Consider the following 57,671-nt stretch of genomic DNA (forward strand, 5'->3'; position numbering starts at 1 on the left):
GCGCCAGCTGGTCCGCGGGATGATCGGCCATCGCCGCCAGCGCGAGAACCAGATCCTGCGCCATCTGCGGGAGGAGCCTCTCGAAGCGGCCGATTTCGTCCCCAAGATGTACAAGGGCCTCGACGAACGCCTGCACGGCGCGGCGAAGATGTCGGTCACGGCGCACCTGATCGATCTGGAAAGGCGCGGGCTGGCTATGCGCGAAGGCGATGTGTGGAGTGCGGCCTGACCCTTTCCACACGGGAATTTGACTATCCGCCGCGCCGCAAATAGCTAGCATTCCAAAGAAAAATCCGGTCGCGAGATTTCCAGAGGGGGAGGGATACCGATCATGGCAACAGCCGCAGCCACGCCGCAGGATCAGGCGATCCGGGGAAATACGCGCTTTTTCACGATCATGGCTTTCGTCATGTCGTTCATCATCGTGGCGGGTTTTTCGATCCACCTCGCCTTTGGACGATCCACTTTCGACGTGCCCTGGCCCTATCACGTGCATGGCGTGATCTTCATGTCGTGGCTCGGCATTTACTGCGGCCAGCATTTGACCGCGTCGAGCGGCAACTGGGCGCTTCACGCCAAATTCGGCAAGCTCGCCTATCTCTGGGTTCCGCTGATGGTGATCTTCGGCACGGTGATCATGTTCACTGTCGCGCGGCGCACGGGCGGGCCGTTCTTTTTCCATGTCAGCGAGTTCCTGTGGAGCAACACCATGCTGCTGTGGCTGTTCGGCGGCCTCACCTTCTGGGCGCTGCGACGCCGTCGCTACACCGGATGGCACCGCCGGCTCATGCTGTGTGGCATGGCGATCCTGACCGGCCCGGGGCTCGGGCGGTTGCTGCCGCTTCCGCTGATGATCCCCAACTCGTGGCTCATCACCACCATCGTCACGATGATCTTCCCGGTCATCGGCATGATCGCCGACAAGCGCAGCCAGGGCCGCGTGCATCCCGCATATTGGTGGGGCCTCGGGCTCTATGTCGGCGTCTTCGCCGTTTCGATGCTGATTGCCTTCTCGCCCTTCGGGATCGCCGTGACCGAGCAGGTCATCGCCGGAACCCCGGGTGCGGAGCGTCCGATGGAAGCGTTCCTGCCTCCCGGTTTCAGCATGTAAGGCGCGGAACCCCCTCGCCACGCGGCTCGTTCCGTCTATAAGCGCCGCAAAGCCATTCAGACGGGACACGAACATGACCGCCGAAACCAGCCTGCCGACGGGCGAGGACCTGCTCTCCGAAATCGATCGCCTCCGCAAGGAGAAGAACGCGATCATCCTCGCGCACTATTACCAGAGCGCGCAGATCCAGGATCTCGCCGATTTCGTGGGCGACAGCCTCGAGCTTTCGCGCAAGGCCGCCGAGACCGATGCCGATGTCATCGCGTTCTGCGGCGTGAAGTTTATGGCCGACACGGCCAAGATCCTGAGCCCCGAAAAGATCGTCGTCCTGCCCGACATGGACGCCGGCTGCAGCCTCGAAGACAGCTGCCCGCCCGAAAAGTTCAAGGCTTTCCGCGAAGCGCATCCCGATCACATCGCGCTGACCTACATCAATTGCTCGACCGAGGTGAAAGCGCTCAGCGACATCATCGTCACCTCGTCCAGCGCAGAGACGATCATCAGCCAGATTCCCGAAGACCAGAAGATCATCTTCGGCCCCGACCGGCACCTCGGCAGCTACATGAGCCGCAAGTTCAATCGCGACATGCTGCTCTGGCCGGGCGTGTGCATCGTGCACGAAGCCTTCAGCGAGACCGAATTGCTCAAGCTGAAGCAGCAGCATCCCGATGCGCCGATCGCTGCCCACCCCGAATGCCCGCCGACCATCGTCGAGCATGCCGATTATGTCGGTTCGACCAGCGGAATCCTACAGTTCGCCCAGACCTTCGAGGGCGACACGCTGATCGTCGCGACCGAGCCGCACATCATCCACCAGATGGAAAAGGCGCTGCCCGAAAAGACCTTCATCGGTGCGCCCGGCGCGGACGGCAACTGCAGCTGCAACATCTGCCCCTACATGGCGCTCAATACGCTGGAGAAGCTCTACACCTGCCTGCGCGACCTCGAACCGCGTATCGAGATCGAGGAGGGCCTGCGCCTTAAGGCCAAGCAGAGCCTCGACCGGATGCTCGAGATGGCCAGCGGCACGATCGGCAAGGGCGACCTCGGCAGGGTCTAGGCAACTCTTTCCAGTCCTGCGCGTTTAGGCGGGCATGACAGCGGAATTGCGCTTTTTCTGGGCCCGGCTCAACGCCAACTACTGGTTCTATCCCGCCCTGTTTTCGCTGCTTGCGGCGGTTCTGGCTACCATCATGGTGTATCTGGACCGCTCGGGCTTCGCCGAGTTCCTGAACGACGTCGAATGGATCGTCCCCGCCCGGCCCAAGGGTGCGGCGGACATGCTGACCGTGATGGCGGGAAGCATGATCGGGGTCGCCTCGACCGTCTTCTCGATCACCATCGCCGCGGTCGCCTATGCCAGCGGCAATTACGGCCCGCGCCTGCTCACCAACTTCATGGAGGATCGCGGCAACCAGATCAGCCTTGCGACATTTATCGGCAGTTTCGTCTACGCGCTGATCGTCCTGCGTGCAGTGCGGGCAGAAGACGAGACACCCGCCTCGACCGGCGATGCGGCGGCGACCGCCCTTCCCGGCTTCACACCGCAGCTTTCGCTGCTGGTCGCCTATCTGTTGATGGCCGTGTGCGTCGCGGTTCTGGTCTTCTTCCTCAATCACATCCCTTCCTCGATCCGCATCAACAAGGTGCTCGAGGGGATTGGCCGCCGCCTGCTCGACGCGATCCGCGAGACCTATCCGGTAGAGGACGAATTCTCGGACGCCATCGAATCGAAGGGGGGCGAGCCGCTGACCGCGTGGGATACGGGCTACGTCCAGCTGATCGACTTCGAGGATCTGGAGAAGATCGCGCGTGATTGCGGCTGCACCTTCTCGCTGATGGTCCGCACCGGCGACTTCGTCCACCGTGACATGCCATTCATGCGCATCGAAGGCTGCAAGCCCGACAGTATCGAGGACAAGGTGCGCGACTGTTTCACGCTCGGCGCCACGCGAACGCCCGAGCAGGATCCGCAATTCCTGATCGACGAGCTCGTCGAGATCGGTCTGCGGGCATTGTCGCCCGGGATCAACGATCCCTTCACTGCGATCACCGCGCTCCACTGGCTGGGGGCGGCGACTGCCGAGATCGGCCGACGCGACCTGCGCAAGGATATCTGCGGCGAGGATGCGGAGGACTGTCCGGTGATCCCCTGCCCCGATGATTTCGAGCACTATGTGAAGCGCGGGTTCGGTTCGATCCGTAGCGCAGTCGCCACTTCGCCGATTGCCGCGGAGGTCATGCTGGATACGCTTGCCAAGGCCTCCGGTCCGATCAAGGACGAGCGACGCCAGAAAATCCTCAAGGCCGAAGCCGACAACCTCGCAGCGCAGGCGCGCACGGTCCTCGTGGGTCCGGACCTCGAACGCTTCGAAGCCCACCACGCGGAATTCAATCGCGAATTCTGGTGATCAGCCCTCGCCGGGCGCCCGCACACGCGGCGGGCTGCTGCGGGCAAGGATCAGGGCCGCACCGACGAGCACCATGCCTAGGATGTCGAGCGGCACCAGCAGTTCGCCGAACACGAACCAGCCGACAGTTGCCGCAACGGCAGGCTGGGTCAGCAGGGCCATACCGATGATGAGCGGGGAAAAGTGGCGCAGCGAATAGACGAGCAGGCCCTGCCCGACGATCTGGCTCGTGAGCGCGAGAAGTAGCACCGGGGTCCAGCCCGCTTCGCCCGGCCAGACGGGCTCCCCTGCAAGGACGGCCATGCCAAGCAGCAGCGGCGACGCGGCAAGGCTCACCAGCAGGAGCACGCTCCACTGGCCGAGTGCCGCGCGTGCCCTCTGGGCGGGCAGGAGGTAGAAAGCGTAACAGATGCCGGCGAACAGGCAGAACAGGTCGCCGATGAAAGTGGTGGTCGAAATCTCCAGGCTGCGGCCGAGCAGGATGGCGGCACCGACAAGCGCCGCGATCACGCCCCCGCCTTCCCGCCACGAGGGAGCACGGCGCAGCGCAACGAGGCCCCACAGCATCAGGATCACACTCCCCGAGTTGCCGAAGAGGACCGCATTCCCGAGCCGCGTACGCTCGATCCCGATGTGCCAGCTGGCAAGGTCGAGCGAGAAGAACACACCCGCCGCCATGACCAGCATGGCCAGCTTCCAGTCGAGCTTGCCCGGTCTGCGCGCCCGCCAGGCAAGGAACGCGATCAGCGGTATCGGGAGGAACAAACGCCAGAAAGCCGCGGACACCGGACCGGTGTCGGCCAGCCTCACCAGCCAGGGTCCGAGCGCCAGTGCAACGTTGCCCGCAATCAGCGCGGCAAAGTGCCACGCGCCGGCCTGAAAGCCATTGTTGTCGGCACTGGCGGTTGTCTGGCTCATATTCGCCCCCTAGCTCTCTTGTCACACAAGGCCAGCCAAAAAGGATCTCGCCTCCATGCACGACACATTGTTCGAACCGCTCAGCCTCGGCGCCATCGAGGCGAAGAACCGGATCATCATGGCCCCGCTCACGCGCGGCCGCTCGACCCAGCCGGGTTCGATTCCGAACGAAATGATGGCGACCTACTACCGCCAGCGTGCGGGCGCAGGCCTGATCATTTCCGAGGCAACCGGGATCAGCGTCGAGGGTCTGGGATGGCCTGCCGCCCCCGGCATCTGGAGCGACGAGCAGGTCGAGGGCTGGAAGCTCGTGACCGACGCGGTCCACGAGGAAGGCGGCAAGATCGTGCTGCAGATGTGGCACATGGGCCGCCTCGTCCATCCCGATTTCCTCGGCGGAAACCCGCCGGTCTCCGCCAGCGCCACCAAGGCGCCGGGCCATGCGCATACCTTCGAAGGCCGCAAGGACTACGAGCAGTCGCGCGAGCTTTCGGTCGAAGAGATCGCGCGCGTGGTCGGTGACTATCGTCTCGCCGCCGAGAACGCGAAGAAGGCAGGTTTCGATGGCGTGCAGCTGCACGGCGCAAATGGCTATCTCGTCGACCAGTTCCTGCGCGACAGCACCAACCTTCGCGAAGACGAATACGGCGGCTCGCCGGAAAACCGCACCCGCTTCCTGCGTGAAGTGCTCAGCGCGCTGATCGATGTCTGGGGCGCCGACCGGGTCTCGGTGCGCCTTTCGCCCAATGGCGAGACGCAAGGCTGCGACGACAGCGATCCGGCGGCAACCTTCGGCGCTGCCGCCAAGGTGGTCCAGGACCTCGGCCTCGGCTTCCTCGAACTGCGCGAGCCGGGACCGGAGGGCACCTTCGGCGCGACCGACGTACCCAAGCAGAGCCCGCTCATCCGCACGATCTACAAAGGCCCACTCGTCCTCAATAGCGACTACACGCCCGAGGAAGCCGTCGCGGACATCGAAGCGGATCGCTGTGATGCGGTAAGCTGGGGCCGGGATTTCATCTCCAATCCCGATTTGCCCGAGCGATTCCGCCTCGGCGCAGAGCTCCAGCCCAATGTAAACGTGCCGCAGAGCTGGTACCTGCCGGGGCCCGAGGGATACATCGATTACCCGATGCTAACCAAAACAGACGAAACTGCCTCCGCCTGATTCGCGCCACGGGGGCGCGCAATCACGGGCAAGGAGGTCTTTGGGCTATGGGTTCGTGGTTGCTCGTCCCTGCGGACAAGGAAAAGGCGTTGGCACAGGCCGCGTCGGCAGGTGCCGACGTGGTCGTCCTCGACCTTGCGCGTGCCTCGTCCGAGGACCGCAAGCAGCACACGCGCCTTGCCGCACGCGATTTCCTCATGTCGCACCGCGAACAGGTGGTCGCCGCGCGAAAGTTCTCCCGCTGGGTGCGGATCGGACCAATTGTCGGCATGGAATGGCGGCAGGACCTCGACGCGGCGATCGAAGGCGGTCCCGAAGGCTTCGTCCTTGCGGAATGCGTCGGCCCCGAACAGGTCAAGGAACTGGCGGCCGCTCTCTACGAACTTGAGGGCCGGCTCGGCATTCCCAACGGTTCCACCAAGATCATTCCCGAAGTGGGCGGCTCGCCGACCTCGGCATTGCAATTGCGCAGCTTCGCCGAAGAGCTGCACCCACGCGTTTCAGGGCTGGCCTGGGATCCGGCACTGCTTGCCCGCTCGATGGGGGCACGGCGCATGCGCGGCCCCGGCGGATTGTGGACCGATGCGCTGGCCCATGTCCGGGCGCTGGTCCTGCTGACTGCGCACGCACGCAACCTCGAGGTCATCGAGGCACCGTTCCGCAACCTGCGCGAACCCGAGGGCATGACCCGTGCAGCGGCAGCAGCGGCTGCAGACGGTTTCACCGGAATGCTCGCCATCGACCCGAGCCAGGTGGAAGACATCAACAAGGCTTTCGAACCGAGCCAGGAACAGATTGCCGAGGCGCGCGAACTGGTTGGCGTATTCGCGCTCAATCCGAACGCGCACAGCATCGCATTTCGTGGGCGCTACGTCGGGCAGGCCGAGCTCTCGAAGGCGCGGGCCTTGCTCGGAGAGGGCTGAGACTTACTCCGGAGGCTCATCGTCGACCGCGGGAGCCGGCGGCTCCGGCGGAGTTTCCTGTGCCGGCACAGCAGCAGGTGCTGGCGCCTGCTCACCCCCGTCACCTCCCGCTTCAGGCTCGGATGAGGCCGTTTCTCCATCCGCAGTGTCAGGCGTTGCCCGCGAGGGCGCCTGCGAAGTCAGGGTGTCGAGCGGGAGCATGTCATCGCTGATCGTGCCGCCGAGCACTTCGCCGCGGGCTGTCGCGTCTTCGTTTTGCTCTTCGACCACTTCCGCGCTCTCGCCGCAGGAGGCGAGCGCCAATCCGGCGAGCAGACCCAATCCGAAACGCTTCATGGCAGCGCACAACCCTTCTTTTCGAGCGCGTCGAGGAAATCGCCCGCGCGGCGCTTCAATGCCTCATCGAACTCCTCCGGCGCAAGCGCTATCCCGAGACGTTCGAGGCTTGTGACGCCGAATTCGTCGATGCCGCAGGGGACGATCCCGGTGAAATGCGACAGGTCGGGCGACAGGTTGACCGAGAAGCCGTGCATGGTGACCCAGCGGCGCACGCGCACGCCGATCGCGCCGATCTTCGCCTCGCGCCCGTCGATATCGCGCGTCCAGATGCCGATACGCCCCTCGCTGCGCCAGCATTCGACCCCGAGATCGCCGAGCGTGGCGATTACCCAGCCCTCCAGCGAATGCACGAAGCAGCGCACGTCGCGGCCGCGCTCTTTGAGGTCGAGCATGAGATAGCCGATCCGCTGGCCCGGCCCGTGATAAGTGTAGCGCCCGCCACGTCCGGCTTCGACCACTTCGAAACGCGGATCGAGCAGTTCGGCGCCATCGGCGCTGGTCCCGGCCGTGTATACCGGCGGATGCTCGAGCAGCCAGATAAGCTCGCGCGCGCCGTCCTCGGAAATCGCCCGGTTGCGCTCCTCCATCATGGCGAGCGCATCACGATAGGCGACCTGCGCGCTCTCGGCGCGCCATTCGATCTTTTCGGTGAGTTCGGCGGACATCGGAGATTGCGTGGCGACTGAAGCTGCGCTTATCAAGAGGCAGAAAAGGGAGGCAGCATGAAATTCGTGATGGAAAAGGCGTGGGACGAGACCGTCTCGCTGTTGAAGGGCAACATGGGGCTGCTGGCGACAGTCGCAGGATTGCTGGTCTTCCTGCCTGCCGTGGCCATCGGCCTGCTGTTTCCCATCGAGGTCGCAGCGCAACAACCGGCTGACGATGCTAGCATCGAGCAGATCCTCGAGATGATGGCGGCACAATTCAGCGATATGGGCTGGATCATCCTGGTCACTAGCCTGCTGAGCGGATTTGCGAGCCTCGCCATGATGGCGCTCCTTCGCCGCAGAGCCGCGCCGACCGTCGCTCAGGCTATCTCCGAAGCTGCCGGCATGCTGCCGACCTATCTCGCCACGATCATCCTGCAGATGTTCATCATCTTCGGCATCGGATACCTGCTGGTCGGCGTGCCCTACCAGATGGGTGCGCCGGGCTGGATGGTGCTCGGCATCCTGATCCTTCTCCCGGTGTGGATGTACCTGTTCGTGAAATTCTCGGTCAGCGTGGCAGCCATCGTGATCGACGGGGTACGCAATCCGGTAGAAGCTCTGCGCCGGTCGTGGTCGCTTACGAAGGGAAATTCTTTCCGGATCTTCTTCTTCTTCCTGCTGATCGGCCTCGCGGCGGCCATTGTCCTCGCGATCCTGTCCTTCGCCGTTGGGGCCGTGCTCTCGCTGCTGCCTGCAACGATCGAAACTATCGGGACGGTGCTCTACGACGGAGCGATCAACCTTGTGGCGGCGGTATTCGGCGCAGCACTGACGGTTGCGATCCATGCCCAGCTGCGCAGGCTGCGCGAGCCGCCGGAGGCGGCAGCCTCGGCGGACACAACCCCTATCGAATAAGGTCTAGTCGCGCGGTTCCTTCCAGCCCCAGAAGAGCTGGCACGGAAGGATGTTGAGCGCTTCGAACCCGCTTTCGATCCGTTCGAAGTGGCGGGCCATGTAGTCGCGCGCCTTGGCCGAGAACTGGTAGACGAGAAACGCCCCGCCAGGGCGGATCACGCGATATGTCGCCGCCGCGATTTCTGGCCCGACACCGTCCGGCAAGGTCGAGAACGGCAGGCCCGACAGGACGTAATCGGCATGCTCGTGGCCGTGCGCCTCGACGATCGCCTCGACATCTGCGGCAGAGCCGTGGACCGCGGAGAAGCGGCTGTCGCGGAAATGCTTCTTGAGATAGTCGATGTAGAGCGGGTTGGTGTCGATGACGATGAGCTTGCCGTCACGCGGCAGGCGATCGAGCACCGGCTGGCAGAACGTGCCGACGCCCGGTCCATATTCCACGAAGAGCTTGCACTCGTCCCACTTCACCGGGCCGAGCATCTTCTCGATCGTGAAGCGCGATGAGGGAATGATCGAGCCGACCATCCGGGGTTCATCGAGGAAGCCCTTGAAGAACACGCCCCACTGGCCGAACAATCGAGCGGCACGCTGTTTGAGGCTGCGTCGCTCGATCGCCCCGATACCTTGCTGACCTGACACGCTTTTTCTCTCCTAGACCCGTGGCTCGCACGGGGTGTGACAGGCGCATCAGGGCATTGCAAGCTGCAGCGTGCAGGCCTAGCTCAATGCGCGATGTCCGAACGCGATCCATCTACCCAACTCGCCGCAACGCCCGTGCCCAGGCAGAGGAGCATCTCCCGCGAGCGCATGGCGCTGCTTTTCACGGTCATGCTGGTCACGGCAGCCGGTAACACCGCGATGCAATCGGTCATGCCGTCGATCGGGACTGCGCTGGACATCGACGACGTCTGGATCAGCCTCGCCTACAGCTGGTCGGCCCTGCTGTGGGTGATCTGCGCGCCGCTCTGGGCTGAACGCTCCGACAGGCGCGGCCGCAAGGCGATGATGGCTGTAGGCCTGATCGGCTTCATCACATCGATGGCGCTGTGCGGACTGGCTCTCTGGCTGGGACTGGCAGGCCTCCTTACCGGAACCGCTGCGCTGATCGCATTCGCCATCGCGAGGAGCCTCTACGGCGGGTTCGGAAGTGCAGCACCTCCCGCCGTGCAGGCCTATGTCGCCAGCCGCACCCCGCGCGCCGAGCGCACGCAAGCCCTGTCGCTCATCGCGTCGAGCTTCGGGCTCGGCACGGTGATCGGCCCCGCGCTGGCGCCGCTGATGGTACTGCCTTTCGTGGGGCTGACCGGCCCCTTCATTATCTTCGCTCTCATCGGCCTCCTGGCTCTCACTGCCCTGCGCCTGCGCCTTCCCAATGACGAGCCGCAATTCCCTGCCCGCGGCCAGACCTATGATGCGCCCTATGCCGGTGGTTCGACTTCCTCGCACACAGATGAGGACGACGAGGACGAGGAAGAGGTCGAGCCGCACAAGCTGCGCTGGTTCGAACCGCGGTTGAGGCCGTGGGTGACGGTGGGCCTGATCGGCGGACACGCGCAGGCCATGGTCCTCGGCATCACCGGCTTCCTTGTGCTCGACCGGCTTGGATTGCGCGCCACGCCTGCTGACGGGACCGGACCGGTCGGACTGGTCCTCATGTGCGGCGCCATCGCGACGCTGCTAGCGCAATGGGGTATCATCCCGCGCTTCGACCTCGGACCGCGTGCTGCAACCCTTTCGGGCATCGCAATCGCCGGGGCCGGCGTGGCCTACCTCGGTGTGGCGGAGAATCTGCACGCGATCGCCCTCGCCTATGCGATTGCTTCGCTCGGCTTCGGCCTGTTCAGGCCTGGCACCACGGCGGGGACGTCACTTGCGGTGACTCGGGCAGAGCAAGGGCAGGCCTCGGGCATCGTCGCATCGGTTGCCGGTGCGAGCTTCATCTACGCACCGGCTCTCGGGGTCTGGCTTTACGGCCATTCCGACTGGCTCGGCTTCGGGCTCATCGTCGCCCTGTGCCTTGCTGTGTTCGCCTATGGCTGGTTCGCGCTCCAGGCTGACAGCACGCTGACGCGCGACCGCCGCTAGAGAATTTCCAAAACCGTGTCCTGCGGACGGCAGAGACGCACGCCCCTCTCGGTCTCGACCAGCGGACGGTTGATCAGGATCGGGTCGGCAGCCATCGCATCGAGCACTTCGTCGGCATCGGCATCGGGCAGCCCGCGTTCCTCTGCATCGGTCCCGCGCAGGCGAAGACCCTCGTTCGGCGTCATGCCCGCATCCTTGAAGAGCTGGGCCAGCTTTTCACGGCTCGGCGGATCTTTGAGGTACTCGACCACCTCGACATCAACCTTCGACAGGTTCTCGAGGATGGCGAGCGTCTTGCGCGAGGTGCCGCATTTCGGGTTGTGGAAGATCGTGGCCTTCATGTCGGGTCTCCTTTTGAGGCGCGCCTAATCGACCCTTGCGATCTGTAAAAGTGATTATTGCGATTTTTTCACCAGTGGATGGCAGATTTGGGGTTGCTAATGCGAATGTCTCGCAATAGCAGGGCGACAGCAATTGATAATCATTCTCAAAAAAGAAAGACTCGCATGAGGCACCTCACCAAGATCGCACTCCTCCTTTCGGGAACGGCCATGGCAGCCCCTGCAGCGGCATCGACCGTCGCCGCGGATGGCCAGCCGGAGCGCGACTATCTGCCGACCGATATCGTCGTGACCGGCGAGCGCGCCGAAGGCTATAACAGTGGCGACGGCTCGACCGGCACCAAGACGCCGACCCCGCTGATCGACGTACCGCAGGCGGTGAGCTTCATCACCGAGGACCAGCTCGAAGACCAGGCCATCCACCAGCTCAACGATGCGCTGCGCTATGTGCCGGGCATCAGCATGGAAAGCGGCGAAGGCCATCGCGATGAAGTCTTCATCCGCGGCCAGGAATCGACTGCCGACTTCTACATCGACGGCCTGCGTGACGATGCGCAGTATTACCGTTCGCTCTACAACATCGAGCGCGTCGAAGTGCTCAAGGGCGCGAATGCCCTGATCTTCGGTCGCGGCGCCGGCGGCGGTGCCATCAACCGAGTGGCCAAGCGCGCCGATCTCACCAAGGACTTCGTCGCCGGCGAGGCATCGGTGGACAGCTTCGGCGCCTTTGCCTTGCTCGCCGACCTGAACCAGCCGGTGTCCGACAGCCTCGCGCTGCGCCTCAACGCGACCTACGAGGAATTCGACAACGACCGCGATTTCTACGAGGGACGCTTCATCGGCATCTCGCCGACCCTCACCGCGGCCCTCGGCCCCGACACCACGCTGATCGCCAGCTACACCTACGACAATGACGAGCGCGTGACCGATCGCGGCGTACCCTCGCTCAACGGCGCCCCGCTGACCGGCTACGACAGCACCTTCTTCGGCGACCGCGATTTCAACTTCGCCGAAGCCGAAGTGCACATCGGCCGCGTTCGCCTCGAGCATGACTTCAACGGCGGGCTTTCGGCCAATGCCAGCCTCCAGTTCGCCGACTACGACAAGGCGTACCAGAACATCGTTCCGGGCGGCACCGACGGCACGACCGTTTCGCTGGGCGGCTATCGTGATACGACCGATCGTACCAACTGGATCGGCCAGGCGAATGCCATCTGGCAGGCTGAAAGCGGCGATCTGGAGTCGACCTTGCTCTTCGGTGTCGAAGTCAGCAGCCAGGACACGCAGAACGCGCGCCAGACGGTCAGCTTCGACACGACCAACGAAACCGCCCTCGATGACGTTATCTTCGTTCCCGCGTATACGCTCAATCCGACGTCGCGTTCGCGTGACAGCCAGCTCAAGACCCTGTCCTTCTACGCCCAGGAACAGCTCCAGCTCGGTGAATTCATCGAGATCGTCGGCGGCCTGCGCTGGGACCGTTTCGACCTCGAGACGCTGGACCTGATCGGCGGCGTCGAGGGCGACCGTGTGGACGAAGAGTTCAGCCCGCGCCTCGGCCTGATCGTGAAGCCGACCCCCGATCTTTCGATCTATGCGAGCTTCAGCGAGAGCTTCCTCCCGCAGGCGGGCGACCAGTTCCTCGTCCTCTCGCCGACGCGCACGCAGTTCGAGCCCGAAAAGTTCACCAATTACGAGATCGGCGCCAAGTGGGCACCGATGGACAATGTCCTCGTGAATGCCGCGATCTTCCGCCTCGAGCGCACCAACATCCGTGCGGTCGATCCCACCGACCCGACGCTGACCGTCCTCGCCGGTGAAAGCCGCGCGGAAGGCTTCGAGATCGGCGCGGTGGGCGAAGTGACCGACTTCTGGAAGGCCAACCTCGGCTACACCTATCTCGATGGCGAACTGCTCAACGACAACGCCTTCGGCGATGCCGGCCAGCGCCTGCAGCAGCTTCCCGAGCACTCGATCAGTGCCTGGAACCGTTTCGACTTCAACGACAAGCTGGGCCTCGGCCTCGGCGTGATCCACCAGTCGGAACAGTTCGCGAGCTTCTCGAACGATGTCGTCCTGCCGAGCTACTGGCGCGTCGATGCCGCGGCCTACTACACGGTCAGCGATCGCCTGAGCTTCCAGCTCAACATCGAGAACCTCTTCGACGAGGACTACTACCCGAGCGCCCACGGCGACAACAACATCCAGCCGGGCGAGCCGTTCAGCGCCCGCATCGGTGTGCGTTTCGAAATCTAGTCGGTCTGCTCGCGCTGGGCGTTGCCTTCGGGCGCGCTCAGCGCGGGCACTTCGGCAGCGGCATCCTCGGCGCTGATACCCGGCGCGGGAGCGGCGCTGATACGTTCCTGCCTGCGGGCGACGCGCCCGGCGCGCTGGATGGCCCGCACCAGCCGCGGATAGACGCCGCAGCGGCAGATATTGGGGATGGCCGCCCGGATGTCGGCCTCGCTGGCGCCCGGATTACGGTCGATCAGGGCAGCCGCAGCCATCGCGATGCCCGGGGTGCAGAAACCGCACTGGATCGCCTGCTCCGCCACGAGCGCCTGCTGCACAGGGTGCGAGCGGTCACCCGACAGCCCTTCGATCGTGGTGATGAAGCGCCCCTCCGCCTCGCCGATGGTGACGAGGCAACTGCGCAACGGTTCGCCATCGATATGCACGATGCAGGCACCGCAATCGCCCTCGCCGCAACCGAACTTGGTACCGGTGAGATTGGCAGCATCGCGCAGCGCCCACAGCAGGGGCGTGTCGTCATCCATCAGGAATTCGATGGGCCTGTCGTTGACCGTCATGCGGGACATGGCGGTGCCTTCGCTTCAAATGTCCTGAATGTCGAGAGCGCTTAGGATTGCCAGCTGTCGTCGATCTTCGACACGCGGCGTTTCCAAGCCTCGAAATCGAAGACCCCGGCTCCGCCCTGCGACGCCATGACCGACAGGTCGCGCTGGTGCACATCGACGACTTCCTGCTGGACGATGTTCGGTTCGCCCTGGCTGAGCGTTGCGACCTGGATTTCGCACGCGCGCTGGAGGGCCCACATCTTCACGAACATGCCGGGGATGGTCTTGTCCATCACGACAGGGCCGTGATTGCGCAGCATGAGGATCGAGTGGTTGCCGAGGTTCTCGACCAGACGGTCGCCCTCTTCGGCGCGGACAGTCACGCCCTCGAAATCGTGATAGCCGATCTGGCCCTGGAAATTGCAGGCGTAGAAATTGGTCGGCAGCAGCCCGTCTTTGTGGCTGCACACTGCCATCGTCGCCGTGGTGTGGACATGGCAGATCGCGGTCGCGCGTTCGCCAAGATGCTTGTGGAAGTGCGCATGCTGGGTGAAGCCGGCCTTGTTCACCATGTACTGCGACTGGCCGACATTGTTGCCCTCCACATCGATCTTCACGAGGTTCGATGCGGTCACCTCGTCATAGAGGAGACCGAAGGGATTGATCAGGAAAGTGTCCTTCTCGCCCGGGACGGCAACAGAGATGTGGTTGTAGATGCTCTCGCCCCATCCGAGGTGATCGAAAATGCGGTAGCAGGCGGCAAGGTCCTGGCGGACCTTCCATTCCTCTTCGCTGCATTCGAACTTCGGCTTCATCTGGGTGGCCATCGTGCACTCTCCTTAGGTCTCTCTTTGAAACCTCTATCGCACGTGACGGGGGCGCTCGGCAAGCGAAGACAGGGCAAATCGGCGCTTCCCAACCGCGTTCCGCCCCGCTAGCCCCTCTCCCGCATGAGCGAGACGGCCAAACTGACGCGGGGCAGCATACGCGGCCATCTCATCACCCAGACATTGCCGATGATCGTGGGCGTTGCGGCGATCATGTCGGTCGGGCTGATCGATGCCTATTTCATCGGCCAGCTGGGTTCTGCCGAACTGGCGGCCGTCAGTTTCATCTTCCCGATCACCATTGCCCTCTCCAGCCTCGGCGTAGGCGTGATGGTCGGCATCAATTCGGTCATCTCCCGCGCTTTGGGTGAAGGCGACGAGGCACGCGCCGAGCGGCGCGCCAACTTCGGAGTCGTGTTCGCGCTGGTCGCCGGAAGCGTCCTTGGTCTCGCGCTATTCCTCCTGCTCGATCCACTCTTCCGGCTGATGCAGGCAAGCGACGAGCTCCTGCCGCTGATCCGCGAATACATGCGCCCCTATGCGTTGGGCATGCCGGTCCTGCTGACGCAGATGGGTCTGCAGGGCGTGCTGCGTGGCCAGGGCGAGGCGCGCTATGTCTCGATGATCTCGATCACCTATTCGGTCGTGAACTGGATCCTCGACCCCATACTCATCACGGGCGCTTTCGGCTTTGCGGGATTCGGGGTTGCGGGCGCCGCCTATGCGACGATCGCGGGTTTCCTCGTCGCCATCCTCGCCGCGCTGTTCTTCATCCGGAAGACCAGCATCGCCATCCACCCGACCCTCGTGCGCGAATGCGACATGGCAGGATCGAGCAAGGCGATCATCAGCGTCGCGGGTCCGGCAGCCTTTTCGAACGCGATCAATCCTATTGGCCTGTCGGTCCTCACCGCCCTCCTCGCCAGCCAGGGTGATGCGGCAGTGGCCGGTTTCGGCGCCGCGGGCCGCCTGCAGAGTTTCGCGGTAGTCCCGCTACTGGCGCTCTCCGGATCGATCGGCGCGATCGTCGGGCAGAACTGGGGCGCGCGGCGGGCCGATCGTGCGCGGCGAGCGATGTACTGGGCGGGCGTCTTCTGCCTCGGCTACGGCCTCGCGACAGCGCTGATCCTTTACCTCACCGGAAGCTGGTTCGCGGACTTCTTCACCGACGAGCCCGACGTGATCGAACAGTTCTCGCGCTACCTCGAGATCTCGGTCTGGGGCTATGCCGGCTTCGGCCTGCTGATCGTGGCCAATGGTGCCTTGAACGGCGTGGGCCGCGCCTCGCTCGCGCTGGCACAAAGCGCAGCCCGGGTATTCCTCATCATGCTGCCCTTCGGCTGGGTCCTGCGTGCGAGCTGGGGAGCCGAAGCGATCTACGGCGCCGAACTCGTCGCAAATCTTGCTGGCGGTACACTAGCAGCGCTGATCGTGTGGCGCGTGCTGCGCAGCGGACCTGACGACGGCGGGACAGACCCAACGAATCGTTAACCATCTTGCGGCATAGAACTCCCATAAGGAACTGGGGGTCGAAGACCGATGGAAGAACTGCTGGCGGACTTTATCGCCGAAACACGCGAGATGCTGGAGGCTAGCGGCAGCGAACTCGTCGCCTGGGAAGCCGATCCTTCCGATACCGCGCGCATCGATACTATCTTCCGCTTCGTCCATACGGTGAAGGGCAATTGCGGCTTTTTCGACTTCCCCCGTCTCGAAAAGCTGAGCCACGCCGCCGAAGACGCGCTTGCGGAATGCCGTGCCGGACGCCGCGAACCCGATAGCGAGCTCGTCACCGCGGTTCTCGCCATTATCGACCGCATCTCGGACATGACCGACGCCATCGAGGCGGGAGAGGACTTCCCCGAGGGCGGCGACGACGAGCTTATCGCCGCACTCACCGCCGATACCGAGGTCGAAGTCCAGAGCGACATCGAAACGAAGGACCTCGAACGCAAGAGCAGCGCTTCGAACAACAATGAAGCCCGCAACGGCGGCCAGAAGAGCGCGCCGCGCCAGGGTGTGCAGCGCTCGATCCGCCTGCCCGTCGACCTGCTCGACGAAGTCATGAAGGGCGTCTCCGACATGGTGCTGGCACGCAACGACCTTGCGCGCCGCCTGCGCGAAGCCGGCGAACAGCCGACGATCGACGGCCCCTTCGAGCGCCTGTCGGCAATCCTTGCCGATGTGCGCGATTCGATCACCCGCATGCGCATGCAGCGGCTCGAACACCTCTTCTCCTCGCTGCCGCGCCTCGTGCGCGACCTGTCAACCGAACTCGGCAAGCAGGTCATGGTCGATTTCGAAGGCGGTGAAGTGGAGCTCGATCGCGAGATGATCGAAATGGTCCGCGATCCGCTGACCCACATCATCCGCAATGCCATCGACCACGGCGTCGAGGCGCCCGCGGAACGCCTCAAGCAGGGTAAGCACGAGATCGGCACGCTCAAGTTCGCCGCGCGCCAGTCGGGCAACCAGATCAGCCTCGTCATCACTGATGACGGCGGCGGCATCAATGTCGACAAGGTGACTGCCAAGGCGATCGCCAACGGTCTCTATTCGCGCTCCGAGATCGACGCCATGTCGGACAAGGAAAAGCAGAACCTCATCTTCGAACCCGGCCTGTCCACCGCCGAAGCGGTCAGCTCGGTTTCGGGTCGCGGCGTCGGAATGGACGTTGTGCGCTCGAACATCGAACGCGTCGGTGGTTCGATCGAGGTGACTTCCAAGCAGGGCGAAGGCACGAGCTTCTATCTCAAGCTGCCCCTCACCCTCTCGATCATCGCCGCGCTCACTGTGGGTTCGGGCGGCCAGCGCTACGCAATCCCGCGCAGCTATGTCGAAGAGATCGTCTTCGGCAATTCGGGTCATGTCGAGTTTGCGCAGGCCGGCGATCGCCGCCTCGTGACCTTCCGCGGCAAGCGCGTGCCCTGCCTCTCGCTCGGCGAAGTGCTCGGCGCAGAGAAGAACGAAAACTGCGAGTGGGAGAGCAAGACGCTGGTCCTCGTTCGCCTCGCGAGCGACGATGTCTTCGCGCTCGCGGTTGACCGGGTCTTCGATCACGAGGACGTGGTCGTGAAGCCGATCGCTCCCGCAATCATGGAAACGCGCCTCTACGCCGGCACCACCCTGCTCGACGACGGCCGTCCGATGATGCTGCTCGACCTGCCCAGCATTGCGCAGATGCGCGGCATGGTCGGCAATGTGCGCACCAAGACCGCTCCGGTCGAGCGCGAGAAGGAAGTGGTCGCGACCAAGGCTGTGCCGGTCATGCTCTTCGCGGGCCTCGATGGACGCCACCGCGCGGTCCGCCTCGAGCTCGTCCGCCGCATCGACACGATTTCCAGCGAAGCCATCGATATCGAGGGCGAGCGCGCACAGGCCGTCATCGACGGAGAAATCTTCACGCTTGCAGGCCACGATGTTGGCCCGCTGCCCGAAGGCCGCTGCCGTCTCCTTCGCCTGTCCGATGGTGAGAACGAGCTGGTCTACGCCGTGCGCGAAGTCCTCGATGCCGCCGATGTCACCGAAGATGTCGTGCCGAGCGAGGTCGACAAGAACATCGAGGGCGTCACGCTCATCGGTGGCAAGCCGATCCCGCTGCTCGACGGCCACGCGGTGTTCTCACGCTACAAGGCCTCGAGAAAGGTCCAGCAGACGCTCACCTGCCGCATTCCGGCCGGCAGCGAATGGGCGAAGACCATCCTCGAGCCGCTCGTGGAGGCGGCAGGCTACCGCATCGCTGGCGATGACGACGAGGGTGAAGCGGATCTCGCCATCGCTCTTGCCGAGGAAGTCGCCGCACCGGTCTCCGGCGCGCGCGAAACCATCCGCCTTCGCCCCGATCCGGAAGATGCCGGGGACGACACTATCTATCGCTATGACCGTGACGGCCTGCTCGCAGCGCTGAAGCGCTTCCGCACCGGGAGGGCGGCATGAACGAACTTCTCTTGATGTGCACCATCGCCGGACGCCGTGCGGCAATCCCTGCGGTCGAGGTGCAGTCGGTGATCGAGATCGAGAACATCACTCCCATCCCGGGCACGCATGATTTCATCTGCGGCCTGACCGCGCTGCGGAGCCAGGCGCTGACCGTGATCGACAGCTCGCTCGCGCTCGGCATCGGACATCCTTGCGATTCGAAGGACCAGCGCGCCGCCGTGGTCGATATCGACGGGCATCTCTACGCGATCCTCGTCGACGAAGCGCATGACGTGGGAGAGGCCCGCAGCGAGCCCGTCGCCGTTCCTGGGGGATTTGGCGAAGGTTGGCAGCGCGCCGCCAAGGGAATGGTCGAAACCGACGGAGGCCCTGCCCTCCTCGTCGACATACCGCAGCTCGTCTCGGGGCCGATACAGGCCGCAGCTTAAGCGAAAAGTTACCGCCTGCCTGTAGAGCAGGGTCGAACATCAGAGGGATCGTTAGAATGAAAACCTGTCTAATCGTCGATGATTCGCGCGTTATCCGTAAGGTTTCGCGTCATATTCTCGAAACGCTCGGCTTCTCGGTCGACGAAGCGGAAAACGGCCAGGAAGGCCTCAATAAGTGCATGGAAAGCATGCCCGACGTTGTCCTGCTTGACTGGAACATGCCCGTCATGACCGGCATCGAGTTCATCACCCAGCTGCGCCAGCGTGACGGTGGCGACAAGCCCAAGGTCGTGTTCTGCACCACCGAGAACGACGTCGCCCACATCCGCGAGGCAATCAGCGCGGGCGCGGACGAATACGTCATGAAGCCGTTCGATCACGAAACGCTGCAGATCAAGCTCCAGCTCGTCGGCATGGCCTGAACCGGGGGGCACGAGCCGTGGTGACCGCCCTCCGCTCAGACAGGATAGTGAATTCGGTCAGCAAGCCCGCGGCAAGGCCCGTGCGCATCATGCTGGTCGACGATTCGCTCACCGTGCGCACGGTTTTCTCGCGCATGCTGCAGCGCGAGGGCAACATGCAGATCGTGGCCAGCGCGGGCACGGCCGAGGTCGGACTGCGCGAGCTGCGCAAGCACCCTGCTGACGTTATCCTGCTCGACCTGGAGATGCCCGGCATGGGCGGTCTCGAGGCGCTTCCGAAGATCCTTGCCGCCTCCCCTTCGACCAAGGTCCTGGTGATCTCGTCGCTGACGGCGGAAGGCGCGGAACACACGGTCGAAGCCCTGCGCATGGGCGCTGCCGATACCATGCTGAAGCCGCAGCCGGGCGGTTTCAACGACGAGTATCGCGAGCAGCTGATCGGCAAGATCCGCGCGCTTGCCGGCCTTGCCCCGCACGAATTGCCGAAGGGCTCGGCTCCGCACCCCACGAAACGTACTGCAGGCAAGCGCCCGCAGGTTCTCGCGATCGGAGCCTCGACCGGAGGCATCCACGCCCTGAACCTTTTCCTGCGCCAGGTGCCGAAGAACTTCGATCTACCGATCCTGATCACCCAGCACCTTCCCGCCAGCTTCATCCCCGTGTTCGCACAGCAGATGACGCTCGCCTCGGGCCGCCAGGCAGTCCTCGCCGACGAGGACGTGGAAATCAAACGCGGCCAGATCGTGATCGCGCCGGGTCATGGCCACATGGTCGTTCGCAAGCGCGCCGGTCGTTTCCTGACCGGCCTTGCCTACCATCCGGTCAAGAGCGGCTGCATGCCCTCGGTCGACCCGATGTTCGATACGGTGGCCGAAGCCTTCGACGGGCAGGTGGCAGGCATCCTGCTGTCGGGCATGGGCCGCGACGGCACCGAGGGGGCGGATTCGATCATCGGGGCAGGCGGATCGATCTACGCACAGAACGCAGACAGCTGCGCCGTATGGGGCATGCCGCGCGACGTTACCGAGCGAGGTCTGGCAACGGCGGTTCTGCCGCCAGCCGAACTCGCAGACAAAGTATTGGCCAGCGCGGGAGCAGACGCATGGCACTAGAAGACGCATCACACCAGATTATTGCCGACTTGCTGGAATCGCGCACCGGCCAGTCGCTCGGCGAAAGCCGCCGCTGGCGCATTTCGAGCGCACTTTCGGGTCTCTTCCGTGAATTCGGTATCGACAATGTCGACCAGCTTGCCTGCCTGCTCGAGCGTCCGGGCGAACACCGCCTTGCCACCCGCGTGGTCGAGGCTCTGCTCAACAACGAGACCTATTTCTTCCGCGATCACGCCTATTTCGCGACGCTCGCGAACACCGTGCTGCCGGAATTGCAACGCAAGCGTGCGGACAAGAAGAAGATCACCATCTGGTCTGCGGGCTGTTCGACCGGGCAGGAGGTCCTGAGCCTCGCGATGACCTTCGCCGAGCAGCCGGGTCGCTGGCAGGACTGGACGATCGAAATCCTCGGCACCGACGTGTCGGGCAAGGCCGTCGAACAGGCGCGCAGCGGAGTCTACTCTCAGTTCGAGATCCAGCGCGGCATCTCGGTCGCGCAGATGCTGAACTTCTTCACCGAGACACCCAAGGGCTGGAAGGTGGTCGAGCGCGTTCAGGAGATGACGCGTTTCGAGCAGCAGAACATTCTCGACTTCCCGCCAACGCCGGGGAAGTTCGATCTCGTGCTCTGCCGCAATGTGCTTCTCTATTTCGATCCGGACACGCGCCGCCAGGCGTTCGAGCGTCTTGCCAGCGCCACCGCGAGTGACGGCATGCTGATGCTTGGCGCAGGCGAGACCGTGGTCGGACAGACCGATCGCTTCGAGCCTGCGTCCTGCGGATCGGCGATGTATGTGCACAAGGCCGCAAACAGCGTCGCATCGGCCTTGGGTGGAGCAGTTTCCAAAGTGGCGTAGGAATTTGACTCCACGGGTATCGTAACAAGGTCGCAAACCCGCAGAAAGCTTTGCCCTCGATGGTAAAATTTCGGTTTACCGTTCCTTAGCGAATGCCCGTTAGCGAGTAGTTTGTCGGCCAGTGCCGGCCAGCGGGGGGTGTTCGTGCGAATTGAGAATGAACTGACACACAAGGGAACGCGTTTGGTGATTTTCGCGCCACTCGCAGCCCTTGCCGGCATCGTTCTCGCCACGGCCGTCCTTGGCCTGATCGGGCCGTCCAGCGGCCTTGTCACGCTCGAGGCCGTGCTTGCCGGCGGACTGGTCGCATTCGGCGCAAGCATTGCCGGGTTCGCGATCATCGGCCTGCGCCACCTGCGCAAGCTCGAGAGCCTTTCCAATAGCGATGCGCTGACCGGCCTGCCCAACCGCAAGGCACTGCACCGCGATATCCAGCAGGCGATCGCAAGCGAACTCGAAGTCGCCATCGCGCTCGTCGATCTCGACGGCTTCAAGGCGGTCAACGATCACTACGGGCACATGGTTGGCGACAAGGCCATCAAGATGGTCGCGAAGATCGTCCCCGACGTCTGCGGCGACGAGGCGAGCATCTATCGGCTCAATGGCGACGAATTCGCCATCGTGATGACCGGCCAGCTGGCTGGCACGCTGCTCGAAGGGCAGTGCCGCCGCCTGATCGACCGGATGGGCAAGACCATCAAGGTCGAGGAACGCCGCCTGACGCTCGGTGCAAGCGCAGGCCTGTCGCGCTGCAACCCGGGTGACGGTATCGATTCGGCCGAGATGCTGCGCCGCGCTGACGTGGCCATGAATGCCTCGAAAAGAGGCGGGAAGATGCGCTGCACCTGGTTCAACGAGGCTTTCGACCGCAGCCGCGAGCAGTTGAAGGATCTCGAAGACGAACTGCGCACAGCGCTCTCGCGCGACGAATTTCGGGTCCACTACCAACCGCTGGTCGACGCCGAGACCCGCCAGATCACGACTGTCGAATGCCTCCTGCGCTGGGAGCGGCCGGACGGCAAGGAAGTCGGCCCCGCCGTCTTCATCCCCGTCGCCGAGGAATCGGGCCTTATCAATCCGATCGGCCTTTGGGTCCTGCGCCAGGCCTGCTGCGATGCGCTCGAATGGGAAGGCATCACGCTGTCGGTCAACATTTCGGCCGCACAGCTGCGCAATCCCGAATTTCCCATCCAGCTGGGACATATCCTCGAAGAAACCGGCTTCGCACCGGAACGCCTCGAACTCGAGATCACCGAGACCTGCCTCGTGCTCGACCCCGTGGTCGCCGAGCGCAGCCTCGACCTCATCCGCGGCTTCGGCGTGCGTGTCGCGCTCGACGATTTCGGAACCGGCTACGCCTCGATCGGCTTCCTGCGCCAGTTCCGTTTCGAGAAGCTCAAGATCGATCGCAGCCTCGTCGCCCAGGCGCACGAGGACGACGGCAGCCGCGCCATAATGGTGTCCAGCATCACGCTGGCGCGCGCCATGAACATGGACGTCACCGCAGAGGGCGTCGAAACCGAGGAACAGGCGGCAATGGTCCGCGCAGCTGGCTGCGACCAGGTCCAGGGATGGCTCTATTTCAAGGCCATGCCGGCGGACGAACTCGTCCAGCACCTCAACAAACCAGTAGACCGGAGCGATAGCGCCATCCGGCCAGACAAGGGATCGAAAGTAGCATGAACGCGCTGTCCGGAGCACTAGGCGGATCGCAGGCCGGCACCTTCCAGGAAGACTTCGACCCGACAGAGGTCAGCTGGTCGGAAACGGAAGAGAGCAACGTCGATCATCGACGCGGCGTGCTCGGCATTTTCGCCGACCTGCCGATCGCGAAGAAGCTGAACGCCCTCTCGCTGGCCAATGTCGCTGCGGTCCTCTTCATCCTCAGCTCGGTCCTTATCGGCGGATGGCTTGCGCTGGACCTGCGTTCGGAACGCATGGCCATCTCGCAGGCGATTGCGGTCGCATCGGAGCTCAAGGTGAATGCGGCCGACGGCGTCGTCGAGACCCAGTTCTATGCCCTGAGTGGAGAACGGGAGGCTCTCGAGGCGGGTAGCGAAGCGAACAAGCGTGCACGCCGCAATCTCAACGAGCTCGAGACCACGGTGAGCGAGCTGCTTCCGAGCGAACTGGACACGATCCGCGAACTGCGCGTCCAGCTCAACATCTTCGAGGAAGACATCCAGAAGTCGGCGCGTGCGACCGATGGCGAGCAACTGCGCGATATCGCGATGCAGGCGGTCGTCGACGGCCAGGCCTTCGATACTATCGCGACCGAACTGCGCGATGCGCTCATCGCTCACGGCGCAGCCAGCGATGCAGCCTCCGAAACGGTCATCACCTGGCTGTTCGTGGCATTCTTCTCGGTCGCCGGCCTCGGCATTGCGCTGATCCTTGCGACCACCAAGGTCATCTCACGCGATGTCACCCGCACGGTCGGGCGCCTGACAGAAGTCTCGACGCAGCTCGCCGAAGGCGACAAGCACGTCCACATTCCTGCGCTGACGAGGCGTGACGAACTGGGCGACCTTGCCCGTTCGCTCGACATCTTCCGCGAATCCGCGTTCCGCATCGAGGAATTTGCCAACGAGCGCGAAGCCATGCGCAGCGAACGCCGGGCCGAGCTCGAAAAGCTCGCGACCACCTTCGAAGCAACGGTCGGCGAAGTCGTAAACGGCGTTGCCGCGGCCTCGACCCAGCTCAACACCACCGCTTCGAGCATGGCCAGCAGCGCCGAGCAGGCGACGCAGCAGACCGGCGCGGTCAGCCAGTCGATGGAAGCCGCCTCGGGCGGCGTCACCGCGGCAGCGGCGGCCTCGGACGAGTTCGCGATGTCGATCGGCGAAATCAGCCGCCAGGCCTCGCATTCGGCCGAGCTGGCGCGCAAGGCAGCAGACGATGCGGAAGGCGCCGACGAGACCATTTCCACCCTCGCCGCTTCGGCGGACCAGGTCGGCCAGATCGTCGAACTGATCCAGTCGATCGCACAGCGCACCAACCTCCTCGCGCTCAACGCCTCGATCGAGGCCGCGCGTGGCGGTGAAGCGGGCCGCGGCTTTGCCGTGGTCGCCAGCGAGGTGAAGGAACTTGCCGCGCAGACCAGCCGCGCGACCGAAGAGGTCGCCGAGCAGATCCGCAACATGCAGAATTCGACCGGCGCCAGCGTCAACGCGCTGCGTTCGATCGGCGAACAGATCAAGCAGCTCGAATCCACTGCGATCTCGATCGCCAGCGCGGTCGACCAGCAGTCGGTCGCCGGACAGGATCTTGCCCGCAGCATCGACCTTGCCGCGCGTTCGACCGACGAGGTCGAGGTGAACATCGTGCAGGTGCGCGAGGCGAGCCTTGCTACCGGTGCAGCTGCCAGCCAGGTGCTCGGCAGTGCCGACGCTCTGGAATCGCAGGCTTCCGTCCTGCGCAGCCAGGTCGACCAGTTCCTGCAAAAGGTCCGCGCTGCATAACGAAGTGTTTACCATGGCTTGCTAGCTTCCCAATCACTTGGGGGAGCAGCAAAATATGAATGCCCACACGGAGTTCACGAACGAGGAATTGGTCCGCGAAATCGCGCAGGTCGAGATTGCCAGCCAGGCTGCCGAGGAATCGAATTCGGCTCTCTACAACTGGTTCATGAGCAAGTCGCTTACGGCCAAGGCCAAGATCGCTTCGCTCTACTCGCTCGGCGGACTCACCATTGTGGCGGTTGCGGCGCTGGTAGGCCTTTCCGACCCCACCTACGCGGACACGGCATGGTGGGTCGTCATCGGCGTGCTCACGGTCTGCCTCGCGGGCGGTCTATACAGCCTCGTCTTCCTGCTCCGGCACGTGATCGAGCCCTTCGAACGCATCAGCGCGCAGATGACTTCGCTTGCCCGGGGTGGCCGCGACATCGAGGTCACGGACACGCATCGCGGTGACGAGATCGGCGATCTCGCCCGCTCGCTCGAGGTCTTCGCCAAGTCCGGTCACAAGCTCGACGAGCTCTTCGCCGGCCGCAAGGAAAGCGCCGAGCAGCGCAAGCGCGAACTCGTGCAGTTCGCGGAAGGTTTCGAGAGCACCATCGGCGAAATCGCCGGAAGCGTCGCCAGCGCATCGAGCCAGCTCAACACGACCGCATCGGGCATGGCGGCAGCGGCTGAACAGTCCGCCTCGCAGGCCCACGACGTCACCGGAGCGATGGAAAAAGCCAGCGGCGGCGTGACCGCTGCTGCTGCCGCGTCAGACGAGTTTGCCATGTCGATCGGCGAGATCAGCCGCCAGGCATCGCATTCTGCAGAACTTGCCCGCAAGGCAGCCGGCGATGCCGAGAGCGCGGACGAAACCATCTCCACGCTTACCGCCTCGGCGGACCAGGTCGGCCAGATCGTCGAACTGATCCAGTCTATCGCACAGCGCACAAACCTGCTCGCGCTCAACGCCTCGATCGAGGCCGCGCGTGGCGGTGAAGCAGGCCGCGGCTTTGCAGTGGTCGCCAGCGAGGTGAAGGAACTCGCCGCACAGACCAGCCGAGCGACCGAAGAGGTAGCAGACCAGATCCGCAACATGCAGAATTCGACCGGCGCCAGTGTCAACGCGCTGCGTTCGATCGGCGAACAGATCAAGCAGCTGGAGACGACTGCAATTTCGATCGCCAGTGCGGTCGACCAGCAGTCGGTTGCCGGACAGGACCTTGCCCGCAGCATCGACCTTGCCGCGCGCGGGACCGACGAGGTTTCGGGCCACCTCGGCCAGATGAAGGATGCCAGCATGGCCGCCGGTGCAGCTGCGAGCCAGGTGCTGTCGTCCTCGAAGGACCTCGAGCGCCAGGCGAACGCGATGCGCAAGGAATGCGAACAGCTCGTGTCGCGTATTCGCTCAGCGTAACCACACCTATTACCCCAAGCAAAAGGGCGGCCGGGAATGACCCCGGCCGCCCTTTTCTTTTGGTCCGTGCCGAATCAGCCCGAGGGTCATTCCCACCAATAGGGAAGACGACGGTCGTTGCCCGTCGAGACTTCGTTCATGGTTCGCGCATCGTAGAGACGCCCACCGATCATCACCTGAGCGATATCGTCGGAATTCCGGATATCGGCAGCAGGATCGGCGGTCAGGATCACGAGGTCGGCGAGCTTGCCCACCTCGAGGCTGCCGACGTCGCGCTCCATGCCGAGCGACTTTGCCGGTTCGATCGTGCCCGCGCGAAGGGCCTGCACCGGGCTCATTCCGCCGCGGGCAAAGCTCCACAGTTCCCAGTGCGCGGCGATACCCGGCTGCTGGCCGTGCGCGCCGATGCTGACCTTCACTCCGCGCTCGGCGAGCTTCTTCGCTTCGCGCGCCGCATTGTCGTCCACGAAGGCCCAGTCGGGCGCCTTGGTCCGGCGGGCCGTCGATGCGAGAAGCATCTTGGGCGGCGTGTGGACGAGCAGCGGGTTGTCGAACACGTCGGTCGCCTGGCGCCAGTAGGGATCGCCGGCAAGGCCGCCATAGGTTACGGTCAGAGTAGGAGTGTAGTTGGTGTCCGAGCCTGCAAACATCTGCAGCACGTCCTCATACATCACGTCGACCGGGATGTTGTGCTCCACGGTCGAGTTGCCGTCGGCGATGAGGTTCATGTCCATGCCGAAGAGCGATCCGCCCTCGGCCACCACGAGCATGTTTTCCTCGCGCGCTGCGGCTACGACCTGCTGGCGCTGCTCGCGCCGGGGCTGGTTGTAGTTCTTCACGCTGATGCCGCCCTGCGCCTTGATCCGGCGGACATGGGCGAGCGCATCCTCGTAGCTGTCGATCCGGGCATAGACGCTCGGCGCCTTGGCTCCGTAGATGATCTCGCCCGTCGAGAAGATGCGCGGGGCGAGCAGGCTGCCTGCTTGCTGACGCTCCGACGCCGCAAAGATCATGCTCGCCGAGGACGAGGGATCGTGGATCGTTGTCACGCCCATCGCGAGGCCCTGCACCAGCGACCAGTTCTGCTGCGGGATGAGGTCGCCCGTACCCTGCGCGCCATGCGCGTGCGCATCGACGAGGCCGGGAATGATCGTGCGGCCACCGGCATCGACCGTCACGGCTCCCGAAGGCACCTGCACGCTCGAAGCGGGACCGATCGCGGCGATCCGGTCGCCCTCGATCACGATGACGCCGTTCTCGATCGTGCCGGCGCCCTCGCCCGCCATCGTATGGATGCGCGCGCCGGTGATCGCCACGGTTCCGCTTGCCTTGTCGGCACGGATGGTGCGCGCGAGCGAAGTGCCGGTGTCGGGCGGCGAGAACTTGGGCGCGTCGTCTCCGGGCAGCGTCGGCGTCAGCGCCGAAGTGCTGGCGCGGTAGAGCACCGGGCCCATCGACCAGTGGAGCGTCGAGCCATTGTCGGCCCAGCCGATATAGTCCGCCCCGCCAGTGCTGACCTTGGTCACGGGGAGCGAGCTTGCCTTTTCGCCGACCGTCACCGTCTGGCCGCCGGGAAGCAGCGGCATGGCGAAAACTTCGTAGTTCTGGCGGAAGGCCACATAGTCACCGCGCGGGCTCACGCGGAAGTCGTTCGCGAGATCGCCCTGCGCGTGGACGCGGCGCTTCTCACCGTCGAGATCGGCCGAGATAAGCTGCAGATTGCCGCCCGAGCGCGCGAGCATGAAGACACGGTCTCCCTCGGCACCGAACTGCGGCGTCGAGGTGTCGCGCGCGATCATGCGCGGCGTACCGCCGCTTGCCGCAACGGCATAGACACCGCTGTTCTCGGAGAACTCGGGCGAAGTCAGGTAACCGCCATCTCGCTTCTCGAACACGATGGTGTCGCCATCAGGCGAGAACTGGGGCACCGCGTAGTGGCCCTGCTGGCTCGTCACCACGCGCTCGCCGCGGCCACGGCTGTCGACGGTGACGATCTTGCCCAGCCCCTCGTCGGTCCAGCGCACGAAAGCGATCCGCCGGCCGTCGCGCGACCATGCAGGCCAAAGCTCCAGCGCATCGCCGCCACCCGCGATGAGGCGCTGCGGAGCGGCATCGCTTCCGACAGGCTTGGTGTAGAGCTTGCCGAGGCTTTCGAAGACCACCGTGCGCCCGTCCGGCGAGACGCTGGCAAAGCGCGGGATTTTCGCAGTGAAGCTTTCCGGCGCCACGTCGATCACCGGGTGCGGCGCTTCGGCGACCATGCGCGTGTCGTTGATCTGGAACGGGATCACCTCTGCGCCCGAGCCGTCGGCTGCGACCCTGCGCAGCTTGCCGCCCGCCCAGACGACCATGCTGCGGCCATCGGGCATCCAGTCCATCATCGGATAGACCCCGTAGACCGCCCAGGTTTCCTGCAGGTCGAGATCGAGCGCACCGTAGATCATGCGCTCGCGGCCCGTGGAGAGGTCCTTCACCCAGAGCTGCGAGGTGTCCTTGTCGCGCCGGACGAAAGCGATGCTCTTGCCGTCCGGCGAAGGCGTCGGTCGCACCGCGCCGCCATATCCGCCGACCGCCGTGGTCACTTCGCCGGTATCGATGTCGTAGCGCTCGATGTTGAAGATCCCGGCATTCGAATCCTGCGCGTACTCGAAAATCGGTCCCGAGCTGACGTTGCGGGTGTAGTAGATCGCGTTGCCATCGGGCGCGTAGATCGGCTCGCCCAGCTCCTTCTGGACCGCTTCACTGGCGCGTTTTACGAGCTGGACACCGCCGCCGCCCGAGACATGGTAGAGCCAGATCTCGCCCGTGCCCGCGCTGCGCTGCGTGGTGAAATGCTTCTTGGCGACGATGTAGCGCCCGTCGGGCGACCAGCTCGGCTGGTTCAGGAGGCGGAAGTTCTCCTTGGTGACCTGACGCTTGTCCGAGCCGTCGAGGTTCATCAGCCAGATATTGTCGCCGCCCCCACGGTCGGAAATGAAGGCGATCTTGCTGCCGTCGGGCGAGAAACGCGGCTGGATTTCCCATGCCAGGCCATCGGCGATCCGCGTCGGCGTGCCGCCGGAAATCGGCATGGTGTAGATGTCACCCAGCATCGAGAAGGCGAGCATCCTTCCGTCGGGCGAGACATCGACATCCATCCAGGTGCCCTCGTCGGTATTGATCGCCACTTCGCGCAGGACTGAGCCGCGCGGTGCAGTGACGTCCCAGCCCTCGTCCTTGTCTTCGGTGCCGGGGATCGGGACCGTGGCGGGTGCAGCATCGACCTGCTCTCCACTGCCTTCGGGCGGCAATTCGTCCTGCGAGGCATCGACTTCCTGCTCTTCGACCGGGTTGGGGCTCGGTTCGGGCTCCTCGCTCTGGGCGTGGGCGGTGGTTGCGCACAGGACGAGCGCAAGCGCAGAAGCGATGCTGGATTTCATTCTGGTAATCTCCCCAAGAGGCTGCGGCCTCAAATCAGGGGCAGAGGCTTAGACGCGCCGGACGGCGCTTGGCAAACCGGCTTTCGACGAACGCCTTCTCAGCGGGCGCTGGCGCGTTCGACCAGCCGCACGGGCACTCGGCGTTCCGCCTGCTCTTCCCTCGGAGCAATGGCCGTCTCGATCAGCAGGCGCCCGGCCTCGGCGAAATCGGGTTCAACCGTCGTGAGCGGCGGATTGCTGAATTCGCCCGAGCCGAGCCCGTCGAAACCGACTACGCCCACCTCGCCCGGCACCGAAACACCGCGCGATGCCAATTCCTCTAGCGCGCCCAGCGCCATGGCATCGCAAGCGAAGAAAAGTCCGTCGAAGCTGGCTCCGCTGTCGCACAGCTGGCCCACGGCATTGCGGCCCTGTGTCACGCGGTCCTCGCCTTTCGCGACGGCAGGTTCGCGCGCCTCGAGGCCCGCAGCCTCCATCGCCGCCTGATAGCCCTCGTAGCGCTCGCGAAACTGCTTTTGCGAGGAATTGGGATCACCGACGAAGACGATTTCCTTCGCGCCGCCCTTCACCAGCCGGTCGACCGCCACCTTGCCGCCGGCAAAATTGTCCGAACGCACCCAGACCGCGTCATCGAAAGGAGAGCCCCAAAAGGCGATCGCGTCGTTGCTCGAGGCTACTTCGCGGAAATAGTCCCATGCGGGGCGGTTCGTGGCAGTGCCGATGACCACCACGCCATCGGCCTGTCGCCGTCCGACATAGTGGCCGAAAAGCTCGTCCTCCTTCGCCTGGAAAGAGACCAGCGCCTCGTACCCGCGTTCAGCGGCCGCCGCGCAGGTGCTGCCGAGAAGGCTGTAGTAGAAGGGATTGATCGCGGCGGGCCCCTGCCCCTCGCGTCCGATCACGACGATCGCGATCGTGCCGGTTTCGCCCTTGCGCAGGCCGGCGGCGCGCATGTTGACGTGATATCCAAGCTCCGCGGCCGCCTGCTCTACCCGGCGGCGCGTCGCCTCGGTAATCGTCTCCGATCCCGACAGCGCCCGGCTGACAGTCGACTGGCTGACACCTGCCCGCTCGGCGACGTCGATCGACGTGACACGGTGCGGCCGGCTGCTCCCCTCTTTGCTCATGGCATCTCCTCTGTCCGCACGCCCTAGCCGAGAGATTCTGCGAAAGCGAGTGCCTGCGATGCTTGCAGCATGGCCGAACTCGTGGAAAGTAGCCCCGGTGGATGCCGGGGGATTGAGCTAATGCTGCGTCATGGGCCGCAAGACGGCATGGCCAAGCGATGAGCGACTGCGTCGTCTCTGCAGGCTCGCGCCCGCTCGTCTCGCCCGCGCCCGTCCGCTTCGTGCACAACGACCGCTTCGGTGCTGCCGAGGCGATCGCCTCCGACGACTTCGATGCGCTTCTGAGAGACCGGCCCGACATCCTCGCCTCGTTCTCCGAGAACGGCGATCTTTGCTGGACCGTCCAGACATGGTGCCGCCTGCGCGATGCCGGTTTTGGCGGGATCGAGATTGCGACCGAGCCTGCCGAGGGCCGGATCAACCTCGCGAAAGCCAAGACGCTCAGCCGTGCAGGCGCCCGGGCGGGAATGTTCCAGGTCTCCATCCAGGCGGATTACCCGCGTGTTCTGTGGGCGCAGTTCCATATCCAGCAGAATGCCGACCTGCTGTGTGACGATGCCGCTTTCCAGTATCTCTGGCCGCAGGCCGGGATCATTCCCCGCGACCCGTCCCGTGAAAGGGTCGAGAGGGTTGCCTTCCTCGGCAATGTGTCGGGCAATCTCGCAGCCAGCGCGGACGAATGGAACCGGCTCTTTGCCGAGCGCGGCCTCGAGTTCGTGGCCCGCGACCCCGATCACTGGCACGATTTCTCCGACATCGACATCGCCATCGGCATCCGCAGCTTCGGCCATGCCCGCCAGTCGCGCAAACCCGCCAACAAGATGATCAACGCGTGGATCGGCCGCGTGCCCTTCATCGGCGGCTCCGACAGCGCCTTCGCGCAGGCCGGTACGGCCGGCATCGACCACCTGCTCGCCACCACAAGGGACGAGGTGCTCGCGCAGGTCGATCGGCTTGCGAACGAGAGCGAACTCTACAGCTCGATCGTCGAAGCTGGCAGCCAGAAGGCGCTCGAGTTCACGCCGGAGCGCCTCGTCGAGCAGTGGACGGCTTTGCTCGAGGGGCCGGTCGCAGCGCGCTATCGCCAGTGGGCCGCACATCCCGTCCGCGAGAACAACCGTCTGCGCGCCCTGGGTGTGGCACAATCCGGCGTCGAGCTGGCCAAATCGGTCGGGCGCAAGGTCCTGCGCCGGGGCTACGAGGCGTGAGCGACCGCCGCCGGATATTGCGCGGTGTCGCAGCGAACCTCGCATCCATCGCGACACGCATCGCGGTGCAGTTCGCAACGCTGCCCATCTTCTTTGCGGCATGGGACGCCGAACGCATCGGCACATGGCTGATCATCTTCTCGGTCCCCGCCTATATCGCCTTGGTCGGCAACGCCTTTGCAGGAGCCGGCGGCACGGCAGCGCTCGCCGCAGCCCGGGAGGGCGCAATGGAGCGCGCACGAAGCGATTTCCGCGCGTCATGGACCATCTCGGCAGGCTCGACCGCGGTCCTCGCATTGCTGTTTGCCGGAAGCGCGATGTTCCTCGTACCCTCGCTGCTCGATCGGGGCGGCGCAGTGGACATCATGGACGCGGCCCAGGCGGCCGCTTGGCTTGCCCTCTACATCTTCGCCACCAGCCAGATGGCGGTCTTCGACATCCCTTTCCGTGTCGCCGGCCGCTATCCGGACCACATCTTCCTCTACAATGCGGCCAGCCTGATCGAGATCGTGGTGATCGCCGCTGCCGTAACATTCTCGGAAAGCCTCGCGGTTTTGGCGATGGCGCTGGCTCTGGCGCGCTGTGTGGCGGCCACGGTCATCTTTCTCTCTGCGCGCAAGGCCGCCCCGGAAATCTTCGCAGGCGAGCGCGCGGGCCAAGGCCAGAGCATGGCCAGCCTGTGGCGTCCCTCGCTCGCTTTCATGCTGGTGCCGCTGGTCTTCGGCCTCAATTTGCAGGGTTACCTCCTGCTGGTCGGCGCAGCTTTCGGAGCCGTCATGCTGGCCAGCTTCGTGGCGACACGCACGCTGACGCGCCTGCTCGATCTCTTCACCAACCTCACTTACGCGATGCAGTTCTACGAGAGCGGCTATCTCGAAGGCGAGAAGCGCGAAATCCAGCGGCGGATGCTGGCCACGATGACCCTCGTGACTCTCGCCGTATGCCTCGGCTTCTCGCTCGTCCTCCTTGCCACAGGTGCATGGCTGCAGGGTCTCTACACCCTGGGCCAGACCTATTTCGATCCGGTCACGGCAGTGATCCTGCTGTTCGCTGCGAGCCTCAGGTCCCTGTCCGCCGCGCCGGTCGCGGTGCTCGCGGCAGGCAATTCGCACGCCCGCGTGATGGCGATCTATCTCGCGGGCTCCGCCCTCGCCCTGTTCGTGGCGGTGCTCCTTTCCTTTGCGGGTGCGCCCTTGCCGCTGCTCGTGCTGCCATTGGTCGTGGCAGAGGCCAGCCAGCTTGTCCCAGCCACGCGGCAGGCGCTCGAACGGCTCGAATGGCAACTGCCCGAGTTCCTCGCCCAGACCTTCGCGAAAGAGAGATTGGGCGACATCCGGCAACTCCTGACGACGCTGCGCGGAAAGCAATGATGCTGTCCCTCATTCGGCCGAGCCGCTAAGGCAGCCGGCACCGTGTACGATTTCCTGCTCATCGTTTCCCTGGTCGTATTCGCCGCGACGGTGATCGCCTACCTGCGCCATCCGGCTGCATCGCTCGCGCACCCGGCGAGCTTCTATCTCGTGTTTCACGGATTCGTCTTCGTGCTTCGGCCCTTCGTGGCGCGGTATTACGAGTTCGACTTCGTCTACCGCCTGTATGATTTCCAGCCCTCGATGGACGACAAGATCACGGTGATCCTCGGGGCGAACCTCGCCATGCTGGTATTCGTTGCAACGACGCTCTGGATCGGCTCCCGTCCGGCCCGGCCTGTTCCTCGCGAGCAGGCCGACCGCATGCGCGCCAAGCTCTTCTGGCCGATCATCGTGTCCGTGGGGCTCTTCACGCCACTCGCGCTCTACTCGCAGCTCGGCAGCTGGGTCAGTCGCTCGAACCATTTCGAGACCATGGTTCGCGACGCCGCGACAGGGAACATGGTCAATATCCAGGGCAACGGGTGGTTCACCGATTCCGCGCTCATGATGGCGCCCATGGCGGTCATGATGGTCTGGCTCTCGCGCTATCGCTGGTGGGGCTGGGCCTATTTCGCAGGTTTCGCCTTTCTCCAGGCCGGTACCGGCACACGGCACGCAATCATTTTCGCATTTGCAGCCGTTGCCATCGGCTGGCTGCTCGAAAGAGACCGCAAGTGGTTCGACTGGCGTGCTGTCGTTCTCGCCCTCGTGGCGGCTGTGGCCTTCAACCAGATCGTGGTGGACCGCGGCGGTGCGGTGCGATCGCTCATCGTCGAGGACATGGGGCCAGATTATATCGACGAGCAGTCGCTCGATCCCCTCGAGCACATGGATTTCGCCAGCCTCGAGTACTTCGAATACATCGTCTATGCCGTGCCCCAGCGGACCGGGACCTACGACTATTTCGCCCACGTCCTGCAGGTCTTCACCGAACCGGTTCCCCGAGTCCTGTGGGAAGAGAAACCGGTGGGATCGCCGGTCAAGATGTTCTCACTGTGGGACTATGGCCGCCCGGTTGGCATGACCGCCTCGATGCCCGGCATCGGCTGGATGAGCCTCGGCTACCCCGGCATCATCATCCAGTCGGCGATCTTCGCGCTGATCTTCGGCGGGCTTTACCGCTACCTGCTCGTATCGCGCGCCAGCGCGCTCGCCCGGCTGGCCTATTCTCTCGCGATTGCCATGACGGTGCTGGGCTTTCGAGATGGAACGCTGCTCACCCTCCTCAGGACGTTTCCCTTCTATTTCGGCCCCCTCGTGGTCGCGCTCCTGCTCGCGCGATTCGCATTCGGCCCTTATTCGCGCGCGACGATCGTTCCGCAGGCCGATACTGCCAGGAATTTCCTGGAACAGACCCCTGCCGAACGCAGGAAAGCGCTGGCCGCACGCTCGCTCGACGGGCCTGCCCGCCGGGTCAATTAAGTTGCACTAGACAACTTACACTTCCCTCTCGTGCGGCCTTGGGTTAGTCTGTGCGGATGGGAGAGAGACCGACAAGCAACCGCGCCACCGATTTCGACGTGCTGATCGTGGGTGCCGGCATATCCGGCATCGGCATGGCAGCGCATATGAGAGAGAAGGCGCCGCAGCACACATTCGCCATCGTCGAGCGCCGCGAAAACCTCGGCGGGACCTGGGACTTGTTCCGCTATCCCGGCATCCGCTCTGACAGCGACATGCATACCCTTGGTTTCGATTTCGAACCGTGGAAGCACGAAAAATCCATCGCCGACGGTCCGGCGATTCTCGAATACCTCGACCAGATCGTCGACGAACGCGACATCCGCCGTCACATCCGTTTCGGCCACAAGGTGTTATCGGCGGACTGGCGCGAGGCCGACGCACGCTGGCACGTGACGCTCGAAACCGACGACGGCGAGCGCAAGATGCTTACCGCAAACTGGCTCTATCTCGGCTCTGGCTATTACGACTACGACGAGCCTTATGACCCAGGCTTCGAGTTCGGCGAGTTCGACGGTCAGGTCATCCACCCGCAATTCTGGCCCAAGGATCTCGACTACGCCGGCAAGAACGTGGTCGTGATCGGCTCCGGTGCGACCGCAGTGACTATCGTTCCGTCGATGGCCGACAAGGCCGGCAAGGTCACCATGCTCCAGCGCACGCCGACATGGATGTTCTCGCGCCCGGCAAAGGATGGCGTTGCCAATTTCCTGCGCAAGATCCTGCCCGAGAAGCTCGCCTACCGGATCACGCGCTTCAAGAACATTCGCCTGCAGGACATCGGCTTCAAGCGTGCGCGCACCAAGCCGGAAAAGGTGAAGCAGTTCCTGCACAAGAAGATCACCAAGATCATGGGCAAGGACTACGATCTAACGCCCTTCACCCCGCCTTACGATCCGTGGGACCAGCGGCTCTGTCTTGTGCCCGACGACGACCTGTTCGAAGCGCTGAAAAGCGGCAAGGCCGATGTCGTCACCGGCCATATCAAAGCATTCGAGAAGGGCGGCGTGCGGCTTGCGGACGACACCTTCCTGCCCGCCGATATCGTCGTTACCGCGACCGGCCTCAAGCTGGCGGTGGCCGGCAAGATCCAGCTTACGCAGGAAGGCCAACCGGTCGATCTGGCGCAGCGCTTCTACTACAAGGGCTGCATGTTCTCGAACCTGCCCAACCTTGCGGTGGTGTTCGGTTATCTCAATGCCAGCTGGACCCTGCGCGCGGATATCAATTCCGACTATGTCTGCCGCGTTCTCAACGAGATGCGCGAGACCGGGACGGACATTGCCGTCCCCGTGCTTCCCGAGAACCACGGGCTCGAGGAAGACGATATCTTCGATTTCTCGTCGGGCTACATCCAGCGGGCCAAGCACATCATGCCGAAGAACGCGATCGAGTATCCCTGGCGGCTCAACCAGGAATACGTGCTCGATCGCAAGCGCATGAAGACCGATCCGGTGGACGATGGCATCCTTGCCCTGCGTCGCAAGGGAGCCAATGCGCGCGGAGCCGACGAGGAACTCGAAGCAGCAGAGTAGCTTTCCGCTGCCAGCCGCACTACCAAGCCTCCCATGACCGATCGCATCTTTACCGCAGGGCTCGTCGTGATCGGCGACGAGATCCTCTCCGGCCGCACTCACGACAAGAATATCGCGCAAGTCGCCAGCTGGCTGCAGGTGCAAGGCATCCGCCTTGCCGAGGTTCGCGTCGTCCCCGATGTGATCGAGCGCATCGTCGAAGCGGTGAACGCACTGCGCGAAGCGAACGACTATCTCTTCACCACCGGCGGGATCGGCCCGACGCATGACGACATTACCGTCGATGCCGTGGCCGAGGCGCTGGGAGTCGATGTCATCATCCACCCGCAGGCACGCGCCACGCTCGAACGCTACTATGCCGACAAGGGCGGACTGAACGAGGGCCGACTGCGCATGGCGCGCGTGCCCGATGGCGCAGAGCTCATTCCCAATCGCATGTCAGGTGCGCCCGGCATCCGCATCGGCAATATCCACCTGATGGCGGGTGTCCCGCATATTACAGCCGGAATGCTCGACGCGCTCACCGGCTCGCTGGAAGGCGGTGCACCACTAATTTCGGAAACTGTCGGCGGCTTCATTCCCGAAAGCGAGGTCTCGACCATGCTGCGCGAAGTCGAACAGGCACACGAGAACTGCCAGATTGGCAGCTATCCCTTCTTCCGCGAAGGCAAGGTGGGGTCGAATTTCGTCGTACGCTCGACCGACCGGGCCGATCTCGATGCCTGCATGAAGGATCTTTGCGACGGCCTCACGAAGGAAGGCTTCGAATTTACCCACGGGGGAATTTGACCTCCGCTTGCGTTGGGCGGCGGCGCGGCTAGCCTTCCCGCACCATGCTGTGGTTGCTCACTCTCGGGCTCATGTTCGCCTGCGCCGCGCTCTACCAGCGCCTGAAGCTGGCCGAGCAGCGGCTCGAGGATCTCGAGAGCAGCCATATGGACATGACCGCGCGCCTCCTCGCGCTGTCGTCGCCGAGGCGATCCGATACGGAAGTAGAGACCGGACAGAGCGAAGAGCAGGCCGAGAGCGCCGAACCTGTCGAGACGGAAGAACCAAGCGTTCGTCTCGTGAGTGCGCTCGACGCGCCGGAAAGCGAAGCTGTCAGCGCGGGACTTGAGGACGTCGCACCACCCTCGGAGGCTGCTGCGGTTGCCGAAGAGCTCGAGACTGCGGAAGATCCGCCGGCGCAACCGTTCGATTTTGAGGAAATTTTCGGACACCGGCTTCCGATCTGGGCGGGCGGGATCACGCTGGCCGTAGGGGGCGTGTTGGCGGTTCGCTATTCGATCCAAGAAGGGTGGCTTATCCCTTCGGTCAGAGTCATCCTCGCCTTCCTCTTCGGGGTCGGCCTGCTCGGTTTCGCCGAAGCGGCCTACCGTTTCGAGGACCGGGTCGGCGACGATCGTGTCCGTCAGGCACTCTCCGGTGCTGGCCTCGCGACGATTTACGCCGGCTTCTACCTTGCGGGCACGCAATATGGCCTTATCGGCCAGACCTTCGCCTTCCTCGGCCTCGCGTCGGTCACCGCGCTGGCGATCTTCGTTTCTTTCCGCTTCGGATTGCCCAGCGCGATCCTCGGGCTGATCGGCGGCTTCATGGCACCGCTGCTGGTCGGCGGCGAGGATGCGAACCTGCCCGTGCTCGCGCTCTACCTTGCGCTGGTAACCGGCGGCCTGACGCAGACGGGCAATAGGCAGGGTCGGCCCTGGCTGGGCCTTGCAGCGCTGGTCGGCGGCCTTGGCTGGGGCTTCCTGCTGCTGATGGAGGGCGACCTCGGCATGGCGGACGTGGCCGCCATCGGCCTCTATGCGCTCGTCCTCGGCGCGATCCTGCCGACCATGCTGGTCTCCAAGCTTTACGAGAATCCGGCCCGCCTCATCTCGGCAGGCGTAGCGAGTATCCAGCTCGCCATTCTCGTCCAGTCCGCCGGTTTCCAACCGCTGTCCTGGGGCCTTTATATCCTGCTCGGCGCAGCCCTCGCGTATTTCGCATGGAACCGGCCCGAAATGCGCGTCGCCAACGTCATGGCGGGCATCATAGCCGTGGTCCTGCTCGCGCTCTGGCCCGATTTCGGCGCCTTAGAGTTCGGACTAGTCGCAGCCGCATTGACCGTGCTCTTCGCAAGCGTTCCACTCTACCATCTCGGGAAGGACCGCTCGAGCCTCGTCGATCCTGCCATGGCTGCCGGGATACCGCTCGCTGTCGGCATCGTGACCCTCGCCCAGTTCGGAAGCCTCGATTTCGATGCGGTCCGCTTTACCGAGGCACTCGCCTGCCTCGTACTGGCCGCCTTCCCTCTCTACTCCGCGCGCCTCCTCTGGAAAGAGGACCGGCCCCTCGAGACCGTGGCCGCGCTCGCCTCCGGCGCCGCGCTGACCTTCTTTGCAGCCCTATGCCTGCTGCCCGACTGGGCGACGCCCTTGGCAGCATCGGCGATCGCCCTCGCACTGATCGCGGTCATGCGAAATCGCATGGACAAGGGCCGGGCCTTCAGCGCGCTGGCCGTGATTGCCTCCGTTCTTGTCGCTCTCACCCTGGTGCCGAGCGATGGCGGATTTGCAGAGGTCGAACGCCTCTTCACCGGTGACGGCACACCGGACTTCCTCGCCGCCCTACGCTGGCTGGCCGGATTGGCGCCGTTTGCAGCACTGACGCTCGTCGCTGCTCGCAGCAATACGCGGCGCGGCGCCGAATTCGTTGCCGGCCTGCTCGGCTTCGCGACGCTTGCCCAGCTCCTGCCCCCGATCGCACTCGTCTGGGTCGCCGCACTTGGGATCGTCGCGCTTCGCCTGCGCCTTCCGGAGCGGCAGATGGCGATGCTCGCGCTGACAATCTGCATCGCCCTTTGGGCACTCACACCGCTGGGCGTGTGGCTACAAGGCGGCGGAGAGGCCCTGGCGGGCAGCCCGATGATGCTGTCCGACTTGCCAAGCCTGCGCGAAACCTTCGGTTTCCTCCTGCCTCTGGCGCTGGGAGCGGTGATGATGGAGCTATCGGTGCCCGGCGAGCGCAGGCTCATGTTCTGGCCTGCCGCATTGCCGATCGGGCTGGTCGTGCTGCACGTGGTCTTCAAGCAGCTTTTCGCGATCGACAGCATGACCGACTTCCGCGACCTCGGCCTTGCCGAGCGCACTTTCTGGCAGGCGCTGCTGCTGTCCGCCGCATGGGCCTTCGCCAAGGGCATCGCCGGTCGTGAAGGCAACCGCATCGCCGCGGCGGGGCTGGCGGGTCTCGCAGTGCTTCACCTCTTCTGGTTCGGCCTGCTGCTGCACAACCCGCTGTTCGACATACAGGCTGTCGGCCCTGCCCCGCTTGCGAACCTCGCCCTGCTGTCCGGAGCCGTCGGTATCGCCGCCCTGCTCTCGCTGAGGCGCTGGTTGCCCGATTACCGCATTGCCATCGACGGCTTCGCCATGGCGCTCGCCACGCTGACAGCGATCACGCTCCTGAGGCAGGTCTTTGCCGGATCGATCCTGCCGGAGCTGCCCATGAGCCAGTCCGAGGATTTGCTGCGCTCGCTGGTCGGCATCGTGATGGCGATCGCCTTCCTGCTGATCGGCAGCCGGCTCGGCGAGCGCACCTGGCGGGTCGGCTCGCTCGTGCTGATGACCGCGACCGTGATCAAGGTCTTCATCTTCGATACCGCCGGTCTCGAAGGCCTGATCCGTGTCGCCAGCTTCGTGGCCCTGGGTGCGAGCCTGATCGGGATCGGCTGGTTCTATTCGCGGCAATTGAAGGCCGAGCCGTCACCACAATGAGAAAGGGCCGGAGGTTTCCCCCCGGCCCGTTTCTGTTGCGCTACCGCTTCGCTGCATGAGCGCGGCGATAGTCTCCTGCTGACGCAGTAGGAAAGAGCTTTATGCTCCCTCCACCTCGCCGAGGTCGACCTTGAGGCCCGGGCCCATCGACGAGGTCAGCGTGACCTTGCGGACGTACTTGCCCTTGGCGCCCGAGGGCTTCGCCTTGACGATCGCGCCGGTCAGCGCTTCGAAGTTCGCCTTGAGGTCTTCATCCTTGAACGACAGCTTGCCGATGCCCGAGTGGATGATGCCCTGCTTCTCGACGCGGAATTCGACCTGGCCGCCCTTGGCGTCCTTCACGGCCTGTTCCACGTTCGGCGTGACGGTGCCGAGCTTCGGGTTCGGCATCAGGCCCTTGGGACCGAGCACCTTACCGAGACGGCCGACGACACCCATCATGTCGGGGGTCGCGATCACGCGGTCGTAGTCGAGGTTGCCGTTCTGCATGTCTTCCATGAGATCTTCGGCACCGACCTTGTCGGCACCTGCTGCAGTGGCCTTATCGGCGTTGTCGCCACGAGCGAAGACGGCAACCTTGACGTCCTTGCCGGTGCCGCCCGGAAGCGAAACCATGCCGCGGACCATCTGGTCTGCGTGGCGCGGATCGACGCCGAGGTTCATCGCGACTTCGACGGTCTCGTCGAACTTCGCCTTGTGCTCGCGCAGCGTGGCGATAGCTTCGTCCACGGTGTAGAGCTTTTCGCGGTCCAGCTTGGCGGTAACCTGCTGCTTCTTGGTCTGCTTGGCCATGGTCTTAGCCCTCCACCACTTCGAGGCCCATCGAACGCGCGGAGCCTTCGATGATCTTCATTGCCTGGTCGATATCGTTCGCGTTGAGGTCCTTCATCTTGGCCTCTGCGATTTCCTTGACGGCGCTCTTCTTGATGGTGCCGGCCGAAACCTTGCCCGGCTCGCTCGAGCCCGACTTAAGCTTGGCGGCCTTCTTCAGGTAGAACGAAGCCGGCGGCGACTTGGTGGTGAAGCTGAACGAACGGTCCGCGTACACCGTGATGGTGGTCGGGATCGGAGCGTTCTTTTCGAGGTCCTGCGTGGCAGCGTTGAACGCCTTGCAGAATTCCATGATGTTGACGCCGCGCTGACCCAGAGCCGGGCCGATGGGGGGCGACGGGTTTGCAGTGCCCGCGGGCACCTGCAGCTTGATATAGCCTTCGATCTTCTTGGCCATTACTGGCCTCCTTTCACACTGTCGGCTGTCTCTTTCGATGCAGCCTCATGTTGAGCGGTCGAGCGGCCTGCTTGCGGCTGGCCTCCCGCGTGGAATCCCGAACTGTCGCTTGGGAAGGCGCGCACATAGCGATTCTGCGCGCAAATGCAAGCCTTGCAGCGCCCTGTTGGACGCAGGTTGGAAGACGCTTCGGGCAGTCCCTTCAGGATGAAACGCATGGAACACGGTCCTGAAGGGAAAACTGTCCACCCCTTGCACGCGGGAGCGAGGGGAGGGAACTGCGACGAAAGTCATTCCCACCCGATACGAAAGTCATCGCGAGTAGGAAAATCCGCCTTTACCGCATCTGATGGTTAAAACGGCCCTATCTTTCCGGTCTCAAAGCCTTAATACATTGTCATTAGGGAAGTATTCGACCGCAACAGGGGGACGCAAACATGTTTCGTATCGCCATCCAGGTGAAAGAACTCATTTCCAGCAATGTGACGAGCGCATTGGACGGGGCATCGAACCCGGCGAAGATGCTCGGCCGCCTCCAGCGCGAAATCGAAGAGGCGCTGATCGGCCTCACCGGCGAGATGTCGAAGGCACGCCGCCAGAAGGATCGGCTCGAGGCCGAACTGACGCAGGCAGAGCTGCGCGAAGCCGACTGGGGAGACAAGGCGAAGATCGCGATGGACAACAAGCGCGAAGACCTCGCCCGCCAGGCGCTGCTCGCCCGCGAGGACTGCCGCGCCGGTATCGAACGCTTGAAGCAGGATATCGAGAAGCTGTCTGCCGACATGGCGGAAATGGAAGCCGCGGTTTCCGAGCTCGAAGACAAGCGCGAGGACGTGAAACAGCGCCTGTCGGACCAGATGGCGGCCGACGGCAATGCGAGCGGCAAGTCGGGCGGAGGCTCGGGCTATGCCAGCCGCACCGAGCGCCGCATGGACCACATCGAGAATCTCGAGAAGCGCACCGAATTCGCGACCGAGGACAGCGTAATCTGCCGCGGCAATGCGGGTGTCGAGCGCGAGATCGAGGAAATGCGCCGCGAGCGGAAGGTCGAGGAAGAACTCGCCGCGCTGCGTGACAGCGACAGCGCGAAGAAGGCGCCTGCCAAGAAGGCACCGGCAAAGAAGGGCGGAAAACGCACCAAGGCTGCGTGATCGCCTGAAAAAGCCATGTTAGGGCGGTGCTTCGTGGGGGCGCCGCCCTTTTTCTATGCGCAAGGGACGAGGAGCGCAGCGTGACCGACAATGCAGTGACGCAGGAAACGGGCGAAAAGCCGTTAGAGATCAGCGACGCCAAGCCGCTCGGCTGGGGGCGCTTCGTTCTCCAGTTCGTCTCCATCGCCTTCGTCTATTTCGCCGCGCAATTCCCGCCGGTCCTGATGTGGGGCTACACCAACGAACAGGGCGTCTTCACGATTAGCTCGACAGGTGCAGCCGTATCGACCGCGCTGGGCATGGCGGCCGCACTGCTCGTCGCGTGGATGTGGTTGCGCAAGGACGGGGCGCTGGGCGAAGCCTGGAACCTGAAGGCCCCTGCGAGCTGGACACGCACGCTGCTGATTGCGGCGGGTGCAACAATCGCGATCATCATCTGGTTCACGGTCGGCAGCATGCTGCTTTCGGCCCTGGGGCTGGAAACGCCCGACGTCGGCGAAGTGCTAGGCTGGGTGACCGAAAGCCCGTTCCACTTCGTCCTGTGGATCCTGCTTGTCGCGGTTTTCGCTGCGGGGTTCGGCGAGGAGCTGCTCTGGCGCGGCTTCCTGATGGACCGCCTCTCGCGGCTTGGCGGCCTTCGCGGCAGCATGTGGCTGATCATCCTGATCCAGGCGGCATTCTTCGGCCTGCCGCACCTCTACCAGGGGCTTGGCGGCGTGATCATCACCGGCGTCGTGGGCATCGGTTTCGGCTGGCTGCGCTATCGCTGCGGCGGGAACCTGTGGGCCTGCATCATCGCGCACGTTGCGGTCGACGTAATCATGATGAGCCTGTCCTATGCCGGCAAGCTGGGCATCGTGCCGACCTGATCAGCGGCACCTAGGGACAATTCCCTAAACCCCCGATTTGGCGAAACCTTTTCCGCCCTCCCGCGTTGTTCGTCCAGCTGCGCGGCGAACGGCGCAGGTGGGAGGGGTTCATGGATAGTTTTACCGACGTCTGGCAATATATGCCGCACGGCATGTGCCTGCTTTGGCAGCCTTGGCTGCTCTTGCTTTGGGCGGGCTCGGACATGCTGATCTTCCTGAGCTATTCGGCAATCCCCATCGCGCTGCTTACGGTCCTGCGCCAGCGCAAGGACATCCCGCATGCCGGGCTTGTGGTGCTGTTCGCTTCCTTCATCCTCCTGTGCGGTCTTACCCACCTGCTCTCGATCGTGACGCTGTGGTACCCGATCTATCCCTATGTCGGACTGGTCAAACTGGCGACGGGCGTGGTCTCCGCCATTACCGCCATTACCCTGTTCCGGCTGATCCCGACGCTCATCGCATTCCCCTCGCCTGCCGAGCTCAGGGAGACCAACGACAAGCTGCGCGACGAGATCGCGGCACACGAGAAGACGCTCGCTACGCTCGAGGCGACCGTGGCCAACCGGACGGCCGAACTGCGCGAGGCGAATGCCAAGCTGTCGGTCCAGGCACGCGAGGCGGTCCACCGCAGCGCCAACCTGCTCTCGGTCGTCTCATCGCTCACGAAGCAGACCGCGCGGGGACATTCCAACACTGACGAATTCATCGACACGCTGACGGGGCGGATCCGTTCGCTCGCCCTTGCAACATCCACGGTGATGCGCGGCACCGACCAGTATTCGGGCGATCTCGTCGCCGTCGTGCGCGAGCAGCTCGAACCGCTGCTCATGGCGCATCCCGATGCGGTCGAGATCAAGTCGGGCTCGCTTGAAATCGCCCCCGACGCAGCGCAGCAGATCAGTCTCGCGGTTCACGAGCTTGCGACCAACGCCCAGAAATACGGGCTATCGCAGTCCGGCGAGGGCGCGATCTCGCTTTCGTGGGAAGTGTCGGGCCGCGATGCCGACCAGCGCTTCGTTCTCCAGTGGGAAGAGACGCTGAGCGAGGCTGAACGGGAGGGCTGGGAAAGCGATGCAGGCGGTTTCGGCACCAAGCTGCTGACCCGCATCGTCCCGCAGATGCTCGGCGGTACGGCCACACGCAGGATCGACGATGGAAAGCTGACCTACCGTCTCGAGGCACCAGCTTCCTCTGTCCTGGCAGATCCCGAGGACCGCGAGGCAGGCAAGATGGCGACGCGCCTGGTGGACGAGAACTTCGGACTTAGCTGAGACGGTTTCCAGATACGGAAAGAGGCGCCCTTCGCAGTGAAGGACGCCTCTTTCGAATTTGGCGTTGGAGCCGGTCTTACTTGACCAGTTCGACCTGTTCGAATTCCAGCTCGACCGGCGTTGCGCGGCCGAAGATCGAGACCGAGACCTTGACCTTCTGCTTGTCGAAATCGAGTTCCTCGACGAGGCCGTTGAAGCTGGCGAAGGGGCCGTCGAGCACCTTGACCTGGTCGCCGATCTCGTAGTCGACGTTGATCTGCTTCTTGGGAGCCGACTTGGCTTCTTCCACACCGCCGAAGTAGCGTGCGGCTTCCTTCTCGGAAATCGCCTGCGGCTTGTTGTTGTTGCCGAGGAAGCCGGTCACCTTGGGCGTGTTCTTCACGAGGTGGTAGACGTCGTCGGTCATGTTGAGCTTGGCGAGGACGTAGCCAGGCATGAACTTGCGCTCGACCTGGACCTTCTTGCCGCGCTTTACCTCGGTCACGGTCTCGGTGGGGACCTGAACCTCTTCGACGCCTTCGGAAAGGCCCAGACGCTCGGCCTCGGCGATGATCGAATCGCGGACCTTGTTCTCGAAGCCGGAATAGGCGTGGATGATGTACCAGCGTGCCATAATGTTCTTGTTACCCTCGTAGACGGATCAGGCCAGCGTCATCAGCCAGCGCACCACGGCGCCGAACAGCGAATCGACGCCGAGGAAGAAGAGCGAGAGGATCGTCATCATGATGAAGACGAAGATCGAGATACGGATGGTCTCTTCCCGCGTCGGCCAGACGACCTTGCGGCCTTCGGTCTGGACCTGACGGACGAACTCGGCGGGCGAGGTCTTGTTGCCCTTCGCGGCCTTGGGTGTCTTGTCGGGCGTGTCTGCCATGATCTTGCTGATGCTCTCGCGTTGAAACTGTCTGCCTTCCGGGATGGGGGTTTCGCCGCCCCGGTTCAAGTCCGGGAGGGGCTTCAATCCTACATCGATGTCGGAAGACGCCGGTGCATGTAGGCTGGCGCGCCCCAAAAGGCAAGCGGTGGAGACAGGCACAATTGCGTCTTTCCAAGCGCGCGCGGCAAAGCTAGCCTTGGCGCTTTCCTGCGGGACGCATGAGGGGAATTTCAGTAATGGCAACAAGCCAAGCACCAAGCTTGGGCGAACGGCTCGTCGAGCCGGTCACCAACGTATCCGATTTCATCTGGGGCGGAACCTGGAATGGCGAGGCCGTCATTCCCTTCCCGCCGCTAGCACTCATCCTTCTCGGCGTGGGCCTGTGGTTCATGGTCGGCTTGCGGTTCTACCCGATCGTCAAGCTCGGATCGGCGATGAAGGGACTGTTCGCCGGTCGCAAGAGCGCTGGCGACGGCGAGATCTCGCCCTTCGCAGCACTATCGACCGCTCTTTCGGGACAGGTCGGCACGGGTAACCTTGCCGGTGTCGCCACCGCGATCGCACTGGGCGGTCCGGGTGCCATCTTCTGGATGTGGATCACCGCGCTGTTCGGCATGGCGCTCGCCTTCGCCGAAGGCTCGCTCGCCATCCGCTATCGCGAGCGCACCAGCGACGGTGTGCTGCGCGGCGGTCCGATGACCTACATCATGATGGGCCTCGGCAAGAAGTGGACCTGGCTCGCCATCGTCTTCTGTCTCGGCACGCTGTTCTCGGCGCTGGTCACGGGCAACTCGATCCAGGCGAACGCCGTGGCCGACGGCCTCAACGAACTGTTCGGCATCGAGGAATGGCTCGGCGGGCTGATCGTCGCGATCCTCGTCTTCATCGTCATCATCGGCGGCATCAAGTCGATTGGCAACGTCGCGGAGCGCGTCGTGCCGTTCATGGCGGCTGCCTACATCGTGATGGCGGTGATCGCGCTGATCCTGAACTTCGGCGACCTCGGCGAGACCTTTGCGCTGATTTTCCACGGTGCCTTCAACCCGCAGAGCGCGGTCGGCGGCTTCACGGGTGCGGCGATCATCATGGCGATCCGCGCGGGCGTTGCGCGCGGCCTGTTCTCGAACGAGGCCGGCCAGGGTTCGACCGCCATCGCCCACGCTGTGGCTCAGACCAACGATCCCGAACAGCAGGGCCGCATGGCAATGCTCGGCACCTTCATCGACACGGTCGTGATCTGCACCATGACGGCGCTCGTCATCCTCACCGTCCGCGGCGAATTCACCGCGGGCACCGAGACGGTGGTCCACGCATGGCAATCGGACCGCGTCGGTTTCGAAATGACCAGCGGCGCCTTTGCGGCGGCCTTCCCGGTCGAGATCGCGAGCATCCCGATCGGCACGCTGATCGCCTCGATCGCACTGATCCTGTTCGTCTTCACCACGCTTCTGACATGGAGCTATTACGGCGAACGCGCGATCACCTTCCTCTACGACCGCATGAAGGGCTCCAACCGCGCGGGCGAGAAGAAGCTGCACATGGCGTGGCGCGTATTGTGGTGCGTGGTGATCTTCCTTGGCGCCGCCCAGCCCTCCGAGCTGGTCTGGCGCCTCGGCGACATCTCGAACGCGGCGATGGCGCTGCCCAACCTGCTGGCGCTCGCGCTGCTGTCGGGCGTGGTGTTCAAGCTCGCCCGGGGCGAAAAGGATGCCGGACCGACCCACACTGCCGAAACGCCGGAGGAACCGGAGGAGTACTGACCTCCACCATCCTCCACACGAGGCAAAAGGAAGGGGCCGGGAGTAGCGATACTCCCGGCCCCGACTTTTCAGGTAGTGTCCTTACGACTGAACCTTTGCAGCTACCCCCGACCGAAGAGGCGGGCGAAAAACCCCGGCTCTTCCATCGGCAGGATCTTCCCATGGGTCATACGGCGAAGCGACGCATCGCTGTAAGCCTTGGGCTTCACCCACCGATCGGGGCGACTGCTATGGAAGGACAAGCTCGACATGGGCTATCTCCGTGAACTCATTCCCTCCGTCCTGCCGGGTAAAATCCCTTAGGCGCTGAGAGAGTTCCCGAAAAATGCCGCTCGCGCGCCCCTCTGTGCCGGATCGGGACAGCGGAAGCGCCGATTTTCGCAGCCTTCGAGGGCCGCGACCTACTTGCCGCCAGCCGCGATCCAGCGGTCGATCTTCGCCTCGAGTACGGGCAGCGGGAGGCCGCCGGTGTTGAGCACCTGCGTGTGGAAGGCCTTGAGGTCGAAGTCCTCGCCCAGCTGCTCCTCGCCGCGCTTGCGCAGTTCCTGGATCTTGAGCGCGCCGACCTTGTAGGCGAGCGCTTGGCTGGGAATGGCGATGTAGCGTTCGACCTCGGCCACCACTTCGGTGCGCGTCATGCCGGAATTCTCCAGCATGAAATCGATCGCCTGTTCGCGGGTCCAGCCCTTGGCGTGGAGACCCGTGTCGACCACAAGGCGCATAGCACGCAGCTGTTCGTCCTGCAGCGTGCCATAGCGGTTCCACGGATCCTCGAAGAAGCCCATCTCGTAGCCCAGCGTCTCAGAATAGAGCGCCCAGCCCTCGACGAAGGCCGTGGTGCCGCCGAAGCGCATGAAGGCCGGAAGATCGGTATTCTCCTGTGCCAGGCTGATCTGGAAATGGTGCCCCGGTGCGCCCTCGTGGAGGTAGAGCGTGACGTTGCCGGTCGTCAGGCGGCTCGGCAGGTCATAGGCGTTGAAATAGAAGGTGCCCGGGCGCGAACCGTCGGGCGCGCCGCTCTGGTAGGAGCCACCGGCAGAGAACTGCTCGCGATAGGGCTCGTAGGGCTTGATCTCGAGCGGGGTCTCGGGCGTCAGCGAGAAGTACTCGCCGATCTTCTCGTCGACGGCGTGGCCGATATCGTAATAGCTCTGCGTCAGCGCCTCGCGGCTCTCCGGCTTGAACTGCGCATCGGTGCGCACGTAGTCGAAGAATTCGTTGAGCGTGCCTTCGAAGCCGACCTCGGCCTTGATCTCCTCAAGCCCCTGCTTGACGCGCGCGACTTCGGACAGGCCCAGCTCGTGAAGGTAGTCGGGCTCGAGCGGCAGCGTGGTCGTGTTCTCGATCAGCTGGCGATAGAGCGCCTCGCCGCCCTTCATCTGGGAGAGGCCGACGCTTTCGCGCGCGACTTCGTAGTAATCGTCGCGCAGGAAATCGCGCAGCCGCTCGTGAGCACCGTAAATCTCGCCGATCGAGGCGCGGTATTCGCGGGTCAGCCGCTCCTTCTCCGCCTCGCTGAAGCTGTCGGGGAAGTTCGTCACCGGCATCCAGAAAGGCGATTCCTCGATATCGAGCGCAAGCTGCGTATCGAGCTGCGTGATCACATTGCCGATTGTCAGCTTCGTTTCGAAGACGCCGCTATCCATGCCTTCGCGGAAACGCGCGATCGCGCGGTCGGTCAGTTCGACGTAGTTCGCATGGCGCGAGAGGTTGTTGTCGTAGTCTTCGACCGTGGCGAAAGGCGCTGCGCTCTGGCCGCTGGCGAAGCCGGGGTAGAAGGTGTGGAAGCCCGAGAAGTGGTTGACCGGGCGAACGTCGGTAACCGCGAGGATCTGCGGCTCGAGCCCCTTCAATGTCTGGCGCTGGTTATAGGCGAAGACGTCGTAGGCGAGCTGATCGGTCGGCGAGAGCGCGCTGCGGTCGATCTCCGCCAGTTTGGCGAGATTGAGCTCGGCATCCTCGCGGGACAGCTCGTTGAATTCGTCGGTCAGGTAGTCGCCGATCCGGTCGGCATAGCGCATGTCGCCGCGGAACAGCGCGCTGATGGGGTTGAGCTTCAGTTCGCGCTCGTCCGCATCGGCAAACAGCGCGAAAAGTTCCTCGTGGGCCGCATCCTGCGCACTCGGCTCGTCGACTTCGGCCGCGACCTCTGCGGCGCTTGCCGCGGCGACCGTACCGGCATCGACGCTGCCGGTGGTCGAACAAGCTCCAAGTGCGAGAGCGGATGCGCCGAAAAGCGCGCTGCGGACGAATTTCATATGTGTTTCCCCTGTGTGATGCCCGCGCTTCTAGGGATATCGCGCAAGATTGGAAATCGTGACCGATTGCCGCGCAACCGCTCTCGACGAACGGCGATAGCGCCGCGATTTGCCTTTCGGGCCTGCCGCGGCCATCCTGCGCGCCCATTGCAAGGGAAAACACGTTGAAGATCATCGCCCTGCCTGCCGTCGCGGCCCTGCTACTTCCCGCTGCAGCGTGGGCGCAATCGGGCGAACCCGAGGGCGAGGAAGAAAAGCCCGAAGCCCCCATCATCGTGATCGCCGACCCCGACAAGGCCGAGCGCCGCGTCAGCGTCGGATCGCGGCTCCCGCGCGCCGCTCCCTTCGCCGGAACCAACATCGCCACCAATGTCGGCACGCCGGGCCTGGTCCCGGGATCGGGAATGTCACCACATGCCACCGTGCGCAGGATGCAGAAGCGCGATTGCGTGTCCGACGACGAGAAGCTGAGCAAGCTGGTGATCTGCGCTCTTGCCAAAGGCGATGCGCTGCTGGCCGAAGGCGATCTCGAAGGCGCGGTGCAATTCTATCGCCACGTGGCCTACACGGAGGCCAATTCCGCGCATGAGCGCCATGTTGCGAGCGAGAAACTCTACGCAGCCGGCGAAGCTGCCGATGACGCGAGCCTGCGCGAAGAGGCGCTGCTGGCGCTCGTCGACGGTGGTGAGCTCGCCCCGATCGAAGCGCAAAAGGCGCGGCGTTCTCTCGTGGCGCTGGCTCTGTCGCAAGGCGATGACACCAAGGCCATCCGGCGCCTCGAGGATGTTCTTGCACATGACCCCGAAGACGCGCGAAGCCTGGCCACGCTTGCCCTCGCCCACCATCGCAACGGAACCGGCGACCCGAAGGCCATCATGCGCAGCGCGATCGCGGCGCAGGAAGCCAAGGGTCGCCAGGCACCTGCGAGCTGGCGGAGATTTGCCGAGGAGGGCTAGGCCCGTCCCGTCAAAGGCGGATCACTCGATCACGCGTCCGCGCGCCATCACCCAGTCGACATTCTCGAGTACGGTGACATCTTCCAGCGGATTGCCTTCGACCGCGATGATGTCGGCCGAATAGCCCGGCGCGATCCGTCCGATTTCGTTCTCCATCCCGATGATTGCGGCGGCGCCCGTCGTGGCGCTTGCCAGCGCCTCGCGGTTGCTCATGCCGTTACTGCGCATCAGCGCGAACTCGCCCGCATTCTGGCCGTGCGGGAATACGCCCGCATCGGTGCCGAAGGCGACCTTCACGCCCCAGCGGCGGGCGCGTTCGACGATGGTGCTGGCATATTCGCTGACTGCGCGGATCTTTTCTTCGACCACCGGAGTGTAGAAGCCCTTGCCGAGGTTCCCCTTGATGCCTTCGAAGGCCATCAGCGTGGGCACCAGCGTGGTGCCGTTCTCGCGCATGGCCTTGGCCGCGGCCTCGTCGAGATAGGTGCCGTGTTCGATCGTGTGCACGCCTGCGCGGGCGGCCGCCTCGATCCCGCGTGCGCCGTGGGCGTGTGCAGCGACCTTGAGGCCGAGCGATTCCGCAGTGGTCACGATCGAGCGCATCTCCTCATCGGAGAAATGCGCCTCGAGCCCGCGACCCTGCTGGCTGAGCACGCCGCCGGTGGCGGTGATCTTGATGAGGTCCGCGCCGTATTTCGAGGCAAGGCGGACTTTTTCCGCGCATTCGACCGGACCGGTGCAGGCGAAGGAGGTGCCGAGGGAATCGTTCACCTCGCGGCGGAAACCGTTGATGTCGCCGTGTCCCCCGACGATCGCGATGGTGCGCGCGCTGGTGACGACGCGCGGTCCGGGAAGCATGCCTTCCGCGGTCGCCCGGCCAAGCATCTGCATCACCTGGTCGGTGCGCGAGCCGACATCGCGCACGGTGGTGAAGCCTGCGAGCGCGGTGATGCGGGCGTTCTTCGCCGCGACCAGCACATTCCACTCGCTCGGCGTGGTCGCCGCACGCCAGAATTCGCCGCTCGGATCGCCCGAGAGGTGGGTGTGCAGGTCGATCAGTCCGGGGACGAGCGTCTTGCCTTCGAGATGGATCATTTCCGCGCCGTCGGGCGTGCCTGTCCAACCTTCTTCCACGCTCACGATCCGGCCGTCGGTCACGGTCACGGTCACGCGGCCCTGGACCGGCTTGTCGGCATCGGTGACGATTCCGTCGGCATGGATGATGGTGGTCTGTGCCAGTGCGGGCGCGGCGCTGGCCATCAGAGTTGCGGCAAGGCCGGCAATCAGTTTGCGCATAGTCTCTCTCCCCTGTGTCGGCAGGGGTGATGCCCGCTCGGGACCCTTCTGCCAAGCCCTCGGTTTGCCAAGGGACACCACATCGCTATGAGTGCGCCCACAAGATTTACCCGAGGAGAGAAACCCCGATGACCACCCGTTCTTTCGCCATTGCCGCAACCCTGCTTGCCGGCGTCTCGATCGCCGCCACGGCACAGGCGCGCCCGATGACGCCCGAAGATGTCGCCAAGCTGGAGAGCGTCGGCGCGATCGCCGTCTCGCCCGACGGCAGCCGCGTCGCCTACACGACCGCGAGCCTGCCCGACATCACCGATGGCGAGGAGAACGGTACCACCACGCAGCAGCTCAACCTTGCCTATGCGCCGGGTAACACTCGTGAATTCCTGCCCGACGACATGTCCATTTCGGGCATCGCCTTCTCGCCCGACGGCCGCATGATGAGCTTCCTGTGGACCGATGGCGACGAAGACCGCGCGGTCTACGGCATCCCCGTCGACGGCGGTGCCTATCGCAAGCTCGCCGCGGTCGATGGCGCAGGCGTTCGCTCCTACGCATGGAGCCCGAGCGGCACGCACATGCACTTGCTGGTCGGTCCCGACGAGGACAGCGCCCGCGAGAAGGAGCGCAAGGCCGGCTTCAACTCGGTCGTCTACGAGGAAGAGCAGCAGCTCAACCGCCTGTTCCGCGCGCGTATCGGCATGGAAGTCGATGCAGAGCCGCAGGAAGTCACCGTCCCCGGCTACGTGACCTCGTTCCAGATTGCCGACAATGCCCGCATCGGCGTGATCGAGACCGCGCCGTCGACGCAGATCGACGATGCCTACACCTCCAAGAAGGTGAACATCCTCGACATGGAAACCGGCGATGTCCGCATGGTCATCGAGACCACCGGCAAGATCGACGATGTCGAGATTTCGCCCGATGCAAGCCAGCTCGCGCTGATCGCCGCAGTCGACATGAACGATCCGGCCGCCACCACGATCCACTTCGTCGACACCGCCACCGGCACGATCACGCCGCACCGCGCAGGCGAACCCGAAGCCGTGGTCGACGTCGAATACATGGATGACGGCCGCCTCGTCGCAGCCGTGCATGTCGGCGCGCAGAGCGTGCTGCGCATTCACAACCGCGACGGCTCGCTGGCGCGCGAAATCGATCCCGGCGCGCTGATCATCACCGGCATCGACACGGCAGGCGATACCGTCGCGGTGCGGGCCAATGCGCCGCAGCACCCGAACGAGCTGTTCAGGCTCGACGGCAATGGCTTCACCCGCTGGACGATGCACAATCCTTGGCTGTCGGAAATCGACTTCGGGGAGCAGCGCACATTCCGCTTCACCGCCCGTGACGGCCAGGAAGTCGAAGGCGTCCTGATCGAGCCGGTCGGCGGCACTCCGCGTGGCGGCGCCCCGCTGATCATGAACGTGCATGGCGGCCCCGAAGCGCATGACAGCAACGGCTGGCAGACCGCCTATTCGAAGCCGGGCCATGTCGCCGCGGGCCAGGGCTATGCGGTGTTCCTGCCCAACTATCGCGGCTCGACCGGCTACGGCACGGCGTTCTCGAAACAGCACCAGGGCAATTACACCGATCCCGAGTTCACCGATCTCGTCGACGCCAAGCGCGCACTCGTCGCCGAAGGCATCGCCGATGCAGACCGCGTCGGTGTGACCGGCGGCTCCTACGGCGGCTATGCCACGGCATGGTCCTCGACCTACAACAGCGCCGAATTCGCAGCCGGCGTCATGTTCGTCGGCATTTCGAACCAGGTCTCGAAATTCGGCACGGGCGACATCCCCTACGAGATGTACAACGTCCACAGCCGTGCATGGCCGTGGGACAACTGGCAGAAGATGCTCGAAGTCTCGCCGATCTACCATGTCGACAAGGCCAACACGCCGCTCCTGATCATGCATGGCGAGGAAGACACGCGCGTCGATCCGGGCCAGAGCCTCGAGCTCTACCGCTCGATCAAGATCCGCAAGCCCGACCTGCCCGTGCGCATGGTCTTCTATCCGGGTGAAGGCCACGGCAACCAGAAGGCTGCCGCGCGCTACGACTACAACCTGCGCATGATGCGCTGGTTCGACACCTACCTGAAGACGGGCGACCGCGATGCGCCGCTGCCCGATACGCGTCCGGTTCTGCCCGAGGGCACGACCGGGGCCAGCGCTTCGGAAGACTGATCGACAAAAATTAGGCTTTGCCTGCTAGACCCGTCCTCCGGAGCACTTTCGGAGGGCGGGTTTTTTGCGGGCATTACTGTCGATCGGCGTTGGCATTGCCATGATCGCGTCTGGCCTGCGCCTGTTCCCCGACCTCGAGGACATGCCGACCTTCATGGCGGTGATCTTCGTCCTTTTCGGTCTCATGCTTGTCTATGCGGGATTCTATCACGCCCGTCTGCGCATACTGCGCCGACGCGCCTATGCCGGCGGACGCGAAAGACGCGGCACAGTTCGGTACTTGAAGCCGCTCGGCGAAGACGATGCCCTCGCCTACCTCGTCTTCGCGAACAGCCATTCGGAATGGCTGATGTCGGTCGACACCTCGAGCATCAGAAAGGTCGAGGGCGACCTTTCCGAAGGCGTCGCAGCACGCGCCTATCTGGGCGACGACGACAAGATCTACGCCCTCGATATCGGCAAGGTGAAAGCGCTGCCCATATCTGTAGGCGAGCCATTCGAGGGAAAGCTCAAGGAGCGTATCGCATGGGCAGAGCGCAAGAAGGCCGAATGGGCCGAGCGCGTCGTCAGCGATTGACGAACCTTAGAACGTGTAGCCAACCCCGATTGCGGCGAACCACTGGTCCGCATCGCCACGGATCGAGGTGAACGGCGTATCGGCAGCATCGCCGGTCAGTTTCGACCAGCCGCCGATCCCCACGAGCGACAATCCGCCATCGGTCACGTCGCCGCTGAGATCGTGGGCGAGGAACAGCGTCAGACCGTAGCTTTCCATCCCGCCTTCGGCATCGAATCCCGGCAACAGGTCGGGATCGGGCACCAGCGTGTTGAGCGTCGGAACCGTGTAGTAATAATCGGCGAAATCGTCGTCGATGAAGTTGGTGCTGAAGGTGAGCGAGGCCGCCGTCGCGCGGCTCAGCGGCGTGAAGTAGGTCACGCTCGGGCTGATCGCCATGCCGCCATGAGCGCCCGCGACATCCCATGCCGCATCGACATTGAAGCTGAGGCTGTCGAAAGGATTGAGAAGCTTGGGATATGACACACCCAAGCTGACCCCGACTTCGACGGCGCGATCGAGTTCGCCGTAGCGCGCCACGATGTCGTCGTTAATGTCCTCGACATCGTCGCGGTCGGCGCGAAGCCGGATCATCGGACCGGCCGAGAACGCGATACCTTCGTCGGGATCGGGAATGAAATCGAGCGCCAAGCCGCCGGGACGAGGATTGATGTCGATGCCCCCGAGCGATCCCTGCACGATCGGCAGGACATTCACATTGTAGTCGTCGCTTCCCGAATAGCTCGGATTGTAGGCGACCCCGATACCGACGCTGAGGTAGTCGCCATCGAAGATCGTTTCCGGCGGACCGGCGGGCACCGGTGCGCTTTCCTCGACCTCCTGCGCGAGAGCCGGCGTTGCGAATGCCAGACCGGCGATCAGGGGCAAGGCGACAAGACGTATCATACGGGATTTCCCTCCGTTATTGCCAAGCCAACGTGCAGGCGCGCAGCGCGTTCCAGCCGGCGTAATTCTCGCATTGCGCCCCGGCAGTCACCGCAATAGAACCTTGGCCATGAAGACATTCCTTCCCGCGGTCGCCAGCCTGGGTCTTGCCCTCGCACTCCCTTTCACATTGCAGGCGCAGGACACTGCCCCGCCCATCGTCGCAGCGGAGGAATCCGCTCACGCGCACCTCGTTGCGGTCATGTCGCCCGACGCGCTTCACGAAGCCTCGTTTGCTAACACGGTTTCCGAGCTTCGCCGGTTCTACATGGAGAACCCCGATTTCGTGCTGCTGGACAAGGAATGCCCGGGCCTGATCGACAATATCTTCGAAAAGAGCGAAGACGAGATGCGCGAGTATCACTGGGCCGAAGCCAACGCGATCCGCAGCCTCATGCTCGACCTCGTGACCGAATACCTGACCGAGGAGCAAGCACGCGAGGGTGCCGCGCTATATGGCACGCCGCTCGGCCAGAAGGTGATCATTGCCGCAGGGCAGAACCAGAACCTCCAGAACACGATGGAAAGCGCCGTCGAGAACAAGGGCGGCGAGGTCGACCGCACCGCCTTCGACCGTGATCAGCGGGCGACCACTTCCAAGGTGCTGCGCACGCTGACGCGCGCCGAGATCGAGGAATTCGGCCGCCTGGCCATGGGCAGCAAGTTCCTGCCCGCCTTCCAGCGGCTCAACCCGCTGATCCAGCAGCGCAAGTTCGAACTGCTCAATTCCGACCGCCTCTCGGCCTACGAGACGCGCATGCAGGCGGCGATGCAGGACGCAATGAATTCGCACATCGAGGCCTGCAATTAAGGCCCGACCGGACAGTCCGGGCGCATAGGTGACTTCGACCGGTCTCGATGTCGCGATCGTCGGCGGCGGCCTTGCAGGAGGGCTCCTCGCGATCGCCCTCAGGCGCAAGGCGTCCGAACTGTCATTCGGCTTGTTCGAGGCAGGCGAAAGCTTTGGTGGCAATCACCGCTGGAGCTGGTTCGAAGGCGATCTCGACGCCGACGGCACAGCGCTGCTCGATGGGTTCGACAAGGCGCAGTGGCCCGGCGGCAACGAGGTCCGCTTTCCTGCGCATAGGAGGCGTTTGAATAGCGACTACCGGTCGCTCGACAGCCGCGATTTCGATGCCGGACTTCGCCGTGAGCTGCCACAGGAAGCCATCCGCACGGGCAGCCGCGTCATGGGGATCGACGAGGCCGGCATCACGCTCGAAAATGGCGAGAGGATCGCCGCCAGGGTCGTGATCGACTGCCGCGACGCCGGCCCGAGCGAGCATCTCACCGGCGGCTGGCAGGTCTTCCTCGGCCAGCACCTGCGTACCTCCTCGCCGCACGGGATCGAGCGCCCGGTCATCATGGACGCCACGGTCGAGCAGCCCGGCGCCTACCGCTTCGTCTACCTCCTGCCGCTCGGCCCCGACGAGATCTTCGTCGAGGACACCTATTACGCCGACAGCCCTGCCCTCGATGCCCCGCTGCTGCGCGACCGGATCGCGGCCTATGCGAAGGAAAAGGGCTGGCAGGCCGAGCTGGTGCACGAAGAGACCGGCGTCCTGCCCGTTATCACCGGGGGCGATTTTGCCGCCTATCGCGCATCGCTGGAGACACCGGGCGTGGCGCTGGCGGGCGCAAGGGGCGGTTTCGTCCATCCCCTGACCAGCTACACCATGCCCATCGCGGTAGAAAATGCACTCGCCATTGCCGATGCTGCAGCACGTGACCTGTCCGGCCTCCCTGCTTTCGTGGAGGCGCGCGCGCACGAGCACTGGCGCCGTACCGCCTACTACCGGATGCTTGGGAAAATGCTTTTCCAGGCCGCGATTCCCGAGGAACGATATCGCGTGTTCGAGCGCTTCTATTGTCTACCGGAACCACTCATCGAACGCTTTTACGCCGCCAGATCGTCCCGCCTCGACAAAATGCGCATCCTGACAGGCAAGCCTCCCGTACCTGTCACACGCGCCGTCAAGGCCTTGCTTGGCAAGGGCGCACCACTCGTCCAAGGGTAATTTCATGAACGCCGAACCGACGTCTCCGCCTGTCGCTACTGCCGAAAGCGACGGACCCTTCATTCCCGCGCCCACCGGCAGGACCGCCTGCGTGATCGGATCGGGTTTCGGCGGGCTCGCACTCGCCATCCGCCTGCAGTCGGCAGGCATCGAGACGACTGTGATCGAGGCCCGCGCAAAGCCGGGTGGGCGCGCCTATTACTGGGAAAAGGACGGCCACACCTTCGACGCCGGACCGACGGTCATCACCGATCCCGACTGCCTGCGCGAGCTATG

General features: G+C 64.1%; 50 protein-coding genes (2 of these 50 running past the window's edge). 34 read left to right on the forward strand and 16 right to left on the reverse strand.

Annotated elements, in window-relative coordinates:
* From K3163_RS11525 to K3163_RS11540, 4 genes are all read left to right on the forward strand, one after another.
* Window positions 1–229: the 3' end of an MBL fold metallo-hydrolase gene (locus tag K3163_RS11525; RefSeq protein ID WP_221427768.1), read on the forward strand. It extends 647 nt beyond the left edge of the window; only the last 229 of its 876 coding nucleotides appear in the window; its start codon lies off the left edge, out of view; the stop codon is at window positions 227–229.
* A gap of 102 nt (window positions 230–331) precedes the next feature.
* Window positions 332–1,111 carry a hypothetical protein gene (locus K3163_RS11530; protein WP_221554303.1) on the forward strand — a complete coding sequence of 260 codons (780 nt, stop codon included), beginning with the start codon at window positions 332–334 and terminating at the stop codon, window positions 1,109–1,111.
* A gap of 73 nt (window positions 1,112–1,184) precedes the next feature.
* Window positions 1,185–2,171 carry a quinolinate synthase NadA gene (nadA, locus tag K3163_RS11535; RefSeq protein WP_221554304.1) on the forward strand — a complete coding sequence of 329 codons (987 nt, stop codon included), beginning with the start codon at window positions 1,185–1,187 and terminating at the stop codon, window positions 2,169–2,171.
* 34 nt (window positions 2,172–2,205) lie between these two features.
* Window positions 2,206–3,522, forward strand: a complete 1,317-nt coding sequence (locus tag K3163_RS11540) for a DUF2254 domain-containing protein (protein ID WP_221554305.1) — start codon at window positions 2,206–2,208, stop codon at window positions 3,520–3,522.
* On the opposite strand, the gene K3163_RS11545 is transcribed toward K3163_RS11540, so the two are convergent.
* Window positions 3,523–4,440: a DMT family transporter gene (locus K3163_RS11545; protein WP_221554306.1), complete on the reverse strand. Its 918-nt coding sequence runs from the start codon at window positions 4,438–4,440 to the stop codon at window positions 3,523–3,525. It lies immediately after the preceding gene.
* A 55-nt stretch (window positions 4,441–4,495) separates the two neighbouring features.
* Here K3163_RS11545 and K3163_RS11550 point away from each other — a divergent pair, with 55 nt between their 5' ends.
* Both K3163_RS11550 and K3163_RS11555 read left to right on the forward strand, forming a co-directional pair.
* Window positions 4,496–5,608: an alkene reductase gene (locus K3163_RS11550; protein ID WP_221554307.1), complete on the forward strand. Its 1,113-nt coding sequence runs from the start codon at window positions 4,496–4,498 to the stop codon at window positions 5,606–5,608.
* Between the two features lie 47 nt (window positions 5,609–5,655).
* Window positions 5,656–6,531 carry an HpcH/HpaI aldolase/citrate lyase family protein gene (locus K3163_RS11555; RefSeq protein WP_221554308.1) on the forward strand — a complete coding sequence of 292 codons (876 nt, stop codon included), beginning with the start codon at window positions 5,656–5,658 and terminating at the stop codon, window positions 6,529–6,531.
* 3 nt (window positions 6,532–6,534) lie between these two features.
* Here the strand turns inward: K3163_RS11555 and K3163_RS11560 are convergent, their stop codons facing one another.
* A complete protein-coding gene (locus tag K3163_RS11560) occupies window positions 6,535–6,867 on the reverse strand; it encodes a hypothetical protein (protein ID WP_221554309.1) in 333 nt (110 codons plus the stop codon).
* The gene (gene lipB / locus K3163_RS11565; RefSeq protein WP_221427760.1) at window positions 6,864–7,535 is read right to left on the reverse strand and encodes a lipoyl(octanoyl) transferase LipB; all 672 of its coding nucleotides are present in this window, start codon (window positions 7,533–7,535) and stop codon (window positions 6,864–6,866) included. The genes K3163_RS11560 and lipB overlap by 4 nt, the downstream gene beginning before the upstream one ends.
* A 57-nt stretch (window positions 7,536–7,592) precedes the next feature.
* On the opposite strand from lipB, the gene K3163_RS11570 reads away from it, so the two are divergent.
* Window positions 7,593–8,435, forward strand: a complete 843-nt coding sequence (locus K3163_RS11570) for a glycerophosphoryl diester phosphodiesterase membrane domain-containing protein (protein ID WP_221554310.1) — start codon at window positions 7,593–7,595, stop codon at window positions 8,433–8,435.
* 3 nt (window positions 8,436–8,438) lie between these two features.
* Here K3163_RS11570 and K3163_RS11575 read toward each other — a convergent pair whose 3' ends face one another.
* The gene (locus K3163_RS11575) at window positions 8,439–9,056 is read right to left on the reverse strand and encodes a class I SAM-dependent methyltransferase (protein WP_221429536.1); all 618 of its coding nucleotides are present in this window, start codon (window positions 9,054–9,056) and stop codon (window positions 8,439–8,441) included.
* Window positions 9,057–9,167: 111 nt separating this feature from the next.
* On the opposite strand from K3163_RS11575, the gene K3163_RS11580 reads away from it, so the two are divergent.
* Complete coding sequence (locus K3163_RS11580; protein ID WP_247712663.1) at window positions 9,168–10,520, forward strand: MFS transporter; 1,353 nt, start codon at window positions 9,168–9,170, stop codon at window positions 10,518–10,520.
* Here K3163_RS11580 and arsC read toward each other — a convergent pair.
* A complete protein-coding gene (gene arsC / locus K3163_RS11585) occupies window positions 10,517–10,861 on the reverse strand; it encodes an arsenate reductase (glutaredoxin) (protein WP_221554311.1) in 345 nt (114 codons plus the stop codon). The two genes, K3163_RS11580 and arsC, sit on opposite strands and share 4 nt — an antisense overlap.
* Window positions 10,862–11,026: 165 nt before the next feature.
* Here arsC and K3163_RS11590 point away from each other — a divergent pair, with 165 nt between their 5' ends.
* Window positions 11,027–13,117, forward strand: coding sequence for a TonB-dependent receptor (locus K3163_RS11590; RefSeq protein ID WP_221554312.1), 2,091 nt, complete (start codon window positions 11,027–11,029; stop codon window positions 13,115–13,117).
* On the opposite strand, the gene K3163_RS11595 is transcribed toward K3163_RS11590, so the two are convergent.
* Window positions 13,114–13,680 (reverse strand): (2Fe-2S)-binding protein, encoded by a 567-nt coding sequence (locus tag K3163_RS11595; protein WP_221427756.1) that lies wholly within the window; start codon window positions 13,678–13,680, stop codon window positions 13,114–13,116. The genes K3163_RS11590 and K3163_RS11595 overlap by 4 nt on opposite strands.
* Before the next feature lie 41 nt (window positions 13,681–13,721).
* Window positions 13,722–14,486, reverse strand: coding sequence for a class II aldolase/adducin family protein (locus tag K3163_RS11600; RefSeq protein WP_221554313.1), 765 nt, complete (start codon window positions 14,484–14,486; stop codon window positions 13,722–13,724).
* Window positions 14,487–14,609: 123 nt separating this feature from the next.
* Here K3163_RS11600 and K3163_RS11605 point away from each other — a divergent pair, with 123 nt between their 5' ends.
* The 9 genes from K3163_RS11605 (at window position 14,610) to K3163_RS11645 (ending at window position 26,104) form a co-directional block, all read left to right on the forward strand.
* On the forward strand, window positions 14,610–15,977 hold the full coding sequence (locus K3163_RS11605) for an MATE family efflux transporter (protein ID WP_221554314.1): 1,368 nt from the start codon (window positions 14,610–14,612) through the stop codon (window positions 15,975–15,977).
* 48 nt (window positions 15,978–16,025) lie between these two features.
* Entirely contained in the window at window positions 16,026–18,422 is a 2,397-nt protein-coding gene (locus tag K3163_RS11610; RefSeq protein WP_221554315.1) for a chemotaxis protein CheW, read from the forward strand.
* Window positions 18,419–18,853, forward strand: coding sequence for a chemotaxis protein CheW (locus K3163_RS11615; RefSeq protein WP_221427752.1), 435 nt, complete (start codon window positions 18,419–18,421; stop codon window positions 18,851–18,853). Before K3163_RS11610 ends, K3163_RS11615 begins: the two co-directional genes overlap by 4 nt.
* A 56-nt stretch (window positions 18,854–18,909) precedes the next feature.
* Window positions 18,910–19,275: a response regulator gene (locus tag K3163_RS11620; RefSeq protein WP_221427751.1), complete on the forward strand. Its 366-nt coding sequence runs from the start codon at window positions 18,910–18,912 to the stop codon at window positions 19,273–19,275.
* A gap of 47 nt (window positions 19,276–19,322) precedes the next feature.
* Window positions 19,323–20,387, forward strand: coding sequence for a chemotaxis-specific protein-glutamate methyltransferase CheB (gene cheB, locus K3163_RS11625; RefSeq protein ID WP_345719730.1), 1,065 nt, complete (start codon window positions 19,323–19,325; stop codon window positions 20,385–20,387).
* Complete coding sequence (locus tag K3163_RS11630) at window positions 20,378–21,244, forward strand: CheR family methyltransferase (protein ID WP_221554316.1); 867 nt, start codon at window positions 20,378–20,380, stop codon at window positions 21,242–21,244. Before cheB ends, K3163_RS11630 begins: the two co-directional genes overlap by 10 nt.
* Window positions 21,245–21,430: 186 nt before the next feature.
* Window positions 21,431–22,927 carry a putative bifunctional diguanylate cyclase/phosphodiesterase gene (locus K3163_RS11635; RefSeq protein ID WP_221554317.1) on the forward strand — a complete coding sequence of 499 codons (1,497 nt, stop codon included), beginning with the start codon at window positions 21,431–21,433 and terminating at the stop codon, window positions 22,925–22,927.
* Complete coding sequence (locus K3163_RS11640) at window positions 22,924–24,705, forward strand: methyl-accepting chemotaxis protein (RefSeq protein WP_247712665.1); 1,782 nt, start codon at window positions 22,924–22,926, stop codon at window positions 24,703–24,705. Before K3163_RS11635 ends, K3163_RS11640 begins: the two co-directional genes overlap by 4 nt.
* Window positions 24,706–24,760: 55 nt before the next feature.
* On the forward strand, window positions 24,761–26,104 hold the full coding sequence (locus tag K3163_RS11645) for a methyl-accepting chemotaxis protein (RefSeq protein WP_221554318.1): 1,344 nt from the start codon (window positions 24,761–24,763) through the stop codon (window positions 26,102–26,104).
* Window positions 26,105–26,190: 86 nt separating this feature from the next.
* Here K3163_RS11645 and K3163_RS11650 read toward each other — a convergent pair whose 3' ends face one another.
* Window positions 26,191–29,523, reverse strand: coding sequence for an amidohydrolase family protein (locus K3163_RS11650; RefSeq protein WP_221554319.1), 3,333 nt, complete (start codon window positions 29,521–29,523; stop codon window positions 26,191–26,193).
* A gap of 98 nt (window positions 29,524–29,621) precedes the next feature.
* Window positions 29,622–30,650: a LacI family DNA-binding transcriptional regulator gene (locus K3163_RS11655; protein ID WP_221554320.1), complete on the reverse strand. Its 1,029-nt coding sequence runs from the start codon at window positions 30,648–30,650 to the stop codon at window positions 29,622–29,624.
* Window positions 30,651–30,808: 158 nt separating this feature from the next.
* Between K3163_RS11655 and K3163_RS11660 the strand changes: the two genes are divergently transcribed.
* The 6 genes from K3163_RS11660 to K3163_RS11685 are packed head-to-tail and all read left to right on the forward strand — an operon-like array spanning window position 30,809 to window position 40,024.
* Window positions 30,809–31,858 carry a hypothetical protein gene (locus K3163_RS11660; RefSeq protein ID WP_221554321.1) on the forward strand — a complete coding sequence of 350 codons (1,050 nt, stop codon included), beginning with the start codon at window positions 30,809–30,811 and terminating at the stop codon, window positions 31,856–31,858.
* The gene (locus K3163_RS11665; protein WP_221554322.1) at window positions 31,855–33,228 is read left to right on the forward strand and encodes a polysaccharide biosynthesis protein; all 1,374 of its coding nucleotides are present in this window, start codon (window positions 31,855–31,857) and stop codon (window positions 33,226–33,228) included. Before K3163_RS11660 ends, K3163_RS11665 begins: the two co-directional genes overlap by 4 nt.
* A 42-nt stretch (window positions 33,229–33,270) precedes the next feature.
* Window positions 33,271–34,692, forward strand: coding sequence for a hypothetical protein (locus K3163_RS11670; RefSeq protein WP_221554323.1), 1,422 nt, complete (start codon window positions 33,271–33,273; stop codon window positions 34,690–34,692).
* 56 nt (window positions 34,693–34,748) lie between these two features.
* Window positions 34,749–36,266 carry a flavin-containing monooxygenase gene (locus K3163_RS11675; RefSeq protein ID WP_221554324.1) on the forward strand — a complete coding sequence of 506 codons (1,518 nt, stop codon included), beginning with the start codon at window positions 34,749–34,751 and terminating at the stop codon, window positions 36,264–36,266.
* A gap of 33 nt (window positions 36,267–36,299) precedes the next feature.
* A complete protein-coding gene (locus K3163_RS11680) occupies window positions 36,300–37,055 on the forward strand; it encodes a competence/damage-inducible protein A (protein WP_221554325.1) in 756 nt (251 codons plus the stop codon).
* 44 nt (window positions 37,056–37,099) lie between these two features.
* The gene (locus K3163_RS11685; RefSeq protein ID WP_221554326.1) at window positions 37,100–40,024 is read left to right on the forward strand and encodes a DUF2339 domain-containing protein; all 2,925 of its coding nucleotides are present in this window, start codon (window positions 37,100–37,102) and stop codon (window positions 40,022–40,024) included.
* Between the two features lie 99 nt (window positions 40,025–40,123).
* Here K3163_RS11685 and rplA read toward each other — a convergent pair whose 3' ends face one another.
* Both rplA and rplK read right to left on the reverse strand, forming a co-directional pair.
* Complete coding sequence (gene rplA, locus K3163_RS11690) at window positions 40,124–40,816, reverse strand: 50S ribosomal protein L1 (RefSeq protein WP_221427739.1); 693 nt, start codon at window positions 40,814–40,816, stop codon at window positions 40,124–40,126.
* A 4-nt stretch (window positions 40,817–40,820) separates the two neighbouring features.
* Window positions 40,821–41,252, reverse strand: coding sequence for a 50S ribosomal protein L11 (rplK, locus tag K3163_RS11695; RefSeq protein ID WP_221554327.1), 432 nt, complete (start codon window positions 41,250–41,252; stop codon window positions 40,821–40,823).
* 437 nt (window positions 41,253–41,689) lie between these two features.
* On the opposite strand from rplK, the gene K3163_RS11700 reads away from it, so the two are divergent.
* The 3 genes from K3163_RS11700 (at window position 41,690) to K3163_RS11710 (ending at window position 44,543) form a co-directional block, all read left to right on the forward strand.
* Window positions 41,690–42,403 carry a PspA/IM30 family protein gene (locus K3163_RS11700; protein ID WP_221554328.1) on the forward strand — a complete coding sequence of 238 codons (714 nt, stop codon included), beginning with the start codon at window positions 41,690–41,692 and terminating at the stop codon, window positions 42,401–42,403.
* A gap of 80 nt (window positions 42,404–42,483) precedes the next feature.
* Window positions 42,484–43,272, forward strand: coding sequence for a CPBP family intramembrane glutamic endopeptidase (locus tag K3163_RS13720; RefSeq protein WP_345719731.1), 789 nt, complete (start codon window positions 42,484–42,486; stop codon window positions 43,270–43,272).
* Between the two features lie 110 nt (window positions 43,273–43,382).
* On the forward strand, window positions 43,383–44,543 hold the full coding sequence (locus tag K3163_RS11710; protein WP_221554329.1) for a sensor histidine kinase: 1,161 nt from the start codon (window positions 43,383–43,385) through the stop codon (window positions 44,541–44,543).
* A gap of 76 nt (window positions 44,544–44,619) precedes the next feature.
* Here the strand turns inward: K3163_RS11710 and nusG are convergent, their stop codons facing one another.
* Together nusG and secE are read right to left on the reverse strand one after the other, a co-directional pair.
* A complete protein-coding gene (nusG, locus tag K3163_RS11715) occupies window positions 44,620–45,156 on the reverse strand; it encodes a transcription termination/antitermination protein NusG (protein ID WP_221427735.1) in 537 nt (178 codons plus the stop codon).
* 27 nt (window positions 45,157–45,183) lie between these two features.
* Window positions 45,184–45,417: a preprotein translocase subunit SecE gene (gene secE / locus K3163_RS11720; protein ID WP_221427734.1), complete on the reverse strand. Its 234-nt coding sequence runs from the start codon at window positions 45,415–45,417 to the stop codon at window positions 45,184–45,186.
* A gap of 239 nt (window positions 45,418–45,656) precedes the next feature.
* Here secE and K3163_RS11725 point away from each other — a divergent pair, with 239 nt between their 5' ends.
* Window positions 45,657–47,180 (forward strand): alanine/glycine:cation symporter family protein, encoded by a 1,524-nt coding sequence (locus tag K3163_RS11725; protein WP_221554330.1) that lies wholly within the window; start codon window positions 45,657–45,659, stop codon window positions 47,178–47,180.
* 401 nt (window positions 47,181–47,581) lie between these two features.
* Here K3163_RS11725 and K3163_RS11730 read toward each other — a convergent pair whose 3' ends face one another.
* Complete coding sequence (locus tag K3163_RS11730; protein WP_221554331.1) at window positions 47,582–49,438, reverse strand: DUF885 domain-containing protein; 1,857 nt, start codon at window positions 49,436–49,438, stop codon at window positions 47,582–47,584.
* Window positions 49,439–49,602: 164 nt separating this feature from the next.
* On the opposite strand from K3163_RS11730, the gene K3163_RS11735 reads away from it, so the two are divergent.
* Window positions 49,603–50,394, forward strand: a complete 792-nt coding sequence (locus K3163_RS11735) for a tetratricopeptide repeat protein (protein WP_221554332.1) — start codon at window positions 49,603–49,605, stop codon at window positions 50,392–50,394.
* A 21-nt stretch (window positions 50,395–50,415) separates the two neighbouring features.
* Here the strand turns inward: K3163_RS11735 and K3163_RS11740 are convergent, their stop codons facing one another.
* The gene (locus K3163_RS11740) at window positions 50,416–51,690 is read right to left on the reverse strand and encodes a metal-dependent hydrolase family protein (protein ID WP_221554333.1); all 1,275 of its coding nucleotides are present in this window, start codon (window positions 51,688–51,690) and stop codon (window positions 50,416–50,418) included.
* Window positions 51,691–51,818: 128 nt separating this feature from the next.
* On the opposite strand from K3163_RS11740, the gene K3163_RS11745 reads away from it, so the two are divergent.
* Both K3163_RS11745 and K3163_RS11750 read left to right on the forward strand, forming a co-directional pair.
* Window positions 51,819–53,876: an alpha/beta hydrolase family protein gene (locus K3163_RS11745; protein WP_221427729.1), complete on the forward strand. Its 2,058-nt coding sequence runs from the start codon at window positions 51,819–51,821 to the stop codon at window positions 53,874–53,876.
* Window positions 53,877–53,976: 100 nt separating this feature from the next.
* The gene (locus K3163_RS11750; RefSeq protein WP_221554334.1) at window positions 53,977–54,453 is read left to right on the forward strand and encodes a hypothetical protein; all 477 of its coding nucleotides are present in this window, start codon (window positions 53,977–53,979) and stop codon (window positions 54,451–54,453) included.
* 6 nt (window positions 54,454–54,459) lie between these two features.
* Here K3163_RS11750 and K3163_RS11755 read toward each other — a convergent pair whose 3' ends face one another.
* Window positions 54,460–55,338 (reverse strand): MipA/OmpV family protein, encoded by an 879-nt coding sequence (locus K3163_RS11755; protein WP_221554335.1) that lies wholly within the window; start codon window positions 55,336–55,338, stop codon window positions 54,460–54,462.
* 109 nt (window positions 55,339–55,447) lie between these two features.
* On the opposite strand from K3163_RS11755, the gene K3163_RS11760 reads away from it, so the two are divergent.
* The 3 genes in view from K3163_RS11760 to K3163_RS11770 are tightly spaced (at most 28 nt apart) and all read left to right on the forward strand, a layout consistent with a single transcriptional unit that may run on beyond the window.
* Window positions 55,448–56,188 carry a DUF2059 domain-containing protein gene (locus tag K3163_RS11760; protein WP_221554336.1) on the forward strand — a complete coding sequence of 247 codons (741 nt, stop codon included), beginning with the start codon at window positions 55,448–55,450 and terminating at the stop codon, window positions 56,186–56,188.
* A gap of 28 nt (window positions 56,189–56,216) precedes the next feature.
* Window positions 56,217–57,395, forward strand: a complete 1,179-nt coding sequence (gene crtY / locus K3163_RS11765) for a lycopene beta-cyclase CrtY (protein ID WP_221554337.1) — start codon at window positions 56,217–56,219, stop codon at window positions 57,393–57,395.
* A 4-nt stretch (window positions 57,396–57,399) separates the two neighbouring features.
* Window positions 57,400–57,671, forward strand: partial view of a phytoene desaturase gene (locus K3163_RS11770; protein WP_247712666.1) — the 5' end (the start) only. Its footprint extends 1,285 nt past the window's final position; the window shows 272 of its 1,557 coding nt (coding positions 1–272); its start codon is at window positions 57,400–57,402; the stop codon falls past the right edge of the window.

This window comes from Qipengyuania xiapuensis, assembly GCF_019711395.1.
Classification (GTDB): domain Bacteria; phylum Pseudomonadota; class Alphaproteobacteria; order Sphingomonadales; family Sphingomonadaceae; genus Qipengyuania; species Qipengyuania xiapuensis.

Coding starts and splice junctions, on each gene's coding strand:
- K3163_RS11570 (WP_221554310.1), top strand. CDS start 7,593: ATGAAATTCGTGATGGAAAAGGCGTGGGACGAGACCGTCTCGCTGTTG.
- K3163_RS11755 (WP_221554335.1), bottom strand. CDS start 55,338: ATGATACGTCTTGTCGCCTTGCCCCTGATCGCCGGTCTGGCATTCGCA.
- K3163_RS11730 (WP_221554331.1), bottom strand. CDS start 49,438: ATGAAATTCGTCCGCAGCGCGCTTTTCGGCGCATCCGCTCTCGCACTT.
- rplA (WP_221427739.1), bottom strand. CDS start 40,816: ATGGCCAAGCAGACCAAGAAGCAGCAGGTTACCGCCAAGCTGGACCGC.
- K3163_RS11650 (WP_221554319.1), bottom strand. CDS start 29,523: ATGAAATCCAGCATCGCTTCTGCGCTTGCGCTCGTCCTGTGCGCAACC.
- K3163_RS11745 (WP_221427729.1), top strand. CDS start 51,819: ATGACCACCCGTTCTTTCGCCATTGCCGCAACCCTGCTTGCCGGCGTC.
- K3163_RS11600 (WP_221554313.1), bottom strand. CDS start 14,486: ATGGCCACCCAGATGAAGCCGAAGTTCGAATGCAGCGAAGAGGAATGG.
- K3163_RS11530 (WP_221554303.1), top strand. CDS start 332: ATGGCAACAGCCGCAGCCACGCCGCAGGATCAGGCGATCCGGGGAAAT.
- K3163_RS11550 (WP_221554307.1), top strand. CDS start 4,496: ATGCACGACACATTGTTCGAACCGCTCAGCCTCGGCGCCATCGAGGCG.
- K3163_RS11610 (WP_221554315.1), top strand. CDS start 16,026: ATGGAAGAACTGCTGGCGGACTTTATCGCCGAAACACGCGAGATGCTG.
- K3163_RS11750 (WP_221554334.1), top strand. CDS start 53,977: ATGATCGCGTCTGGCCTGCGCCTGTTCCCCGACCTCGAGGACATGCCG.
- K3163_RS11640 (WP_247712665.1), top strand. CDS start 22,924: ATGAACGCGCTGTCCGGAGCACTAGGCGGATCGCAGGCCGGCACCTTC.
- K3163_RS11615 (WP_221427752.1), top strand. CDS start 18,419: ATGAACGAACTTCTCTTGATGTGCACCATCGCCGGACGCCGTGCGGCA.
- K3163_RS11700 (WP_221554328.1), top strand. CDS start 41,690: ATGTTTCGTATCGCCATCCAGGTGAAAGAACTCATTTCCAGCAATGTG.
- K3163_RS11560 (WP_221554309.1), bottom strand. CDS start 6,867: ATGAAGCGTTTCGGATTGGGTCTGCTCGCCGGATTGGCGCTCGCCTCC.
- K3163_RS11580 (WP_247712663.1), top strand. CDS start 9,168: ATGTCCGAACGCGATCCATCTACCCAACTCGCCGCAACGCCCGTGCCC.
- K3163_RS11680 (WP_221554325.1), top strand. CDS start 36,300: ATGACCGATCGCATCTTTACCGCAGGGCTCGTCGTGATCGGCGACGAG.
- K3163_RS11590 (WP_221554312.1), top strand. CDS start 11,027: ATGAGGCACCTCACCAAGATCGCACTCCTCCTTTCGGGAACGGCCATG.
- K3163_RS11725 (WP_221554330.1), top strand. CDS start 45,657: ATGGCAACAAGCCAAGCACCAAGCTTGGGCGAACGGCTCGTCGAGCCG.
- K3163_RS11675 (WP_221554324.1), top strand. CDS start 34,749: ATGGGAGAGAGACCGACAAGCAACCGCGCCACCGATTTCGACGTGCTG.
- arsC (WP_221554311.1), bottom strand. CDS start 10,861: ATGAAGGCCACGATCTTCCACAACCCGAAATGCGGCACCTCGCGCAAG.
- K3163_RS11660 (WP_221554321.1), top strand. CDS start 30,809: ATGAGCGACTGCGTCGTCTCTGCAGGCTCGCGCCCGCTCGTCTCGCCC.
- K3163_RS11760 (WP_221554336.1), top strand. CDS start 55,448: ATGAAGACATTCCTTCCCGCGGTCGCCAGCCTGGGTCTTGCCCTCGCA.
- K3163_RS11605 (WP_221554314.1), top strand. CDS start 14,610: ATGAGCGAGACGGCCAAACTGACGCGGGGCAGCATACGCGGCCATCTC.
- lipB (WP_221427760.1), bottom strand. CDS start 7,535: ATGTCCGCCGAACTCACCGAAAAGATCGAATGGCGCGCCGAGAGCGCG.
- K3163_RS11710 (WP_221554329.1), top strand. CDS start 43,383: ATGGATAGTTTTACCGACGTCTGGCAATATATGCCGCACGGCATGTGC.
- K3163_RS11630 (WP_221554316.1), top strand. CDS start 20,378: ATGGCACTAGAAGACGCATCACACCAGATTATTGCCGACTTGCTGGAA.
- K3163_RS11685 (WP_221554326.1), top strand. CDS start 37,100: ATGCTGTGGTTGCTCACTCTCGGGCTCATGTTCGCCTGCGCCGCGCTC.
- K3163_RS11595 (WP_221427756.1), bottom strand. CDS start 13,680: ATGTCCCGCATGACGGTCAACGACAGGCCCATCGAATTCCTGATGGAT.
- nadA (WP_221554304.1), top strand. CDS start 1,185: ATGACCGCCGAAACCAGCCTGCCGACGGGCGAGGACCTGCTCTCCGAA.
- K3163_RS11655 (WP_221554320.1), bottom strand. CDS start 30,650: ATGAGCAAAGAGGGGAGCAGCCGGCCGCACCGTGTCACGTCGATCGAC.
- K3163_RS11740 (WP_221554333.1), bottom strand. CDS start 51,690: ATGCGCAAACTGATTGCCGGCCTTGCCGCAACTCTGATGGCCAGCGCC.
- nusG (WP_221427735.1), bottom strand. CDS start 45,156: ATGGCACGCTGGTACATCATCCACGCCTATTCCGGCTTCGAGAACAAG.
- K3163_RS11540 (WP_221554305.1), top strand. CDS start 2,206: ATGACAGCGGAATTGCGCTTTTTCTGGGCCCGGCTCAACGCCAACTAC.
- rplK (WP_221554327.1), bottom strand. CDS start 41,252: ATGGCCAAGAAGATCGAAGGCTATATCAAGCTGCAGGTGCCCGCGGGC.
- K3163_RS11645 (WP_221554318.1), top strand. CDS start 24,761: ATGAATGCCCACACGGAGTTCACGAACGAGGAATTGGTCCGCGAAATC.
- K3163_RS11555 (WP_221554308.1), top strand. CDS start 5,656: ATGGGTTCGTGGTTGCTCGTCCCTGCGGACAAGGAAAAGGCGTTGGCA.
- secE (WP_221427734.1), bottom strand. CDS start 45,417: ATGGCAGACACGCCCGACAAGACACCCAAGGCCGCGAAGGGCAACAAG.
- K3163_RS11620 (WP_221427751.1), top strand. CDS start 18,910: ATGAAAACCTGTCTAATCGTCGATGATTCGCGCGTTATCCGTAAGGTT.
- K3163_RS11545 (WP_221554306.1), bottom strand. CDS start 4,440: ATGAGCCAGACAACCGCCAGTGCCGACAACAATGGCTTTCAGGCCGGC.